Raw genomic sequence first — 55,091 nt, 5'->3', positions numbered from 1 at the left:
GGCCCCGGCGAGCGGCACTGGCACGGCGCCAATACCGAGAATTTCATGGTCCATACCGCCACCTCCATCGGCAAGACCGTGTGGCAGGAAGCGGTGAGCGATCCGGATTATCTGCGTTCGGCGGGCTGAGGCTCATGAAACACATGACATGTGTGGGACCGGCTTTAGCCGGGAATGCGTCTTCCCGGCTAAAGCCGGTCCCACAGAAAGAGTGCAACTTTTCAGTGATGGAGGAGGCCGTGATATGGCACTGACAGAACCACAAAAGAAAGCCAAGGCAGCCTTCGAAAACGGTGCAGGAAGCTGGAGCCCGGCCTGGGACAGCCTGCTGCGCCTCGACCCCGGCTTTGTCGAAGCCTACGCCGGTTTCGCTGCCGTGCCCTGGCAGAAGAATCACCTGGAACACAAGGTAAAGGCCTTTATCAGCATCGCTGCCAGCGCCGCCGCAACCCATCTCTATCGCCCTGGCATTCATGAGCATCTGCGCGTGGCGCTGGCCCATGGTGCGACCTGTGAAGAGCTGACCGAGGTACTGGAGTTGATCAGTACCGTCGGCATCCATGCTTCCAATGTCGGCGTGCCGGTGCTGTTGCAAGTGCTGGAAGAAGAAGGCCTGCGCAGCTGCCCCGAACCCTTGGATGCACGGCGTGAGGCATTGAAGAACAGCTTTGTCGAGAATCGTGGCTACTGGCATTCGTCGTGGGAGGGGCTGCTGGAACTGGACCCCGAGCTGTTCGAAGCCTATGTCGAGTTTTCCTCGGTGCCGTGGCGAACTGGCGTGCTGTCGCCGCTAGTGAAAGAGCTGATGTATTGCGCCTTCGATGCCGCCGCCACTCACCTTTACGTGCCAGGCCTGAAGCTGCATATGCGCAACGCCCTGCGTTACGGCGCAAGCAAGGAACAGCTGATGGAAATGCTTGAGATCGTCAGCGTGATCGGTATTCACGGTGCCCTTGAAGCTGCGCCGATGCTGGAGCATGCGCTGGGCGAATCCCGGCCCACCTGAACCTGATAATCCGAACCGTCTTTTAGTCCGAACCTGGAGTCGATATGAACAACAATAATCCGACCAACTGGACCAACCCCGAAGTGATCGTGGTGCGCTACGGCACTCGCCAGACCACCAAGAGCGAGTGCTATTACAACTTCCGCGCCTACCGCGAGGCGGACGTGGAAATCACCATGGATTACTTCTTCTGGATCTTCCGCAACGACGAACAGACCATCGTTATCGACACCGGCTTCAGCCCCGAGGCGGCCCTGGCCCGCAAGCGCCAACCGGTGGTCAGCCCGGCCGACGCCCTGGCGCGCCTGGGCATTGATCCGGCCGAAGTGAAGCTGCTGGTGCTGACCCATGCCCACTATGATCACGCCGGTAATCTGGGCCTGTATCCCAACGCGCAGATCGTCATGTCCCGGCGCGAGTTCGATTTCTGGGGCACCGACATGGGCCACCGCCCGCAGTATCACCATCACATCGACGCGCTGGATATTGAGCGTCTGCAGGCACTGGAACAGGCCGGGCGCCTCATTCTGCTGGATGAGCCGCGCAATACGTTGATTCCTGGTATCGAACTGCATGAGCTGGGCGGGCATACGCCGGGGCAGTTGGCAGTGGTCATCGAAATGCCGGAAGGGCCGGTCATCCTTGCCTCCGATGCCATTCACTACTACGAGGAACTGGACGAAGACCGGCCGTTCGCCGTGCTCGACAGTCTGGCGGACATGTATCAAGGCTATGCGCAGATTCGCGAATGGCTGCTGCGCCCCGGTGCCGTGGTGATTCCGGGGCATGACCCGGACGTGATGAACCGCTTTGCCCCGGTAGACCCGGCCACACCGTCGTTTGCCGTGCGCATCGGAGCCAGTGCATGAAGGGTAAGCGAGCGTTGATTACCGGCTCGTCCAATGGCCTCGGCCTGGCTATGGCTACGGGGTTGGCCGCGGCGGGATGCGATGTGCTGTTGCACGGGCTTGAGCCCGCGGCCGATATGCGCGCCACCTGTGATGAGTTGGCCCGCCAGCACGAGGTGGCGGTCAGTTATGTGCAGGCCGATTTGTCCAGCGCTGCGGGTGTCGAGGCGATGATGACGGCTGCGGGTACAGTGGATGTGCTGGTCAATAACGCCGTGGTCCGGCACTTCTCGCCTCTCGAAGACTTTCCCGTCGAGCGCTGGGACCAGGCCCTGGCGGTGAACCTGACTGCCGCCTTTCGTGCCGTGCAACTGAGCCTGCCGGGCATGCGAGGCAAGGGCTGGGGGCGGATTTTCAATATGTCTTCGGCCTACGGTTCCCGCGCCATTGCCAACCGTATCGACTACGTCACCACCAAGACCGCGCTGCTGGGTTTTACCCGTGCCGTGGCCATGGAAACCCTGGGTCAGGGCATCACCTGCAACGCGGTGTGTCCAGGCTCGGTATTGACGCCGAATATCGAAGGGCGCTTGACCGACCTGATGACCGACAAACAGCTGGATCGTGAGATCGCCACCCGGGAATTCCTGCGCGGCAAGCAGTGCACCGGGCGGTTTGTCGACGCGGCCCATGTGGCGGATTTGATCGTGTTTCTGTGCAGTGACAGCGGTGCGTCGATCACCGGCGCGACCCTGCCGGTGGATGATGGGTGGTTGGCGGGATAGTGCGTTTGGATTGAGATTGGTGGGACCGGCTTTAGCCGGGAAGGCGTCGTTTCTGATCAAGGAAATTCGGCGCACACATTGGCCCTTTCCCGGCTAAAGCCGGTCCCACGAATAAAACAACATCCAGATCCATAACAAACCCAACGGAGGCACCATGCAGGTTCCTGCTGTCACGCAATTGCTCAGCCAATTCGTCACCCGCACCACCTGGGCCGATATACCGCCGCTGGTGCGCCATGAAGCCAAGCGCGCCCTGGTCAATTACTTTGCCGTCGCCCTGGCCGGTTGCAACGATCCGGACATTGTCACGGCGGTCAAACTGTTCAGCGGCTTCAGGGCGGGCGAGCAGGCCGGGATCATTGGTCGCGGCGAGTCCATGGATATCCTCAACGCTGCCTCGCTCAACGCCATGAGTGCCAATGTCTTCGATTTCGACGACACCCATATCCCGACCATCATCCACCCCACGGCCCCGGTCGCTGCTGCGCTGTTTGCCCTGGCGCAAAGTCAGCTAGTCAGCGGCGAACAGTTGCTGCTGGCTTTCGTTCTGGGCGTGGAAGTGGAATGCCGCCTGGGCATGGCGATCTCTCCTGAACACTATCGCCGCGGCTGGCATATCACCTCGACCTGCGGCGTCTTCGGCGCGGCCATGGCGGTGGGCAAGCTGCTCGGCCTGGATGCCCGGCAACAAGCCTGGGCGCTGGGCTCGGCCAGTGCCCAATCCGGCGGGCTGGTGGAGACTCTGGGTACTGCGGCGAAAAGCATTGGCGTCGGCAATGCCGCGCGTAACGGCCTGCTCTCGGCGCTGTTGGCCGGGCAAGGCTTCAAAGGTCCAGAGTTTCCCCTGGAAGGGGAGCGCGGCTTCCTGCGGGTCATGGAAGAGAGCCCCGATTACGGGCAGATCACCCAAGACCTCGGCGAACGTTGGGCCTTGAATGCCAATACCTACAAGCCATATCCCTGTGGTGTGGTGTTGAATCCGGTGATCGAAGCCTGTCTGGAACTGTCGCGCAATCCTGACTGCGTATTGGCAGACCTGACCCGCATCGAACTGACCGGCCACCCATTGCTGCGCCAGCGCACCGATCGCTCGGCCATCCAGAGTGGCCGTGAATCCCAGGTCAGCGCCCAGCACGCCTGCGCCGTTGCCCTGTCCACCGGGCGCGCCGGGCTGGCGGAGTTCAGCGACCCGGCAGTCGCCGACCCAAGTCTGCGCGCGCTGTATCCGCTGCTGCACTTTATCGATGACGCTGACTACGCCTTGGAATCCGCGCGGGTGCAGCTGTTCTTCGGCTCCGGCGCCAGCCTGAGCTGCGCCATTACAGTGGCCCGGGGCAGCCTCGGTGCGCCCCTGAGCGATCAGGCCCTGGCCGACAAACTGTGCGAACTGGCCGTGTACGGCGGTTCGACTTGCACGCCACAGCCCCTGATCGAGCGGTTGTGGTCTTTGGAACAAGCCGACGATGCGGGCGCGGTCATGCGCCTGGCACGAGGCTGATGGTCTTTGCATCAGGAGTGATTATGAGCGACAAACAACTGGGTTTCATTGGTGTGGGGGTGATGGGGCGGCCCATGGCCCGACGTCTGCTGGAACAGGGCCATGCCCTGGTGATTTTCGACAAGGACCCGGCCGCCCTGGCCGAACTTGCCGGTCTGGGCGCTCGGGTTGCCGACAGCGTGCGGGAGGTGGCGGACAACGCCGAAGTCATCTTCACCAGCCTGCCCAGCCCGGCGATTTTCAAGGCTGTGGCGCTGGGGCAGGGCGGTATCGTCGAGGGAGCGGCGGTACGGATTCTCGTGGACTTGTCCACGGTGGGTTCACGGGCCGAACAGGAAGTCGCCGCCGGGTTGCTCAAACGCGGCATCGAGACCGTCGATGCGCCAGTCAGCGGCGGGGCGGCAGGTGCCGCTCGCGGGGCGCTGGCAATCATGGTCGCGGGCAATCCTGAAGCCGTGGCCCGGGTCCGCCCGCTATTCGATGCGTTCGGCAAGGTGTTTATCGTCGGAGAACAGGCCGGCCAGGGCCAGTTGCTCAAACTGCTGAACAACATGCTTTCGACCACGGCTTTTGCCATCACCGCAGAAGCCTATGCCGCTGGCATCAAGGGCGGCCTCGATCCTCAAGTGATGATGGAGGTGATCAACGCCGGTAGCGGCAAGAACGGCGCCACCCTGGATAAATTCCCCAAGCACGTCTTGCCCGGCACCTACGATTTCGGTTTTCCGGTGTCCAGTGTCTGCAAGGACATCGGTCTGGCGGTTGAAGAGTGTCAGGCCCTCGGCGTCCCTATGTGGCTGGGCAATGCCGCGCGGCAACTGTGGAATGTCGCGGCGCAGCAGGAGGGTGGCGAGCGGGATCTGACCGAACTGGTGCGGACCATCGAGGGTTGGTCGAATCGGTGACTGGTTCGGTCGTCACGCCCGCACAGCGGTATAAAGCGCCTTGATCAGATCCGACTGGGTGACGATGCCGACCAGGCGCCGCTCGGCATCGATGATCGGAATGTGTCGGTGGCCGTTCTCGGAGAACACGGGCACCAGGTCGCTCAACAGCCGGTCGGCGCTGGCGACCCGCACCGTGCGGCTCATGATCTGGCCGACGATGGGCACGGGGCGGACCTTGTGTTTCTGCCGCAGCAGGGCGCGCAGGTGCCAGCCGACGCCTTCATGGGCGTCGAGGTCCAGCTGTTTCATGAAGTCGGCAACGGTGACGATACCGAGCAGATGATGTTGCCTGTCGATGACCGGCAGCGCCTTGATCTTGTGCTTGCGCATCAGCGCCCAGGCGTCCTTGAGGGGCATTTCCTGACGAGCGACGATCAGCTCCCGGCTCATGATATCGGCGCAGCGGATCTCGCCCATCTTGCGCTGATAGGCCGCGGCTTCGGCTTGCTCCAGCAGGTTTTGCAGATCATCACGGCTGACGTCCAGCACTTGATTGTAATGGGCCAGTGCGGCGTCGAGATCCGCTGTACTGAAGCGGCTATTGGCCGTCGGCGCTTTTGGATGAACCACGTGGGGCCAGGGGCTTCGGGTCAGGTTGTTGTAGATCAGCCCGGCGGCGACCAATAGCAATGAGTCGGTAAGCACCGGACTGAAGGCAAAGGCAAAACGATCACAACCCACCAGCACCATCAACAGCGCCGATGCGCCGCCCGGTGGGTGCAGGCTGCGGGTCGCGATCATCACGGCGATGGCCAGGCTGACGGCAACTGCTGCTGCGATGGAGGCGTCTGGAATCCATTTGGCGCAGGCAATGCCGACCAGCGCCGACAGGGTATTGCCGCCCACCACCGACCAGGGCTGCGCCAGGGGACTGGAGGGGACGGCGAATACCAACACGGCACTGGCTCCGATTGGCGCGACCAGGGCCAGGGCAAGCAGGCTGTGATCGGCGCTCATACTGCCGCGCAACCAGAGCATGCCCACAACGGCGACCAGCAGGATGCCCAAAGCGGCGCCGCAACTGGCCCGCAGTTTTTCCCGGGTATTGATGGTTTGGGGGGCAGGCCACAAGGATCTGAGCCAGGTCAGCAGCGGGCGCGAGGGTTTTGCGGATTCGGGGGCCGGGTCGGGCAAGGCAGGCATGATCAGGTTGGCAGCAGGCAGGTCGAATTAGGCGCAGATTGTAGCGCCCGTTGGAGGCCTGGCACAGCGCGTTTGTCTTTGCGGGGGTATCTCGTTGAAGCGAGGCTTGCCCGCGAAGAACGATGACGCAGTGCAGCTGATACTGCGCATCGCCTGATTCGCGGGCAAGCCTCACTCGTGAGAGGTCGCTTACTTCAGTCTTGCTGCGCCAACTCCAACAACGCATCCATCGTCCGCTGATAGGGCCCCAGGTCATCGTTGGCTGCTTGCAGGACCAGCGCACCCTGCAACCGCGCGAGCCAGTCTTCGGCGAAGTGCCGGGCCTTTAGCGGCGCCATACCGCTTTCCTCAGCGAGCACTGCAATGGCTTCGATCCAGTGGGTAAAGGCCAGGTGCAGGCTGCGTTTGGCGGTGATGCCGACGCTGGAAGTGGCCAGTTGACCCAGCAGGCATGGCATACGTCCGCCTGAGTAGAGTTGATCCAGGGTGGCCACGATTTTACGGATACGGGCCTTGAGGGTACCTGCGGACCTGGCCGCACTGAGGAATTCGCGGTCGATCAGCGCGGTGGCCCGTTCCAGCACTGCTTCTGCCATCTGTTCCTTGCCACCAGGGAAGTGGTGGTAAAGGCTGGATTTGCCCAAACCGGTGGCCCGGGACAGGTCCGCAATAGAGGTGCCTTCGAAGCCGTGGTCGCGGAATACGCTGAACAGCCGATCAATGATTTCGCCTTTCGACGCCTGGGCGGCGGCCATGATATTTCCTGCTGAAAACTGATCGTTCGTTCCAGACCGCAGCCTACGGCACTTTGCGCAATGGCTCAATCCTTGACGGCATTCGTTAGTCTAGATACTGTACCGATCGTTCGGTTCTGGTTACATTGTCATAGCGCCTGCCGATCATCATCCTTCACAACAAACAGATCGCCTGGGCAAAACCAGGCAGAGGCTTGAAATCATGAAAGTCCGAACGCTTCTGGCAGCCTCAGTCATGTTCATGACCAGCCTTACCGCGCAAGCCAGTCCTGTCCTGTCGAACTCCGCCACCACGACCTATCATCGGCTCAGCGTCGATGGCGTGAATATTTTCTACCGTGAGGCCGGCCCGAAGAACGCGCCTACTTTGGTGCTGCTGCATGGTTTCCCGTCCTCGTCACGGGAATTCGATTCATTGATTCCATTGCTGGCCACCCAGTACCACCTGATCGCTCCGGACTTCCCTGGTTTTGGTCAGAGTGACGCGCCAACCCCTTCGGTTTACAACTACACCTTCGATCATCTGGCCAGGACCACCGACGATTTCCTTCAGCAACTGGGCGTCGACAAGTACTCCCTGTACCTGCATGACTACGGCGGCCCGGTGGGTTTTCGGCTGATGGCGGCCCATCCCGAGCGCATTCGTTCGCTGGTGATTCAGAATGCCAACGCCTACCAGGAGGGACTCGGGCCGAAATGGGCGGATATCGGCAAGTTCTGGCAAGACCCGGTCGGGCGCACCGCACTGGTGGATGCGTTCATGTCCCCGGCGGCTACCGAGCAGCGCCATACCGCTGGTACCTCGCACCCGGAGCTGTATAACCCGGATACCTGGACCGACGAGTCGACGCACCTTTCCCGGCCTGGCCAACGGGATATCCAGGCGGCACTGTTATATGACTATCGGACTAATGTTGCGGCGTATCCGGCCTGGCAGGCATTGCTGCGCGAGCATAAGCCGCCAACGCTGGTGGTATGGGGGCGCAACGATCCGTCGTTTATCGCGGCGGGGGCAGAAGCCTTCAAACGTGATCTTCCTGATGCCGACGTGCATCTGCTCGATGCCGGGCATTTCGCCATGGACGAAAAAACCGACGAGATCGCCAGCCTGATGCTGGGCTTTCTGGACAAGCACTGAGGCCTGAAGCAAAACGCGCCACTGTTCGGCATGAACAGTGGCGCGTCAGCATTCAGCAGCTATGCATCAAGGACGAATATCAGCCTTGAACCATTTTTCCGAAAGGCGTTTGACCGTGCCATCTTCCAGCGCGGCCGTCAGTGCGCCGTTGAATTTCTCGCGCAGGTCGTTATCGGCCTTGCGGAAGCCCAGTGCTTCGCCCGGACCCCAGATATCACCACCGATTTTCGGGCCGATCATCTTCACGGCGCTGTTATCGGGGTTGTCCAGGGCGGAGGTGAAGAAGGTCACATCATCGAAAGCCAGGTCAATACGGCCAGCGTTGAGGTCAAGCATGTGTTCGCCGGACTTCTTGTACTCGCGAATGGTGGCGATGTCCTTGAAGTTTTTCTCGACGAAGTCGGTATAGGCGGTGCCGGACTGAATGCCCAGGGTCTTGCCTTTGACCAATGCTTTCATCTTGTCGACAGCCGCCTTGTCGGCTACCGGATCACCGCTGAGCTTGATGATTTCGTTGCTCGGCATACTGGCGATCAGCTTCGGATCGGCGCTGACGAACACTGCCTGGGTATTGGCGTAAGGCTTGGAAAAAGCGATGACTTCCTGACGTTCCGGAGTGATGACGATGGCGTCCATCAGTACATCGAATTTGCCCGCGTTAAGGCCCGCGATCATGCCGTCCCAGTCCTGCGCCTGGAGTTTGCATTCCAGCTTGATCCGGGCACAGACGTCCTTGAGCAGTTCAGGCTCGAAGCCAGAGATCTCACCGCTGGGAAGGGTGATGTTCCATGGCTCGTAGGCGCCTTCAGTGGCAACCCGAACCGAGGTCCAGTCTTTGGCGAAGGCGGTACCGCCCAATAACAGGCTGCTGCCCAACGCTGCATATGCAAGGAGTCTTTTGGTGACGTTGTAGGTGTGGCCCATGTGTTTCCCCATCCAATAATTAGAATAAGACTGGCAGAGCTAGATCAAAAGCCATTGAACGCCTGGTTTTTATTATGTCCCCGCGACTGGCGAAGGGCTCAATCAGACCGCACGCCCGTAGAAACCAAGCTGTTCCTCGGGCGTAAACATCACGCCAGGTTTTTCATAGTATGAGAACACCGCGACCATACGTTCGCGCTGACCCCGTACCGGCGTTACCCGGTGGGCGGTATTTTTCCCACGAAACACATTCAGTGTGCCAGCGCTCAATCGCAATTTCTGCACGTTGGGGTCGCGGCCTTGCAGCAGTTTGGCGACGCCTTCGTAGTTGGGGTTGTCGGCGGTACGCAGGTCGCTACGGTACTCGAACTCGCCACCTGCTTCGGGAGCCTGAAGCATCAGGGTAGTGGTGAACTCCGAACGATCAAAGTGCCAGTTCAGGGTTTCGCCTTCGCGATAGCTCATCACATTGACCTTGGCCAAGGGGTCGGCCATCACATACAGCGCCGGTTTTTCCATGACGGCACTGAGGAAGTCCACCAGCGGAGGGTACTCGTAGATCGTTGTGACCAGGCTATCCGCGAGTTGATCCGCGCACAGGGTGTGGCTCACCGTCTCGACCTTGTGCAAGGCCGGATGATCAGGGACCAGCTCGGGGATATCCGGTTTGAAATAGATATTGTGCGAGCGCTTGTGGGTATGGGACTGCCCGTCCATGGTCGGCTGGATCTGCCGGGCGGCCAGGGCTGCATGGTCGGCTTGGATAAACCCTTCGAGGCTGAACATGCCGTTGCGAGCCAGTTCGGTCTTGGCATGGCTGACCAGGGCGGTCCATTCCTCGCTGTCTGGCCGATCCAGTGGATATCGTTGAAGATTGATGACGGTATGCATGTCGGCCCTCCGGATAGGTGTGGCTTTAACCTAACCTGAGGAAATCTTCGTAACAACGCTAAAAATTGTTAGCCTCCCCCTAGTAAAACTTAAGGAAGGCACTGATGAAAAGGCTACCCCCGCTGAACGCCGTCAGGACCTTTGAAGTCGCCGCACGCCTGTCCAGCTTCGCCGGCGCCGGGGCGGAACTGGGAGTGTCGGCCGCTGCAGTCAGTCAGCAGGTCCGTCATCTCGAGGCGTATTTCGGCAAGAAGCTGTTTGTGCGCAATGGCAACCGGCTGTCCCTGACCGACGCTGGCCTGGCGATCTATCCGCAGACGTCCCGGGCCCTGGACGATATCGCCGCCATGACGGTGCGCCTGCTCGAAGGCGAGATGCGCACCCGGTTGATCGTCAGCGTGCCGTTCTCCCTGGCCGAGGTCTGGCTGGCGCCAAAGCTGGCGACGTTGCTGGAAAGTTATCCACAGTTGTCGGTGGATGTGCGGGTCGAGGACGATCCGGTGGACCTGGCCCGGCATGACGTCGATATCCGCGTGAGTTACGGCGACTATCACTATCCGGGGATGGAGGTGATCGCGCTGATGCACGATCAGGTCGTGCCGCTCTGCGCGCCGGAGTTATGGTATCGGCATGGCAACAGCGATTTCGATCTCGGCCGAATCCATGAAAGCCTGTTCATCCATACCGAGTGGGGCGCCAACTATGCGTCCCATCCGACCTGGAGTGACTGGTACGCCGCTGAGCCGGGGCAGGTGCCACCGGATCCGGCGCTGGGGCGGCGCTCGGGGTTGTCCAGTTTGTCCATCACCCTGGCCCGACTGGGTTGCGGAATCGCTCTGGGGCAGAAGCTCATCGCCCAGCCGGACCTGGCTTCGGGTCGCCTGATTGCGTTGTCGTCACGGTCGTTGTCCCTGGGGCATCCCTATTGCGCGTTTGTGCCGACGGAAAAACGCCAGCGGGCGAATGTGCAGAGTTTCATTGAGATATTGGCCACAGTCTGATTCCAGTCGGCTGATCGACGCCGATCAATAATGTGGGACCGGCTTTAGCCGGGAAGGGGCATGCATGGACGCCACATTTCTATCGCCTGACCTATTGCTTTCCCGGCTAAAGCCGGTCCCACAGAGAAATTCCCTCAGCTCAATTGGCTGATGGGGGGCACCCGCAGGCTGTTACAACACGACGCACTCCCCTGGGGCCCGTCGTTTCTCTGTGCCCCAATGTGCAGCGCTGCGCATCGCTATCCGCCACCTTGCTGCCGCTATCGATTGGAACTTCACAGCCCCGCAAGCACCTGAACAGAGCGGTTGACCGGTCGCAATTGGGTGCATCGAGCGATATGGCAATCAAATTGCATCTACTTGTAAAGACAAGTATGTATAAGTTGGCGGGTGTCGCCAGTTACTCAATATTCATTGCTCGCGGCAGGAATAACGCTATGGATCTCTTGCAACTGCTCAGTTTTGGCCCGCACGGCTGGGGCATGGCCTTGCTCAAGGCGGCTGGCACCACCGTGCTACTGACCTTGATGGCGCTGATGGTCGGCGCGCTCGCCGGTAGCGCGGTGGCGGCGGCCAAGCTGTCGAAGAAGCGTGCATGGCGCTATCTGGGAGATCTCTACTCGATCCTGTTCCGCGGGATTCCCGAGCTGCTGGTGATTTACCTGTTCTATTTCGGCGGTGCCACCGTGGCGGGCGCGGTCAACCACTGGTTTGGCGGCGAAGGCTTCGTCGACATGCCGCCGTTTCTGGTCGGCGCCCTGGCCGTGGGCCTGATCTCCGGCTCCTATCAGGCCGAAGTCTATCGCGGTGCGTTTCTGGCCGTGGCCAAGGGCGAGCTGGAAGCCGCCCTGGCCATCGGCATGCCCTGGAGCATGCGCGTGCGACGCGTATTGATTCCGCAGATCTGGCGTTACGCGCTGCCGGGGCTGGGCAACGTCTGGCAGATGACCCTCAAGGACTCCGCGCTGATCTCGGTGATCGGCCTTGTCGAACTGATGCGCGCCAGCCAGGTGGCGGCGGGTTCGACCCATCAGGCCTTTACCTTCTACATCGTCGGCGGCGCCTGTTATCTGGTTCTGACCGGGCTGTCCGGTCGCCTGTTCAATATTGCCGAATCCCGCGTGCAGCGCACCCAGCGCCGCACGCCACATTCCTGAGCGGGGAACATTCAATGATCGACTTTGCCTTTCTCGGCGACACCATGCTCAAGCTTCTGGCGGCGCTGCCCACGACCCTGAGCCTGTTTTTCTTCAGTCTCTCCCTGGGCCTGCTGCTGTCGTTGGGTGTCGTCGCCATGCGTGTCAGCCGCTGGCCGTTTCTCAGCTATCCGGCGCGCTTCTACATCATGCTGTTTCGCGGCACACCGCTGTTGGTTCAGATGTTTCTGATCTACTACGGCCTCGGGCAGTTTCCGGCGATCCGCGCCAGCTTCATGTGGGACGTGCTGCGCTCGCCTTACGGCTGTGCGGTGGTGGCCCTGGCGATGTGCACCGCCGGCTACACCGCTGAAATCATCCGTGGTGGCCTGCAAAGCGTGCCGCAAGGGCAGATTGAGGCGGGGCTGGCCGTGGGCATGAGCCGCTGGACCCTGCTGTGGCGGGTGATCGCCCCCGTTACCCTGCGCCAGACGCTGCCGTCCTATTCCACCGAAGCGGTGCTGATGGTCAAGTCCACAGCCATCGCCAGCCTGGTGACGGTGTGGGATGTCACCGGTATTGCCCAGCAGATCATTCAGCGCACCTACCGGACCATGGAGGTTTTCCTCTGCGCTGCGCTGATTTATCTGGTGCTCAACTTCCTCATCGTGCGGGCCATGGCCTGGGTCGAGTATCGACTCTCGCCGCACCTGCGCGAACGCCCCACACAGCGAGCGACCACCGTGTCGGCGCAAACCCCTCCATCCCTTTGATTGCCGCGGAGCCAGTCATGAATCAACACGTCCAGGCCGCGCTGTCGGTCAGCAATATCTGCAAGTCATTCGGATCGGTGCAGGTGCTCAAGGGGATTTCTCTGGATGCCCATAAAGGCGATGTCATCTCGATCCTCGGTGCCAGCGGCTCCGGCAAGAGCACCTTCCTGCGCTGCATCAACCTGCTGGAGTCCCCGGATGAAGGGCGCATCGTGCTCGATGGCGAAGTCATCGAAATGAAGCAACATGCCAACGGTCGCCTGCAGCCAAGCAATACCCGCCAGGTCGAGGCGATGCGCAGCAAGCTGGGCATGGTCTTTCAGAGCTTCAATCTGTGGTCGCACATGACCGTGCTGCAAAACGTCATCGAAGGTCCGATGCGCGTACTCAAGCGTTCCCGTGCCGAGTGCGTGGAAGAAGCCGAGCAATTGCTGCACAAGGTCGGGCTGTATGACCGCCGTGATTACTACCCGGCGCACCTGTCCGGCGGCCAGCAGCAACGGGTCGCCATTGCCCGGGCCCTGGCCATGAATCCCCAGGTGATGCTGTTCGATGAGCCGACTTCAGCACTTGACCCGGAGTTGGTGGGGGAGGTGTTGAGGGTCATGCGCTCCCTGGCCGAAGAAGGCCGGACCATGCTGGTGGTGACCCACGAAATGGGCTTTGCCCGCCATGTCTCCAACCGCGTGGTGTTCATGGCTCAGGGCGTGATCGACGCACAAGGTACGCCTGATGAGTTGTTCGAGGGCCTGCCCACCGAGCGTTTCCGCCAGTTCGTCGCCAGCCACAACCAGCGCAGTACCGAGTGAGCCGAGCGGCGATTATAGATCTGCCGCTTCCACCAATTCGACCCCGCCGCGCTGCTGCTTGGCGCGGTACAGGGCCTTGTCCACGACCCGTAACAGGCCTTCGAAATCATCGCGTTTGCCGGCACTTTCCAGGTCGGCAAGACCGGCACTGAAGCTGACTTTGAACGGCAGTTCCGGCTCCGGCTGCTGCGTATGCAAGGCCTCGCGCAGGCGGCGCATGAAGGCCTGAGCCTGTTCCAGGTCGGTGCGCGGAAATACCAGCAGAAACTCCTCGCCGCCCCAGCGCACGAATACATCGGACTGACGCTTGAGCCTTTCCACCGTATTGGCAAAGGCTTGCAGGGCCGAGTCACCCAAGGCATGGCCGAACTGATCGTTGATGGATTTGAAGTGATCGAGATCGATCATCGCCACCGCCATGGGATAGCGCTCGCTGCTGGCCTTGGCCCATTCACGCAGCAGGATCGGCGCCGCACCGCGCCGGTTGAGGGCGCCGGTCAGGGCATCGGTAATGCTCAACTGGGTGATCTGCTGGCGCAGTTGCTCTTGCAGGCACAGGGCGAAGCTCAGAGTGAACAGGAACGACACCAGGAAATCGATGCACAGGGCCGGTAGCGAGAACATGTCCGGTTCATCGAAGGCCAATGGCGGGATCGGATTCAGGCTCAGGTTGCTCGCGTTCCAGATGTGGAACAGCACGATCACCCCCTGCCCGAAGATCAGCCCCCAGGCCCCGCGAAAGCGCGTGTGCAACGGCCAGGTGAGCCGCAACTGGCGGGCCACGCTCAGCGCCAGCATCAGGAAGAACCAGGGCAGCAGCCAACTGCTATGCAGTAACAGCAGGCACCCGGCGGTTTGCAGTAACGGCAGCGCCAGCAACTCGCGCAACTGCTGTACACGCCCGATCGGCCCTTGCCAGAGCGTGGCCAGGGCGCGGGTGTGGGCTGTCATCGCCAGTTGCAGCAACAGGCCGTTGAGCAGGAAGGTCAGGGTAGGGGACAACACCCACAGCGCCGAAAAACGCTCGTCCAGTACGCCCGCCTGCAATAGCGGCACCCCGCGATACGCCGCCAGAAACAGATCCCCCGCGACCCACCAGTGCAGTGGCGCGTTGCTTTTACTGATACCGGCATAGGACAGGCACAGCATGACCAGGGTCATCAGGCCGAACGGGATCAGTACAAGCAGGAGAGTGACAGGGTCATTCAGCAGCATCGAGAGGTTACCGGGGATAAAGATAAAAACATGCTGTGGGCGGCGTCTCAGTCATCAGGATGTCGGCATTATGGCAGAGCTTTTCATGCCATTGGCATCTCCTCAATGGATCCGCTAATTCGTCACATGCCTAGGTTGCTTCATTCCTGGAAAACGTCATGTTGTGTGGTGATTGCAGGAATTATTAACCGGTACTTGTAGGCAATTTCTGAAAATCATTAGAGCGCCAACATAGTCCCAGACATCGTGGAAAGGACCTATTTATATTTCGCCCTCAGAGCCCACTAGCGCGAATATATCCAGACATGTCCCGTACCTATGCTTTCATCAACGATCATGCAGCTTCGTACAGTTTAATAAAAAACAGGCTCAATCTGTCCAGCGATGGACGCAAGCGGTTCGACAGACTGAACCGACACTTGTCAACTTTCGAGCTCGTTGCACCCGGACAAATCGTTATTGTCGGCAGTGACGATAAATTTGATATCACCGATTCCTGCACACTCGACGAAGCCATGTTTATGGCGCACGCCTCCACCGTGCAGCAAGCCCTGAGAAACAACCCTGCCGCAGCCGATAATCATCTGCTGCAAAACTACGACCTGCTGCAAAGCCTGCTGAGCTATGGGTCCATTGGCATTGGTAGCAGCACCGGTGGCTGGAGCCATCACCTTAATCAGGTCAAGCAGACGCTGGAGCGAATAGAAGCACTTTACCAACAGCACAAAAGCAGGGGAGCTTCGTCTTCCATTAATGACTTTATTGCCCAACGACTACAGCTCTACAAGCTGCTGGACCAGCAACTGCAAGGTGTTGCGCGCTATGGTACAGGCTTGCAAAAGAACGGCTCGATCAAACGCACGTTGGGCATCAGTACCAAGAGCTATATGGCCCACGGCGAGATCGCCGGATATGCCGAGCGGCTCAAGGGAATTACCCGGTTATCCAACGCGCTGAAAAATGGCACCTACGTCGGGATTGCCCTGGACTTCGCCAGCACTTCGCTGGAGATCAAGGAGGCCTGTGCTGCGGGCTCGACGCAGCAGTGTGAGCGAGCGAGGTACGTGGAGGCAGCGAAGTTGGTCGGGGGTGTCACAGGGAGCTATATGGCAGGATCAGTGGGCACAACCATAATGGTTTCAATCTGCAGAAAAGTGCCTGTCCGTAACGGAATGGCAATGCTTGGGTGCGCAGTTATCGGCGGGGCGGCAGGTGGGTGGCTAGGAGGCACCTTGTTGGGAAGCGGTGGTGGGCGGGTAGGCGAAATTATCTATCGTGAGGCCCAAGAATGAATGCACTTGACCATGCCTGGATTACTGCGATCATTTTCATCCTGTTTCTTATTTTTACAGGCGTCACGCTTTATGTTGTCTATTTCAAACTTGGAGAAATAGAAAACCATCTAAAAAACTGCCGTGTGGTCATGGCAAACAAAAGGCATTGGAGCGGCTGGGGGCCTATGGAGAGGACTCAGCGTCTGATTTGGATTGTTTTGATATTTGATTTCAATAAGCTTTATCACAACACGGATGAGTTGGATATGTCGGACATTAGGAATTTTCCTAAAAATCTTAAAAGATGGATTCTTATCCCTCATTATTGCAACTGCTTTCTTTGCCTGTTGCTGGTCGCTCATTGGATATGGGAAAAGTGGTTTCTACCCTAGTGACCGGGCTGGCATAACGGTCAACGACCCGATTCAGGCGGTCGACCAGCGGTTAACAGAATGTCGCGGGTGCCGCCCTGTCAGACGCAAGGTGCTCTGCGCAAAACCATTCCAGAGCTTACAATTGCGCCTTTTGACTAGAAAGCACACAGGCTGTTCAGGATATGACCCTCGATCCACCCACGATGTTGACCCTGAGCATCGCCCTTGCGGCAGCTGCTGCCCTGTATCTGGCGGTGGAGTGGCGCAGCATTCGCGAGCCTTCGCTGCTGTTCTGGAGTGCAGGCTTTGCCACCATTACCTTGGGTTCGACTCTGGCCTTGCTGCGTATCAGCGGGATTTTGCTGATCGGCATCTGGTTCGCCAATGGCCTGCTGGTCACGGCCCACTGGCTGTTTCTGTTAGGCGTGGCGCGTTTCACTCAGGTGCGCCTGTCCCGGGCCTGGTACCTGATCTTCGTCGTCTGGCTGGCGCTTTTGTTACTGCCCGGTGAGCAGCCCTGGTCCAAGGTCATGCTGCTGGTCAACTCGTTGTTGGTGGCTTCCTTGACCTTGCGCGCCAGTGTGCTGTTGCGTCCCCATGGCACGTCGTGGGGCGTGGGTGCGGTGCAGCTGCGTTTTGTGCTGTTGGTCCACGGGCTGTTCTACATCGCCAAGGCGATCACCGCCGTGGTGCCGGGCACGTTGATTGATCTGGCCGCCTTCCGTGGCGAGATCATTCAGATATCCCTGGTAGAAGGGGCGATGGCGGTCATGCTGATCGCCCTGTCCATGACCGGCACTGAGCGTCATCGCCGCGAACAGCTCATCTCGCGCCTGGCCGAGCGTGATCCGCTGACCGCGCTGTATAACCGCCGCGCTCTGGAAATCCGTGCTCCGGCCTTGCTGGCAGGCGTGTCGAAAGCGCGCCCCGGAGCCTTGCTGCTGATCGATATCGACCACTTCAAGCAGGTCAATGACCTGTATGGCCATGGCGCAGGCGATCGCCTGCTGGTCACCCTGAGCGAGCTCATTCGCGGGCTGCTGCCACAGGGTTCGCTGGCGGGGCGGTTGGGCGGCGATGAGTTCGTTATTCTGCTTAGTGATGCTTCGAACGCTATCGTCATGCATCTGGGTAAGGCACTGCGCGAGCAATTCAACCAGGCCGCCGTCCAGGCCTTCACCACGCCTCAGGCCGTGACCCTGAGCATCGGCGCTGACCTGTTCGACCAGCCACCGGCCAGCCTCGCAGCCCTGATCGAGCGTAGCGATGCCACGTTGTACCAGTCCAAGCGCGATGGCCGCGACACTATTCGGGTGGAGGATCGGACTCAGACATGCTGATCAATTGAATTGTGGAGCTTTTCCGTGGGACCGGCTTTAGCCGGGAAGGCATCGGTACGAGCAATACATCTCTATCGTCTTCCCGGCTAAAGCCGGTCCCACAGTCACCTTTCACTTTTAGCAAAGCCACCCCCTGGCGTAAGGTGACCGTCGATTTTCCACTCGAGGAAACACGCTTATGAAAAGCTTCGACGCAAAGGTTGTGCTGGTCACCGGTGGTTCCAAAGGCATTGGTCTGGCGTGTGCCCGGCAATTTGCTGCAGAAGGCGCGCGGGTGGTGATCAGTTCGCGTTCCCAGGCCAATATCGATGACGCGCTGGCGCAACTGCCCGGTGCGTTCGGTTTTGCCGCTGATCTGTGTGACGAGGCGTCGGCGGCGGCTCTTGTGCAGCGGGTCGAGCAGGAAGTCGGGCCGATCGAGGTGTTGGTCAACTCGGCGGGCGCGGCCAAGCGTTCGGCGCCGGAAGACCTCACGCCGGCGTTCTGGCGTGCCGCCATGGATGCCAAGTTCTTTTCCACCATTAACGTCGCCGACCCGGTGGTCAAGCTGATGGCCGGACGCGGGCAGGGGGTGATCGTCAATATCATCGGCGCCGGTGGCAAAGTGGCCAAGCCCACGCACCTGGCGGGCGGTTCGGCCAATGCGGCGCTGATGCTGGCCACTGCGGGAATGGGCAACGCTTATGCCGCCTCCGGCGTGCGGGTGGTGGGGATCAATCCGGGGCTGACCGAAACCGGTCGGGTCGCCGAAGGTATGGTCGCCGAAGCGCGACATGCCGGTGGTACGGTGGAGGAAGCGATCCAGCGCAGCGTGCAGAAGATCCCCATGGGGCGCATGGCCAAGCCCGAAGAGATCGCCGATGTGGTGCTGTTTCTGGCGTCGGCCAAGGCCAGTTACATCACCGGGACCATCATCACCATGGACGGGGCGGAGCATGCGTTGGTGTAGCCAACTGCTGGTGTAAAGCCATGCGATTGCTCGAGCGTGTTGCCCTGCCTTGACCGGGCTGGGCTGCTTCAATACATTCAACCCTTTTGGGGGATACGACCGTGGCCACTGGCGACACAAAGCAGGCTGTGCTGATGGCAGCTCGTTCGATGGTGCAGGCGCGGGGCTACAACTCCCTGAGCTTTCGCGACCTGGCAACGGCGGTCGGGGTAAAAAGCTCGAGCATTCATTACCACTTTCCCACCAAAGGTGATCTGGGCGCCGCCCTGGCCCATCAATACACCGACGAATTCCTCGAATACCTGAATCAGGTGTTCGACACCTCGAAAGACCGCAGAACCTGCATCAAGAGCTATATCGACGTTTTCCGCGCCACGCTGGTCCGGGAAAATCGCATGTGCCTGGGCGGCATCATGGCGGCCGAATACACCGACCTCGCCGCAGAAGTGCAAGTGCAGGTCCACCGTTTCACCCAACTGCTGACCGACTGGCTGGTCAAGGTCCTCGACCTTGAACCCCATGATTGCGACCCGGCCGAGCTGCGCAAATGGGCAATGGCGATTTTCGCCGCCGTTGAAGGCGCGCAACTGGTGGCGCGTGGCTGCGATGATGTGCAGGTCTATGACCATATTCTTGAGGCTTACTGGGTGGCGGGGCCTTTTCCGGCGGCGTGATCAAACACGACGCAATCGTCAGAGTTGTAACGGGATTTTGTAGGAGCTGCCGAAGGCTGCGAAGGCGGTGTATCAGGTAAATCCCTTCGCAGCCTTCGGCAGCTCCTACAGTTCCATCTTTGCCGCGCGATAGCTTCAGCCCCCCTGAAAGGCTCTCTTGTTCTGCAACGGGGGGCGTATCCCCACAGAACTGACAGAGGACCTCACGCGATGCTTTCAACCGATACTGATTTGCAGGATGACTCCGGCCTGAACTGGGTAAGAACAGGACCTCGGGACGGCGCCACCGTCATCCTGATTCACCCCGTGGGTCACGACCTGACCTACTGGGCCGACCAGATAGAAGTACTACAGCCCCACTACGACGTGGTCGCTCTGGATCTGCCCGGACATGGTCGTTCCCCCGTCGCCGCCGAGCCATTGAGTTTCGTGGGCATCAGCGATCGTCTTGCGCGACTTGTAGTCAGTCTGGGCAAGGGGGCGGTGCATGTGGTGGGTATATCGGTTGGTGGAATGATCGCCCAGTCTTTTGCCCTGGCTTATCCGGACAAGGTGCGCTCGCTGTCCCTTATTGCTACGGCCGCGACTTTTGCCGATGTGGTGCGCGACGGCATGCGTGCCCGGGCCGAGACAGTGGAGCAGGGTGGGATGGCTGCCGTATTGCACTCCAGCCTGGAGCGCTGGTTTACCCCGGAAACCCGGACCAGACGGCCGGACCTGATCGAGCGGATATCAAGAACCATGCTGGCCAACAATCCCGAGGTGCATGCGGCCATGTGGCGAATGATCGCGACCTTCGAGGTTCTCCCGCGCCTTGCTGAAATCGTCTGCCCGACCCTGGTTCTGGTGGGCGACAAAGACCCAAGCACACCACCAGGCGCCGCTGCGCTCATCGCCGAGAATATTGCCGGTGCGCAACTGGTGGTGCTGACCAATACCTCACATATCGCGATGCTGGAGTCGCCGGCGGCGGTGAATGCCGAGTTACTGCGGTTTTTCGCTGAAATCGGTTAGGTGCTACTGACAGCCACTCAACCCCTCAACAATCGCGGCAAAGGTCACCGCGCAGCGGGCGTTATCACGCAGGTCTTCGTGCATGGCTACCCAGGTGTCCATTTCTACGGAGAAGGCTGATGGCAACACGCGTATGAGCGCCTTGTCCCTGGCCGCGACGGCTGACTGGCAGACCCCGATACCAAAGCCCGCGCGCAACGTGGCCAGTTGCGCCAGTTCGCTGTCGGCGCGAAAGGCCAGGGCAGGGCGGGCGAACATGGGGAATTGCTCGAGGAAACGGCGGATAAAGGCGGTCTCTCGATCAAAACCGATCAGGGCATGGGCGGACAAGTCGTCAAGGGACGAGGGCGCGCCTTTCGCCGCAAGATACCTTTCATGTGCATATAAGCCGACTTCAATGGCGCCGACGCGACGGGCGATGAGGGCGTCCTGGGTCGGGCGAAACATGCGTACGGCGATATCGGCCTCACGCTGCAGCAAGTTGTCTGGCGTGTTGGACAGGGTCAGCTCGATGACCAGTTGCGGATGCTCATCGCGCAATGCCGCGAGAATAGGCGGCAGCACTTCGACGCCTATCACTTCGCTCGTAGTCAAACGCACCGTACCGCGTACCTCTGTGCCATGGCTGCCCGCTGCGCGCAGTAATGCTGCGGAAGTGGCGGCCAGATTAGCGGCATAGGGCCGTAGCAACCAGGCTGCGTCGGTGGGGGCGAAGCCATCGAATGAGCGGGTAAACAGCTTCAGGCCCAGGGCTGATTCCAGTGCATCGATATGTCGGCCCACCGTCGGCTGTGCCATCCCCGAGGCGCGTCCGGCTGCCGAGAGCGAGCCTGTTTCCAGGACCGCGAGAAACGTCCGATACCATTCCCAGTCAGGTTCGCGTGGCATAGAGTTATACATTTTTGTATGACTTCTAGAGAGATTGCGGCAATTTTCGTATGGGCAGGGGTTGAGCACAATGAGTTTATCTTTCAGGAGCTCATCCCCATGTCCGCTAATCCCCAACTGCATCTCTCCACCATCATCTGGCAGCGCGTCGAGGCCGCCCTGATCTTTGTTGCGGGCATCGTGCTGTTCTGGCATTTGAACGACGGACTGTCGTGGTGGCGTGCGCTGTTGCTGTTCTTTGCGCCGGATCTGAGCTTTTTCGGCTATCTGTTTGGCGCCAGGGTGGGGGCTGTTTGTTACAACCTCGCCCATGTTTATGCGGTGGGTGCTCTGTTGCTTGCGTGGGGAATCAGCATGGGGATACCGATTCTTGGCGCACTGGGCGCGCTATGCCTGGCCCATTGCGGGTTTGATCGGATGCTGGGTTATGGGCTGAAGTCGCCGCAGGGGTTCAGGTTTACCCATTTGGGGGTGGTGGGGCGGTAGAGGCTGGGATTACTGCGAGAGCCGAAAGCCGGCACAGCTTTCTGAACTGGAATGATTTTCGTGGGAGCGTGGCTTGCCCGCGAAGAGATGGGTACATTCAACGAGTTTTCTGCGGCTGGAGATCCGTAGTCGCGGGCAAGCCACGCTCCCACAACAAATAACCACGTTCCAACAGGGCGATATGTGTTGTCGTACAACGGTGCAGCAGAAATTTTTCTCACTAACCGCCCACTAACACCCATCCCCAATGCGCAGCTTTAGTTCAATTATGTTTGCGCAATCAGCCTTTCAGCAGGCAGCTTCCTCCCTTACGTACTACCATTTTCCAGATTGACAGCCAGCCATAACGCTCGCTATAAGGAAGACCGTTGTACGACGACCGATGATTGTTGATCGTCCAAACCTAAAAATAAAAATGAGTGTCGACCCATGATGAACCCGACTTGCGTACCCATCTCGCTGAACGCCGCTCCCGCCTGCCTTTGCGCATTGTCAGGCCCGTTGCCGCCCACCGCCCCGCAGAACTGTTTTAAGGTCTGACTCCAGCCGCTGCGCCTGGAGCACGTACACCTGCGCTCTCACTTCGTTGTCGAGAGATGATCGGCATAATCCAATAATAAAGTGATGCTATGAATCTGAACGAGTCCACCCACCCGCAAGCGGTCAGCGCTACGCAGAGCGTCAGCAAGACGGTAGGCAAATATCGCTGGACCATCTGTGCGCTGTTGTTTTTCGCCACCACGGTCAACTACCTGGACCGCCAGGTCCTGAGTCTGTTGGCGCCGGATCTGTCGACGCAATTTGGCTGGAGCAACACCGACTACGCCAACATCGCCTCGGTGTTCCAGTTCGTCTATGCGATTTCGATGATTTTCGCCGGGCGTTTTGTCGACAAGATCGGTACCAAAACTGCGTTTATCCTGGCTATCGGCATCTGGTCTACCGGCGCGATCATGCACGCGCTGGCAGTGCCGTTGGGTGAAGGCATCGCTGCCATCTGCGGCGCCTTGGGCATAGCCGCTATCCCGGTATCGATTGCCGGTTTCATGCTGGCCCGGGCGGTTTTGGCGGTAGGTGAGTCGGGTAACTTCCCGATTGCGATCAAGGCCACTGCCGAGTATTTCCCGAAGAAAGAACGCTCTCTGGCCACCGGTATTTTCAACTCCGGTGCCAACGTCGGTGCCATCACCGCGCCGATCTGTGTGCCGCTGATTGCTGCCATGTGGGGCTGGGAAGCGGCCTTTATCGTGATCGGCATGCTGGGTTTCGTCTGGGTCGCCGTATGGATCGCCCTGTACGAGAAGCCTGAGCAACAGAAGCGTCTGACCGCTCAGGAGTTGGAGTACATCCGCAGCGATCGTAGTGAACAGGAAATCGCCAACGCAGCGCCGGGCGCTGTCGGCAAGAAAGTCTCCTGGTTCAAGCTGCTGACCTATCGCCAGACCTGGGCTTTTGCCTTTGGCAAGTTCATGACCGACGGCGTGTGGTGGTTCTTCCTGTTCTGGCTGCCGACCTACCTGTCGGCGCAATACGGCATGAAGGGGGCGGCCATCGTCCTGCCGCTGTTCGTGCTGTACAGCATGACGATGGTCGGCAGTATCGGCGGCGGCTGGTTCCCGGCCTACTTCATGGCCAAGGGCGACAAACCCTATGACGGTCGCATGAAAGCGATGCTGGTCATCGCCCTGTTCCCGCTGGTGGTACTCCTGGCGCAACCCTTCGGTTACATCAGCTTCTGGGTGCCGGTGCTGCTGATCGGTGTCGGTGCCTCGGCGCACCAGGCCTGGTCGTGCAATATCTTCACCACCGTTTCCGACATGTTCCCGCAAAAGACCGTGGCGTCCGTGGTCGGTATCGGCGGTATGGCCGGTGGCCTGGGCGGCGTGGTGATGACCAAGATCGGCGGTTGGGTGTTCGACTACTACAAGTCGATCAACGACATTCACACCGGCTACATGATCATGTTCGCCATCTGCGCCCTGGCTTACCTGGTGGCCTGGACCGTGATGAAGATGCTGGTGCCGCGTCACAAGGAAATCACTGACCTGTAAGTCAGTCGTCGCTACAGCAAAAGGTGGCCTGTCCATTCTCGGGGGAAAATGGACGGCCACCTTTTTTCGTTCCTGCGTCAGTCAGAATCACAGCCCCAGTAGTTTGCAGCCCCAGAGTGTTGCCATGCCCAGACCCAGGGTCAGCAGGGTATTGCGGGTTTTCCAGGCCACCAGGGTTGCGACCAGAGCTGCAGGGATCTGCGGGTTGTCCAGAACCAGCTCGGTATGCCCAGGGGCAAACACCACCGCAGGCAGCACTAATGCTGCCAGCACACTGGCCGGGACATACAACAAGGCGCGCTTCAGCAGCTCGGGCATGTGAAACCGACCGTGCAGCTCGACAAAGGAAAGGCGCAGGGCGAACGTGCCGACGCCGACTGCCAGGAACAGTCCCCACAAAGCCAGATCGTTCATTGCGCTTCTCCTTCTGCGCCACTCACCGATGCGTCGTGCACCCGGGGTTTACGCAGGCTTTCGATCACCAGCCCAGCAATTACCCCGCCGATGGATGCCGTGACCAGACCCAGGTTGTAGGGCAGGTTGATCGCCAATACCGCGAGCATGCCACCGACCAGTGCCGCGCCGAGGCTGGGCATACTGCGCAGGCCGGGAATCAGCAGGGCCAGGAACGACAGGGGAATGGCAAAGCCCAGGGACCAGCTCTGCGGGATGCTGGCGCCCAGATAAATCCCGGCCACCACCGAGAGCTGCCAGGCCAGCCACATGCTGATCGCCGTGCCGGCATAGAAGTGGTGGGCGAAGCGGCCCAGTTCACCGGAGGCGAATTTCAGCACGCAAAGGGCGTAGGACTGGTCCGATAGCAGATAAGCCATGGGCCAGGTCCAGCGTCGGGGCAGATGATGTACATAAGGCGCCAGGGAGGCGCTGTACATGATGAAACGCAGGTTGATGATCAGGGCCGTGATCACAATGGTGACCGGCAGGGCGCCGGTATGCAGCAGTTGCAGGGCCACCATCTGCGCCGATCCCGAATAGAACAGCAGGGTCATGCCGATGCTGGTGCCCGGCGACATACCCATCTGCACCGCCATATAGCCCGTTACCAGGCCAAATGGAATAACGCCGGGTGTCAATGGGAGCAGGGTTCGCACCCCATGCATGAACGCTTCCCGGCCACTTCTGTAGGACATTTTCCTTCCTTTTTATAGGTTTACTGCCGCGCGATGAAGCTGGCGCAGCGCAGGGCATCATGGGATAAATTGTAGGCGTCGGTGCCTGCGGGCTGAACCGACTTTTTCTCCGGGGAAACAGGCACATTTTGTTATGACGAAAAGCTCCCAGCCTGATCAGGCGCTGATGAAAATGCCATCGTTCAAGGCCGTGCGGGCGTTTGTCGCGGCGGCCAAGTACCGCAACTTCAGCCGCGCGGCGGACGCCTTGTGCGTGACTCAGGCGGCGATCAGCCGACAGATTCGTGATCTCGAACTGTATCTGGGCACCGAGCTGTTCATTCGCACGGGGAGGGAGGTCAGGCTGACCGCACCCGGCACCGCGTTGTTCGATGCCGCGCAGCTGTCGCTGCTGAATATCTTCCAGGCCACCGAACGCATACGCCGGGAGAAAAACGACAAGCACAGCCTGACCCTCTGCTGCTCCCCGGCGCTGTCCGGGCTGTGGCTGTCTCACCGCCTCAGGCACTTCTTCAGCGCCAACCCCGATGTCGACCTGAATATCATCACCACTCAGCATTTTCTGGCCATCGAACCGGGTATCCATCCCGATATCTTTATTACCAAGACCTCCGACCTGCGCCCCGGCTACCTGCGTATTCCGCTGTTTTGCGAAGTGGTTTACCCGGTCTGTACGCCTGAATATCTGGCCGCTCATCCCGAGCTAAGCACTCTGGAAGGCATGCGCCAGAGCACGCTGCTGGACCTCAACCCCTATGGCCGCTCTCAGCTCACCGAGCAGGTCGACTGGGATGTGTGGTTCGCCTTCCAGTCCCATGACCTGCAGATCTCGGCGGCGGACACCCCGCATTACTTCAGCAGCAACGACTACGGCCTGTTGGTGCAGATGGCCCTCGATGGGCAGGGGCTGGCCCTGGGCTGGGCTCATCTGGTCGGGCATCTCATCGAACAGGGGCGTTTGGTCCGACCGGTTGCAGAAGAACTGGTTTTAAAAGGGTCACTTCAATACCTGATGATCAACGAGAAGAGGCAGGACGATCCGGCGTGTGTGCGCTTTAAGGATTGGTTGCTCGCGCAGTTTGGTGTTCAGGTCTAGAGCCTGCTCTGTGCATGAAGCATGCGGGCTGGCTATACCTCTTCCACGGAGTCTTGGTGATCAGTGGGTTGTGCGTTGTTTGAGAGAAGGGAGAACATTCATGTTCAGTCATATCCAGCTGGGCGCCCGGGATCTGGCGTCCATGATTGCGTTCTATGAAGCTATCCTCACCCCGCTAGGCATGGAGCGCATGCCCGATGAAGCGGACGGAGGGCCTGCCGGGGCCGGTTGGCAGCGTCCGGGTAAGCGCTGGCCGCAGTTTTTTGTGCAAAAGCCTTTCAATGGTCTGCCTGCCACCTGGGGTAATGGCGTGCAGATCAGCTTCGCCGCCGCCTCCCAGGAACAGGTGCAAGCGGCCTGGGAGGCGGCCATGGCCCTGGGCGCTACCGATGAAGGCGCGCCGGGGCTGCGGCCGCACTACTCACCGGATTACTTCGGCGCCTATTGCCGCGACCCCGAGGGCAACAAGCTGTGCTTTGTGCATGCGGATGGGGTGTTGGGGTGAGGGATCACGCCGCTGCAAACTAGCTGAATGAATGCGGCATGGTAGGAGCCAACTTGTTGACGATCGAATGCGAAGCGCTCGCAAGGACTTCATCGCCTGACCCGACGCCATCGCCAGCAAGCCCACCTCGACGGCCCCGTATTGCTTTGTCACGAATTGAATGAACAGCGGGTATGACCGACGCCTAAGATTTTCCGGTTGTTAATCAGCCCGATAAACCAGAAGTTCAAGGACGAAAAAATGAAGCAGAACTCGATCTTTCTTAACGAGACAGCAGGCCTTGCGGTATTGATTGTGCTGTCCGCCATCGCGTTTAGTGCACAGGCCTCGATACGCTGCGATAACGGTATCGCGTCGGAGGGCGACTCGAGCGCCCAGGTTATTCAAAAGTGTGGGGCGCCCAATAGTCGCGACCCGGTGGCGACTGTGATGGACAAGCGCGGCGCCAACAAGCGCGAGGTCATCAATGTCGAACAGTGGGTCTACGGCCCCCGGGGCGGTATGTATCAGTACCTGCGCTTTGAAGGCGACAAGCTGGTCCAGATCAGAAGCCAGCGATAACGGGTTACAGGCCCGAGAGCAACACGCCCTCGGGCATTGTGACCATTGTTTCTAACCTGCGGTAACACTCATCCCACCATCGGCCATCACCACCGCCCCGACCAGATAGGACGCCCGCTGCGAAGCCAGAAACGCCACCACTTCGGCGATTTCTTCCGGCTGCGCGGCGCGCTGGATCGGTGTGGTCTGACCGTGTTTGGCCAGAAACGCCGGGCCGTCGTCGACCACGTCGTTGAGGATATTGGTCAGCACATCCCCTGAACCGACCGCATTGACCCGGATGCCCTGGCCGATCACTTCCAGGGCGAGGGTGCGGGTCAGTTGCGCCAGCGCGCCTTTGGATGCTGCATAAGCGGAGATGGTCGGGAAGCTCTGGAAGGCGGCGTAGGAGGCAATATTGACGATGGCGCCGCTGCGATTGGGGATCATCGCCTTGACCGCTTCCCGGGCATGTAGAAACGCCGCCGTGACATTGACCTGCTGAATGCGCTCCCAGTCGTCTCGCGTCATGTCGACCAGCAATTTATTGATGATGATCCCGGCATTGTTCACCAGGATATCCAGATGTCCGAAATGCTCGATCGCCGTCGCCACCGCGGCTTCGGCCGCGCCATCTGCGCTGATATCGGCGACCAGGGGCACCAGGCCTGGGCGGGCCAGGTCGTGGACTGTCGGGTTTCTGTCTTCGGCCACCACTTGGGCGCCACGTTCATGCAACAGCAGGGCGACTGCCCGACCTATGCCACTGGCTGCTCCGGTGACCAGGGCGACCTGGCCTGCAAATTCTCCACGGGTGTCGATTGTCATGATGTTCTCCGGCAATAAGGTTCAGCAGCTGGAGCGCCACTGGACTACGCCGTTACTCTCGCTGATCCGCCGTTCTGCTTCTGACGTGCTCTTGCCGGACTATCGGGATTTTGCTTTTTAATCGGCTAACATGAGGCATTCCAAACCTGGCAGCTGCACCATCATGGCTATTGGTAAACCCTTGAAATCGCGAATTCCGGCGCAGCAGATGCCCGACTATCTGCCTGCCGGGGATCATCAGGCCGGCGGCCTGTTCCGTGATGCCGACGTGCAACTTCAGCTGTACACCCACCACAGCACCCACCGCCCCTTACTGGTTCCTGCCGTTGCCGAGCCGCTGCTGGTACTGGTGCTGGCTGGCAGCGCCAAGGTGCAGGAGCGCGAGATGGGCGGGGAGTGGCTGGAAAGCGCGGTCAGTGCCGATGATTTCTTTCTGACCATGTCCCCGGAACCTTATGAGATGCGCTGGCACGCTCACAGCGATGAAGGTTTTCAGGTGGCGCATATCTATCTGAGCCAGCGTCTGTTGGACCTGGCGGCGAGGGAGATGCTGACGGGACAGGCAGACACCTTGCACCTTCGTGATGTTTCCGGAGCAAGGGACATCCAGGTTTCGCGCCTCATCAGGTTTCTGTATGACGAAATGACGGGGCCGGGACAGGCGAGCCCGCTGTATATCCACGGTATCGCCCAGGCTTTGGCGGTGCATCTGGTGCGCACTTATCGAAACCAACAGGCCGACTTACGTCCGGCCAATGCACTACCTGCCTACAAGTTGCAGCGGGTGATCGAGCGGATGCAGGCGGGCATTGCCACTGACTTCAGCCTCGCCGCACTGGCCGGGGAAGCCGATATGAGCGAATTTTATTTCAGCCGTATGTTTCGCAAGGCGACCGGTCAGGCGCCGTCGCAGTATTTCATTCAGCTACGCATGGACATGGCGCGTCGGCTGCTGCTGAACTCGGATATGAGTGTTATCGAGATCGCCCTTGAGGTGGGTTACAGCAGCCCGAGCCACTTCGCCCACTTGTTCAAGCGTCATTCGGGTGTCACGCCGGGGGAGTACCGGCGTAGGTAGCTGTATTCGCGGGTAGGGTAAAAACCAGGCTCTTGGCCTGCGCGCTTTACCCGGTGTGTGAACGCCTTAGGAGCAAGTTCTCACCTGCCGGGCGTTCATTTCAGTGCTACAGGCTGCTCGCCGCCGGCAGTTGCCAATCAGTTCCCACTGGTGAGCTGGACGCCTTTGGTCTCCTGCAAGGTGAAGACCATGACGGCGGCAATGGCATAGGAAACCGAAGCCAGGGAAATGGTCGCAGTGAAACCGACCAAGGGGATCAGGACCGGCACCAACTTGATACCGGCGATTGCGCCCACGCGGCCGAAGTTGAAGCAGAAACCCGACGCCGTGGAGCGGATGCTGGTGGGGAACAGCTCCGAATACCAGGCACCGAAGCCGCTGAAATATCCGGTGAAGAAGCCCATCAGTGCGGCCAGCGAGCCCAGGGTAATGACGTTTTGCGTGGTGAACAGCAGCTTGCCGTCAGTCAGGGGCATCAGGGTCGCGGAGTAGGCGAACACCGGCACCATGATCGCCATGCCGCCAAAGAAAATCGCGAACGACAGGCGCCGACCGACGATTTCCGCCAGATAGCCGTAGGCCAGGTAACCGATGGTGGCGCCAATGCCGATCCAGATGACGAACACTGGTGCCTGATCGATGCGCACATTGAGAATGTTCTGCAGATAGGCCGGCATGAAGGTGGTGATGATCCAGTAGCCGTACATGCCCAGCACGGAAATGCTCAGGCCCAGCAGGGTCACTTTCAGGTACTGCGGGCTGAAGATTTCCAGCAGGCGGCCTTTGTCGGTGTTGTTGCGCATGAACTCGCGGTTGGCCAGCCACACCGGCGATTCCTTGACGAATAGCCAGATGAACACCAGGGTGAAATAGGCCGGGATCGAGGCATAGATAAACAGCGTGCGCCAGGATTCCGGATTGCTGCTGTCGAGAAAACTCCAGGCGAAAATCGCCGCCAGCAAACCACCGCCCGACCAGCCGGTCTGCATCACCGCGAAGGCCTTGGCGCGACCCTCGGCGGGCCAGATTTCCGAGACCAGTGCCGCCGCGGCAGACCACAGCCCGCCTACCGCGATGCCGACGCAGAACCGAAACAGGTTGAGTTGCCACAGGCTGTCGGCAAAGCCACACAGCAAGGTGCCGGTGCCGTAGACGAACACTGACAACATCATGGTTCTCTTGCGGCCGATCTTGTCGGAGAGATTGCCGAGGAAGAAGCCGCCGATGCCGGTCGCCAGGAGGAACCAGGCCACCGTGGAGACCACATCGCCCAGCCCGACGGAGAAGGTCTTGGCAATGGCCAGCAGAACGAAGCCAAACACCGTGGCATCCAGTGCATCGAACAACCACGCGGCCCAGGAGCCGCCCAAAGTGACATAGCGTTGGCCGACGCTCAATTGCGCGCTGGCGTCGAGGGACGTGATGCCAGGCGCTTGCCCGGAAGTCAGGGTTTTCATGGCGGAACCTCGCGGGACTCGATTTATTATTTTTGGCGATCCGTACGACGGGCGCACGGATGATCAGTCTTTGCCGATAGTAGGAGTCGAGTGCGCGAGATGTATATCAGGCATTGGCGAGCCTGCCATCGTCAGTGGCGATGGCAGGCGATATCACAGCTGGCGCCATACGTCATCATGCCAGACCAATGCCAGCGCCTGCCTATCTCGCCCGCCGGGGAACGCCCGTTCATCCTCAAGCCCTGGTCGAACATGACTGTCTCGGCTATCTGTTTTCGGATCGGATGACCAACAAGATTTGCTCCTTCAGTAAGGAGGACGAAACCTTCAACGTTCCTCTTACCAGTCATTTGAAGGTTAATAACACCCTGGGCAAACTCAATGCAGCACTGACCGGCTTTGGCATCACGCTTTGCGCCGAAGATGTGCTGCAACCCTACGTGCAGCGCGGCGAGTTGGTCGTGCTTTTCGACGACTTCGACGGCCCCGCTTACCCCGCCAGCCTGGCGGTACGTCTTGTGGGACCGGCTTTAGCCGGGAAGGCTGTGGCAGAGGCGATACAAATGCAGAGGTCATGCTCAGGCCTTCCCGGCTAAAGCCAGTCCCACAGACAACCATCAACCCCAAATGTTAATGTCCGAAACCGTCCTGAGACGGTCCTGCCCGGGTCTATTGGTATCTGCGGCTCATCCTTAACATGGCAGCCATCACCCACTGCAGAACCGCCATAAAGGACATACCATGAGCCGCAAAGCCCTGATCGTCATTGATGTTCAGCATTCGTTCCGTCACTCTACCTACTGGTCCGAAAATGACCTGCCAGCGTATCTGGAAAAGCAACAGGCGCTGATTGATGGTTGTGTTCAGCAAGGCATCCCGGTGGTACAAGTTTTTCACGTCGAAGATCAGGGTCATTTCTCCCTGGCGTCGGGCAATATCCGCGCCCTGGACGAGTTGTCGATCACCCCTGACTTTGTCATTCACAAGCATTACCACAGCGCCTTGGCAGGCACACGGCTGGCCGCCTGGCTGACGGAGAAACATATCGATACCCTGATCATCAGCGGCATCCGCACCGAGCAGTGCTGCGAGACCACCACGCGGCATGCCTCTGACAGTGGGTTCAATGTCGACTACGTCAGCGAAGCGACCTTGACCTTCCCCATGACCCACGCCCGCAGCGGCCGCACCTATAGCCCGGCGGAAATTCGTGAGCGTACCGAGTTGGTGCTGGAAGGCCGCTTTGCCCGCATCGTCACGGGCGCCCAGGCGCTGGAGGGCTGATAGCGATGGCGATTCCCGTGCTGTTCGTGCTGCTGCCGAATGCGCTGATGCTCGACCTTGCCGGGCCGGCGGAAGTGCTGCGCCTGGCTTCCCAGATCGAGGACGAAGGCGCCGTGCAATTCGACTTGCAGTACGTCAGCCCGGTGGCCGCCTTGCAGACTTCCATCAGTCTGCCGCTGACAGGGCTGGCGCCGCTGCCGGAGGCCCTGCTGCCCGGCACTTTGGTGGTATTGGTCGGTTCTACATCTAAAGTGACGGCGGCCCGCCAGCGGGAATTCGAGACGGCCAGCGCCACCTTGACCCAATGGTTGCAGCGGGTCTTTGCGCCGTCAGGGGAACGGCTGCTGTGCATCTGTGCCGGGGCCTTGAGTGCCGCCAGGGCAGGGCTGCTGGATGATCGCCAGTGCACCACCCACCATTCCCTTTGCGCGGCGTTGCAGGCCATTGCTCCCAAGGCCCGGGTGCTGGAGAACCGTCTGTATGTCACCGACGATCGGATCAGTTGCAGCGCCGGTGTCACTGCGGGTATCGACCTGACGCTGCACCTGGTCGCCGAACTGGCCGGGCCGCGACTGGCCTGCGCCGTGGCGCGGGAAATGGTGGTGTACATGCGTCGCGGTGGCGCGGATCCGCAATTGTCGCCCTGGGTTTCCGGGCGCAATCACCTGCATCCGGCGCTGCATCGGGTGCAGGACGCCGTTGCTGCTGCGCCTTGTGATGACTGGAGCGTTACGCGTATGGCCAGCCTGGCCTGCACCAGCAGTCGGCATCTGGCGCGGTTGTTTCATGAGCATGCCGGTATCAGCCCGCTGGATTACCTGCACCGGCTGCGGGTCACGGTTGCCCGTGAGTTACTGGTGCAGTCGAGCCTGGATATGGAAGCCATTGCCGAGCGCTCAGGTTTCGGTTCGGCGCGGCATCTGCGGCGTATCTGGGGTAAGTACGAAGCCGCGCCGCCCTCTGAGAGTCGCCAGTTGTAGCCTTATTTGTGCAGGTAAGGCTTCAGAAACGGGGTCAGCGCGACCATGGTCAGGCTTACTCCGGCCATCAGCCACAGCGATGGCTGGAAGCTTCCGGTAGCGTCGCGCAGATACCCCATCAGCAGTGGTCCCGCTGCGGCAATCACATAAGCGAACAGCAAGACCATGGCGTTCCAGGCATTGGCCTCGGCGGATGAGCGGGTGTTGTCCAGCGGCAGGGTCATGCCCAGGGTAAAGGCGCCGCCGGTGCCGAAAGCAATCACCGGGACCATCACGAAAGGCATGGCCTGGGGCGCGATGGCCGTGGCCAGGATGCCGACAAAGGCGATCGCCGAACTCACTGCCAACGCTATGCGGCGATCTTCATTGCGGCTAAGCAGACCGAATACTGGGTTGGCGAGCATGAAGGCCAGGGTAAAGCTCGCCAGGATCAGCCCGGCCGAGGTGGGCGTGCGGCCGAAGTCCACGTACATCGGTGCAATCCAGGAAATGTAGGCGTAGAAAATCACGTTGTTGCAGGCGAAGAACAGTGCGATCAACCATGCCGTAGGATTGCGCAGGGGCATGGGATGGGCCGCGCCGGAGGTATTGCTCTGTTCAGCGCTGCGGCCCTGGCGTTCGATATACAGCCAGGCAATGAACGCAATCACCACCGGCAGTGCCCAGAAGCCGGCACTGATGCGCCAGCTGGCAGTCTCCAGAGTCAGTGGTCCGGTGAGCGCAGCCGCGACGGTGCTGCCCAGTGCCAGGGCCGTGGCGTATACGCCCATCAATAGCGCGGCCTGCCTGGGGTAGCTGGCTTTGACAAACCCGGCGATCAGCGCACCGGCCACGGCGATACCGGCGCCGACCCCGGCAGTGCTGAGAAACAACAGGCCGATGGAGCCCGCGAAAGCACGCAGGGCGGTTGCGACGCAGAGCACGGCCAGGGCGACCAGAATGACGCGATCACGGCCAAAGCGGCGGGCCAGCCATGGCGTTGGCAGGGCGAGCAACCCCATGAGCAGGGTCGGAATGGCAGTCAGCAGCGAAGCCTGGGTATGGGACAGGGCGAACGCCTGTTGCATGCCGGGCAACAATGGGCCGATCGATACGATGGCCGGACGCAGGGTCAGGGCCACCAGTACGATGCACAGGATGGCCAGGACGATCGACAGGGCCTGGGGCTTCTCGACGAAATCGGCCTGATTGCTCGGCGTTGGAAAGTGGATACGCTGGGTGATTTCCAGGCCCGGAGCACGGTGCGGCTCGGCAGGCAGGGCGGTGCAAATGCTTTGCATGTCTTGATGCTCCAGTGGGAAAAACAGAGGGTTCGGTGTTGCCTTTGTGGGAGCCGGCTTGCTGGCGATGGCGGCGTATCAGTCACCGAGGTCATTGCGAGCGCCTCGCACTCGATCGCCAGCGAGCCGGCTCTCACATGCCGTAGCGGTCTTAGAACTCTTGCCGCGTCGGCCGAATAACGATTTCGTTGATATCCACGTCATCAGGCTGTTCGATGGCGAAGGCGATTGCCCGGGCAACGGAGGCGGCAGGGATGGCCTGTTTGTAGAAGTCCAGTACGTTGTCTTTGGCGGTGCCGGAGGTGCTGTGCTTGAGGTCGCTGTCCACCGCGCCGGGCTCGATGGAGGTCACGCGGATCTTGTCACCGACTTCCTGGCGCAAGCCTTCGGAAATGGCGCTGACGGCGAATTTGGTCCCTGAATAAACCGTTCCGCCCGGTGCAAAGACTTTGATCCCGGCTACCGAACTCAGGTTGATGATGTGGCCGCTTTCCTGGGCGATGAAGCGTGGCAGCGCCGCTGCAATGCCATAGAGCGTGCCCTTGAGGTTGACGTCGATCATGGCGTCCCACTCGTCGGTGTTGACCTCCGACATCGGCCGGATCGGCATCAGACCGGCGTTGTTGATCAATACATCGAGCTTGCCGAAGTCAGCCACCACGGCGGCAACCACTTCTTGCACCTGATGCTTGTTGGTGACATCCAGGGCGTAGCCCTTTGCCGCACCGCCTTGAGCGGTGATTTCGGCGACGACCTCGTCAAGTTTGTCTTTGCGACGCGCCGCTACTGCGACTTTGGCGCCTCGACTGGCCAGCAAGCGGGCGACTTCAGCACCAATGCCAGTGCTACCGCCGGTGATCAGCACAACCTTTCCTGCAATACCTTTGCTCATGACACTACCTTTTTGCGTAATTTTCGATGGGGTTCGCCGAGCTGAACCGGCGGGGGAGAAAGCCTCTCCCGCCGGACCCTCACTCAAGCGTTGTTCAGGCTGGCGATCAGGACTTTCGCCGCTTCGCTGGACGAAGCCGGGTTCTGGCCGGTGATCAGCAGGCCATCGGTGACGACGTAGGAGCCCCAGTCTTCGCCCTTGGAGTACAGGCCGCCATTGGCTTTGAGCATGTCCTCAACCAGGAAGGGCACGACGTTGGTCAGGCCTACGGCTTCTTCTTCGGTGTTGGTGAAACCGGCGACTTTCTTGCCTTGCACCAGTGGTGTGCCATCAGGCTTTTTCACATGACGAAGTACGCCAGGTGCATGGCAGACCAGGGCGGCAGGCTTGCCGGCGGCAAGAAAACCTTCGATCAACTGGATAGAGTTCTTGTCTTCGGCCAGGTCCCACAGCGGGCCGTGGCCGCCTGGGTAGAACACCGCGTCGAAGTCGGCGGGGGAAACGCTGTCCAGGCGCACGGTGGCGGCCAGTTGAGCGGTGGCCTTGGGGTCGGTCTCGAAGCGACGGGTCAGGTCGGTCTGGAACGACGGCTCGTTGCTTTTCGGGTCCAGAGGCGGTTGGCCGCCTTTTGGCGAGGCCAGGACGATTTCGGCCTTGGCATCGAGAAAGGCGTAGTAGGGCGCCGCCAGCTCTTCGAGCCAGAAGCCGGTTTTGCGGCCAGTGTTACCGAGGGTGTCGTGGGAGGTCAGGACCATAAGTACTTTCATTTTGCGATTCCTTGTTTCAGTGGGATGTATGGCGGGTTCGTTTAGAACCCTTGGATATAATTAGACTGGTCGTCTAGTTGGCGAGCAAATTTTAGATCACTTTTTAGATTAGTGCGCAGCCTTGATGATCAGGTCCGCGACGACTTGCGGGTAAGACAGCATGGCGACGTGGCTCGACGGGACTTCAACCGAAACCGCATGCATGCGCTTGGCCTGGTCCAGTTGCTGTTGTGGCGAAATGATTGCGTCGTTGCGCGCCACCACCACATATGAAGGGACGTTGTGCCATGCAGCGTGGGTGACCGGCTGGCTCAGTGCACGACTGTTCAGGGCGCCCTGGGTGGCGGCGACCAGCTCCTGTTCAGGCCTTGGCAGGTCCTGGGCGAAGTATTTGAAGACGCCTTCATCGCTGACTTTGACGTAGCCGTCTGCATCCTTGACGAACGAGACCCGGCCCGGCGTCGGCGGATAGTCCTTGGCGGTATCCAGTACAGACTGGCCGTTGTCCGGCGCATAGGCCGCTACGTAAACCAGCGAGTGAACCTTGTCGTTCACGCCTGCATCAGTAATCACCGCGCCGCCCCAGGAGTGACCCACCAGCACCACCGGCCCTTCGGCATTGGCGATAGCGCGGTTGGTGTAGGCGACATCGCCGGCCAGGGAGTCCAGCGGGTTCTGTACGGCGACGACTTTCAGGCCGGCCTTTTCCAGAATCGGGATCACCTTGTTCCAGGAGGAACCGTCGGCGAAAGCACCGTGAACCAGCACGACGGTCTTGGCGGGAGCCTTGGCGCTTTGTTCCTGGGCAGCGGACAGACCGGCGTGGCCCAACAGCGCTAATGAGGTTACGAGTGCGGCGAGTTTGGTTCGGGCTTTCATCACGGTGTTCCTTCGCTTGGGGTTGTTGAGTGAATGTGTGGCTACTGTAATTGCAATTAGACCAGTCGTATAGTGTTTTTTTATTTTTTTTTGCGATCGTCAATTGGCGGTAAATAAAGAGGCTGGATCAGAAGTCAGGAGTGCGGTGCCAGAGCGTGGCCAGGCATCTATATATGGCGGGGCATAACGTCCGTGGGACCGGCTTTAGCCGGGAAGACTCAGGTGCAGACGATAAAGATGCATCGGCAGTACTAAAGCCTTCCCGGCTAAAGCCGGTCCCACAAGGGGGGGCTGTTTGTTCAGGGGATACGGAGGATCTGCCGGGTCGTAGCCATGGCCGTGGCAAATGGCTCGGTGCTGCGTGAGATCTTCACCATGACACTGGCGCCAACCCACAACTGATAAAGGCTCTGGGCAATGGCATCGGGGTCGCCGTTGATCTTCAACGACCCTTCGCCAGCACCTGTCTCGATGGCACGCGCCAGGCGCGAGGTGATGCCCGAGGTGCCGCGCTTGAGCACGGCGCGCATGGCTTCCGAGAGGTCGGCCACTTCCACACCCAGTTTCACAGCCAGGCATTTGCCTTGGCAATCGAGAAAGGATTGGGTGTCCTGCCAGATGCGCCAGTAGTTGAGCAAGCGCTGCCCCATGTCGAGGCCCGGCTGGCTGAGGGTCTGGTCGAGGTCGCTCAGGTAGTCGTGGAAATAGCTTTCCAGGATCGCTTCGCCAAACGCATCCTTGGAGCCGAAGTAATGATAGAACGACCCCTTGGGGACGCCCGCTTCGGCCAGGATCTCATTGAGGCCCACAGCGGAGTATCCCTTGGCGGCCATGATGCGTTGGCCGACATCGAGGATGCCTTGGCGGACGTCGGAGGTTTCTCGTTTCTTTGGACTGTTCATGCAGGGCATAATATCTTACTAGTTGATCGGTCTACTAGCTGTTTTTACGGGCGCCGTCGACATCATTGATTCTCGGGCATGGGCGGCGGCAGTCGCAGGGCCACGCGGCCCCAGCAGCGGCTGATTTCCCTGGCAATGTCGTTAGTGCCGGGCCTGGCTGCTGCCATTTCACGCACCTTGAGATGCTCGAGCAGCCAGTCGTCCGTCCATCCCGCCCATTCGCCGACCACCGACCTGAGGTTGGCTTCCAATACCGGAAATACTTCGCGCCACAGGATGCTCTGTACTTCGAAAGGCGAATAGCCGGTTTCCAGGACTGCCCTCGCGACATAGTCAAAGGTGGCGTCATCGATCTCGGTATCGAGGAAAAACTCTGAAAGTGCCTGCCAGATCTTCAGACGGTTAGCGTCGACAGCTTGCATGTCACACCCCCTGGATACTCAGGCAATTGTCGGATCCTGGGAGCCAGCTTCTATACGCCCCCTTGAAACGGCTAAAGATATTAGGTTTTCTGTCGAATGTAGAGAGTAGTGTCGGGATGTGTCCGCTGGGCGAGAAGTCCGATAGCCTGACCAGATATTGCCAACTGTCTTTCCAGCGCGAGCGAAAAAACCATGGGTTTGAGAAATATAAGAATCGCTGCCAGAGCATTTATCGGTTTCGCCGCGATAGCCTTGCTCAGTGTGCTTCTCGGTCTGTTTGCGTTGAAGCAGATCCATGAGGTGCAATTCCAGGCCTCCGACATCCAGAACAACTGGATGCAGCGTGTCAGGATCCTTGCCTTGGCCAATGCTTCCCTGGATCGTTTTCGCCTGGGAGAAATGGCGCACATCCTGTCGGGCACCGACGCTGAAATGCAGACGTACGAGGATAAGTCAGCAGGGCGCCTGAAGAGCGTCAAGGAGCAACTGAGCCAATACGCTGCGTTGTTGAACACGAGCGAGGAAAAAAATCGTCTTGCTGTGTTCAACCAGAGCCTCGATGCCTACGCCAATAACCACACCAATATGCTCAAGCTGTCGCGGTCCGGCGATAAAGATGGCGCGCGGGCATTTCTCAACAGCATTCGCGAAACCTATGAGCAGATGACCAAGAACTTCGATCAACTGATTGATCTGGCCAACAAGGGCGCGGAGCAGGCCGGTCAGCACTCGGTGGATGCCTATGAGCATGCAGTGAGCGGCATCGTCATTGTTATCCTGTTGGTGGGTGCCGGCACCATTCTGGTTGCCTGGCTACTGACCCGCAGCATCACCGGCCCGATCATCGAAGCGGTGCAGGTGGCCGAAACCATTGCCAAGGGCGATTTGACCCAACCGATCAACCCGACGGGCAACGACGAAGCCACGCGCTTGCTCAAGGCGCAGGAGATCATGCGCAACAACCTCGTGCAGACCTTGCAGAAAATCACCGGGTCCTCCAATCAACTGGCCGCTGCGGCGGAAGAGCTCAACGCGGTGACCGCCGAGGGTAGCCGTGGTCTGCAACAGCAACATGGCGAGATCGAGCAGGCGGCCACGGCCGTCACCGAAATGACCACGGCTATTGAAGAAGTGGCAAGAAATGCTGCGTCCACCTCCGAGCTTTCCCAGGAGTCGCGCAATATCGCGGTGAAAGGTCAGCAGCGCATGGTCGAGGCGCTGAACTCCATTCACTCGCTGACCCGTGGGGTTGAAGTCAGCTCCGGCCAGGTCAGCAGCCTGGCCGATCAAGCCAAGAGCATTGGCAAGGTACTCGACGTTATCCGCGCGATTGCCGAACAGACCAACCTGCTGGCGTTGAACGCCGCTATCGAAGCGGCCCGGGCAGGTGAGGCGGGCAGGGGCTTTGCCGTGGTTGCCGACGAAGTCCGTGCCCTGGCCCATCGCACCGCCCAGTCGACCCAGGAAATCGAACAGATGATCGGCAGTATTCAGGCCGGTACGACTAATGCGGTCAGCACTATGCTGACCAGCAGCAATATGACCCAGCAGACCCTGGAACTGGCTGAACTGGCGCAACAGGCATTGGCGGACATTGTCGCGGCCAACGACGAAATCAACGACCGCAATATGGTGATTACCTCGTCAGCCGACGAACAGGCCCATGTCGCGCGGGCGGTCGATCAGAACCTGCTGAACATCCAGCAATTGTCGGTGCAATCCTCGGAAGGCTCCAGCCAGACCACGATAGCCTCGCAATCCCTTGCCAGCTTGGCGTATGAACTGAATACCCTGGTCAAGCACTTCCAGATTTGATTGGGGCCCCTACCGGCAGTCGCTTGCACAGGGCAGCCGGTATGCCTTGCTTTGGTTTTACCCGGTCTCGATCCGGGCATTGGTTGGGTGACTCGATAACGGCCAGCAACCTTGAAAAACTGCAGCTAAGCTCACTTGCGCTGAGGCGGCGGCAGGAGCGTTGCGTCAGGAAGTCAATGTCTGGCAAAGGAGTCCGCCGCCATGAACGCCGAACACAGTCGTTACAGCCCGCCCACTTTGCTGGTGGTGGATGACACGCCTGATAATTTGCTGTTGATGACCGATCTGCTCAAGGACCGCTATCGGGTCAAGGTGGCCAACAGCGGTGAAAAGGCCTTGCGTGTGCTCCAGGGTGACAGCCTGCCGGACCTCATCCTGCTTGACGTAATGATGCCGGGGTTGTCCGGCCATGAAGTGGCGCAGCAGCTCAAGCGCGAACCGCGTACCCGTGAGATCCCCATCATTTTCCTGACTGCCATGGTCGGCACTGAAGACGAAATTCATGGCCTGGAACTGGGCGCGGTCGACTACATCACCAAACCTGTCAGGCCGGCGCTGGTCCTGGCGCGGGTGGATACTCAGCTCAAGCTCAAGGCGGCGAAGGATTTCCTGCGCGATCACAACGATTATCTGGAAAAAGAGGTGGAGCGCAGGACCCGCGAAGTCATCGCGATTCAGGATGTGGCCATTCAGGCCATGGCGTCACTGGCCGAGACTCGTGATAACGAAACCAGCAACCACATCCGCCGGACCCAGCATTACGTCAAGGTCCTGGCGGAACACTTGCGCGATCATCCGCGTTTCCGTGACTTCCTCACGACCGAGACAATCCTGCTGCTGTTCAAGTCGGCCCCCCTGCACGACATCGGCAAGATCGGCATTCCCGATCACATCCTCCTCAAGCCGGGACGCTTCACCGAGGAAGAGTTCGAGATCATGAAGACTCATACCACGCTGGGGCGTGATGCCATCCAGCACGCCGAAGATCAGTTGGGCATCCGTGCCGACTTTCTCAGCCTGGCCAAGGAGATCGCCTACAGCCATCAGGAAAAGTGGGACGGCAGTGGCTATCCCCAGGGACTGGCCGGTGACGCCATCCCTATCAGTGCCCGGCTGATGGCGGTCGCTGATGTCTATGACGCGCTGATCAGTCGCCGGGTTTATAAATCGGGGATGCCGCACGAGCAGGCTGTGGAGATTATCCGCGAGGGACGAGGCACGCATTTCGATCCGGATGTCTGCGATGCCTTCGTGGCCTGTGTCGAGCAGTTCCAGGGCATTGCCGCGCGTTTCGCTGATACCGATCAGGACATGGCCGAGAAAAAGGCTGCCCTGGAGCGTAGTGGCCAGACCCCATGAACCCTGCGTTGTACCTTTGTCAGGTTTTTTATCTGGTTCGCGAGGATAGGGAATGACCGGATTGCGCACACTGCTTGAGCGCCTTGCGCTGCTGCACAAACTCATCCTGGGTTTCGCAGCGCTGCTGTTGTTGGTCCTGGTGCTCGGCGTGCAAAGCCTGCGCACTCAGCAATCGCTCAAGCATGACATGCAAAACCTGTATCTCCAGGAGCTGGTTGGCCTGGGGCACCTGCATGAAGCGCGCGTACAGTTGCCTTATATGATGCAAGCGCTGCAACGTGCAGTGGGCACCGACAGCGCGCAGATTCGCGTCGAATCCCTGCAACAGCTACGCGATATCCAGGAGCGTCTGCAACAGGCCCTTGCCCACGCCAAAGTCACGGTCAAGCGCCCGGAGAATCTGGCTCGCTTCGCAGAGTTCGACCTGCTACTGCAGCAGTTGCAGCGTTATAGCGACCAGGCCTTTCAATTGATTGATCAAGGCCAGCAGAATCGGGCACTGCTGGTGCTCAATAGCAATGAGTTCCAGCTGCTTGCCCGGCAGGCCGACACTCTTTTGCAAGCGATCGCCCAAATCAAGGAAGCCTCGATTCGCGACACGGCCAAGGATATTGCCGAGTTTGCCGAACGCAGCACGATGCTGACCTACGTGCTGTTGTTCGGCGGCTTGTCACTGGCGTTGCTGCTGTCCTGGCTGGTCAGCCAGTCGATCCGCAATCCGCTCAATCGGGTGCGGGTTGCCGTCGACCAACTGGCCGCAGGGCAGCTCGATCAGCCCATTCCCCATACCGAGCTGAACAATGAGACGGGTGATCTGGCGCGGGCCATTGCCAAACTGCAGACCGAATCCCAACAGCTTGAGCGGCAACGCTGGATCCAGGCGCATACCGCGCAATTACAGGTCGATCTGCAGCAGGCGGAATCACCGGTCGAGCTGGCACACGTATTCCTGCACTGCATGGCGAGCCTGCAGGGCATCTGCCAGGGTGTGCTGTACAGCGCACAGGAGGAGTCCGGCAAGCTGCTGCTGATGGGCTGTTACGCCACCGATTCCGGGCGGCGGCCCGAGGCGCAGGTAGTGTTCGGCGATGGTCTGCTGGGTCAGTGCGCGGTGGATCGCCAGCCGCGTCAGTTCCAGGCGTTGCCGGAGCCTTACTGGCGCTTGCATTCATCGCTTGGCGAGATGGCTGCCAAGTGTCTGCTGCTGCAACCCGTCATGCGTGGCGAGCGGCTGCTGGGAGTTCTCGAGTTGGCCGGGCTGGAGCCGCTGGGCGAGCGTGAAATGCTGCTGTTGCAAGAGGCCACGCCACGCCTGGCAACTGCCATGGCGATTCTGGAGCGCAATCAGGCGGTCAAGACCCTCTTGGCCGAAACCCGCCGTCAGGCCAACGAAATGGCGGAACAGGCACTGCAACTGGAAGCGCAGGCACTGGCACTGGAAACCCAGCAGTCGGCACTGCGCGCAACCGAGGCCTGGTACCGCGGGATTATCGAAGCGGCGCCCGACGGCATGCTGGTGGTGGATGCAGACGGGCAAATCCTGCGTACCAACCGGCAACTGGATCAACTGTTCGGTTACAGCGCCGGCGAGCTGATTGGCCAGAGCATCGATTGTCTGGTGCCGGTGCCCAGTCGTGGGGGGCACGTGGTGCTGCGCAAGGGTTTCGTGGCTCACGGCGGTACTCGTCAGATGGGGGCCAAGCTGGACGACCTGCAAGGCGTGCGCAAGGACGGCAGTCTTTTCTCGGCAGAGATCAGCCTGTCGCATTTGCCGAGTCTGGAAGGCGGGGGTGTGTGCGTCTGTGCGTCGGTGCGCGATGTAAGTGAACGCCGTCAGTTGCAGGCGGCCGTCCAGACCAGCGAGGCCCAGTTGCGCGCGGTGCTCGACAGCAGCCCGGTAGCCATGGTGATCCGAGATGCCGATGGTCGTCCGACCTACTGTAATCCGCAGTTCGAGAGCCTGTTCGAGACCCGCCTGGCCGAGCTGGAGGGGACGAATCCTGAGCAGTTCTGGGTCGATCCACAGGCGCGCCAGCGCTTTCTCGCTGCCGCAGCTCAAGGTGTCGTGCTGAACTTCGAGACGACCCTGCAGCGCGCCGCAGGGACACGCTTCGACGTACTGGTTTCGTCCGTCACGATGACGCCCGGCGAGCGGGGCCTGGGGGCCAATTGGTACTTTGACATTACTGACCGCAAGATCGCCGAGGCCGAAGTGCAGCGTGCACGCGAAGTCGCCGAGCAAGCGACCCAGGCCAAGAGCAACTTCCTGGCCACCATGAGCCACGAAATCCGCACGCCGATGAATGCCATCATCGGCATGAGTTACCTGGCCTTGAGAACGGAGCTCAACCATCGCCAGCGCAATTACATCGAGAAGGTGCATCGTTCGGCGGAATATCTGTTGGTGATCATCAACGATATCCTCGATTTCTCCCGGATCGAGGCCGGCAAGATGCACCTGGAGCATATTCCCTTCCACCTCGAAAACTTACTCGACGGCTTTGCCAGCATGATTGGCCTGAAGGCCGAGGATAAAGGTCTTGAGTTGTTGTTCAGCACCGATGCGCAACTGCCGACCGCCCTGATTGGCGATCCGCTGCGCCTCGGTCAGGTCCTGATCAACCTGGGCAACAACGCGACGAAGTTCACCGAAGAGGGCGAAATCGTGCTCGGCATCGAGCAGCAGGGCGCAGTGGGAGAACAGGCGCAGTTGCACTTCTGGGTACGTGACACCGGGATCGGCATGAGCACCGAGCAATGTGCGCTGCTGTTTCAACCCTTCAGCCAGGCCGACAGCTCAACCACGCGCAAATACGGCGGCACTGGGCTGGGGCTGGCCATTTCGCGGCATCTGGTGGAGCTCATGGGCGGCCGCATCTGGGTGGAGAGCAAGCCGGGGCAAGGTTCCACCTTCCATTTCGAGGTGAGTCTGGGCGTGCAGCAGGACGGCCAATTGCGGCGCATGGTTACTGCCGATGAATTGCTGGGCCGCCGTGTCCTGGTGGTCGATGACAACGCCAGCGCACGGGAGATTCTGTCCAGCATGGCGCGCAGTTTTGGCGTGGAGGTGGATGTCGCGCACAGCGGCCGGGTTGCATTGGCCATGCTCAAGGAAGCCGAAGTCAAGGTGCTGCCCTATGATCTGGTGCTGATGGATTGGCGCATGCCGGGCATGGATGGCGTGGAAACGGTACGGCAGATGCAGGCCGCCAGACTGGCGCAAACGCCGTCGGTGATCATGGTCACCGCTTTCGGGCGCGAGGAAGCGCGAGAGGAGGCCTTGCGCAGCGGCATTCAATTGCCGGTGGTGCTGACCAAACCCGTGACGCCATCCACTTTGCTTGAGGCGCTGGGCACGGCGCTCGGCAAGGCCCCCCAGGCTGATGTCCGCGCGGACGAGCGACTCGGCCACAGCGCCAGTGCCGTGGCCGGCTTGCGCGGCGCACGATTGTTATTGGTGGAAGACAACGAGCTGAATCGCGAGCTGGCCTGTGAGTTACTGGAGAGCGCCGGCATCGAACTGCGTATGGCCATTCACGGTGCGCAAGCTCTCGATGAGCTGGAGCGTGACGCGGACTTCGATGGTGTGCTGATGGACTGCCAGATGCCGGTGATGGACGGCTATACCGCGACCCGCCAGATACGCGAGCAGCCGCGTTGGGCGGATCTGCCGGTGATTGCCATGACTGCCGACGCGATGGCGGGGGATCGCGAGCGGGCCCTGGCTTGCGGCATGAACGACCATATCTCCAAACCCCTGAACATCGAGAGCATGTTCGCCACCCTGGCCAAGTGGATACACCCGCGACCTGGCCGCGGAGTGTCTGGCGCCGAGGCAGCCCTGGTCGGCACGGTAGCTGCGCCGATCCTGCCTGCCAGCTTGCCCGGCATTGATCTCAATGCAGGCCTGGGTACCTGCATGGGCAAGGCCGAGCTGTACCTGCGTCTGCTGCGCAAGTTCCGCACCGGCAACCTGGCGTTTCACAGTGAGTTCCTGGCTGCGCGGGACCAAGGCGATCCTTCGCTCATGGCCAGACTGGCCCATACCCTGCGGGGGACGGCGGGTAATGTCGGTGCCATTGAAGTGGCGAAAGCCGCCGGCAAGCTGGAGCAGGCCTGTCTTGAGGGTGACGCGCAGCAGGTACTGGTTGAGCGACTGGCCGAAGTTCAACGCTGCCTCATACCGGTGCTGGACGGTTTGCTGGTATTGAGCGAACCGGCATCGCCCACGCAATCCGTCGCCACACCACCGGCAAACAGTGAGTGGCAGGCACGGTTGGCCAACGTCCGGTACTTGCTTGGCGAGAGTGATGCCCAGGCGCTGACGGCCCTGCATGAACTGCAAGGGCTGGCGCCGGATCCTCTGCTTGCCACGCAGTTGCATCAGGTCATCCAGCAAGCCGAATCCTTTGATTTCGATCAGGCGCTGGAGCTGCTTGCTGATATGTCTTGAGCTGGCTGGCGGGGGACGACGTGTCGCCGTAACGGCTTATTTCTCTGCGGGGTTCTGATACCGCTGCTGAATACGCGCCAGCTCACCCGATTGGCGCAGTTGCTCCAGGGCGTTGGTCCAGGCCGCCACCACCTTATCGTCACTGTCGCGGCTGAAAGCGATATAGAGCGATGAGCGGTAGACCTCGACGGGAATCTGCCGCAGCGTGCCGGGCGCAATGTTCAGCTGGCGGCTGTAGTAGACCACTCCGGCGTCGGTATCGCCGACGATGATATTGGTGCGTCCGGCGAGCAGCATGCGGTAGAGCTGCAGGTTTTCGGTGGCACTTTTATCGAGGTTGGTGAAGCCCTGGGATTCCAGGACCTGAGGCAGCAGGCCGGCATGGCGCGTGGTGATCTGCGCAGCGCTCAGCAGTTGTTCCCGGGAGTTCAGCGGCGCAGCATTGGCCAGTTGATAGGGGTGTATCGCATCTTCGACGATCGGACCGACCCATTTGTACAGCGCTTCTCGCGCGGGCGTGCGGAACATGGAATACATGATGGTCTTGGGCCGGTTTTGCAGGATATGGGAGGCGCGCATGCTCGGCAGCAGCACCACTTCAAAGTCATCTCCGGTCAGCGCCATGATGGCCCGGACGACCTCGGTGGTCATGCCTTTGAGTTGGTTGTTTTCCTGATAGTTGTACGGCGCCCATTCTTCAGTCACGACCTGATATTCCTCGGCCCTGGCATCGGTGCCGAACAACAGGCAGAGCAGCGCAGCACTGAGTATCGAGTATTTCACATGATCTGCCTGTTGGACTGCCTGGCGCTCAAGAATGGGCTGCCAGCACGAACCAGGTAAGCATAGACCCTGACAAACGCATGGTGCTGCGTCGAAGCAAAGATTGGCACGGCTATCCGCTAGCGTGCGACCAAAGAGTAATGCTTGATGCGGCAGGGATGCTCATGACCATCACCCTTGCAGATGCCGTCCAGATAGCGGTACTCAACCTGCACCGACTGCCCTGTGGATGGCCACTGCCGACGTGGCACCATCGTCTGATAGTCCGCAGTTTCCGGAACGAAAGTGATGTGCGTGTTTTGCTGCGGACATTCTGCCGTAGCAGGCTTGGCGCTTACCTTCAGGACCTGAGCCTGTAGCTGCGCCGACGGCTGCTTCAGTACGTCGGTAATGCGCAGCTCCATGCGGCAGATCTGCCAGGTGCCCGCCTGCGCGGGAGCGCACAGAACTGAAAACATCGCAGAAAAAACGAGAAAGCATGCCGCCTGCTTGTTCATGGTGGCCCTTGGATTGGGGGAGGGACGTCGTGGCATTGCCAGCGATGGCTGCGTCGAAGCATAGCGGAGCAGGGCGCAGAGATGCGTCTGGCATGCAGCGGCACAGATGGGCATTTTGATTATTTATGGATAGTTTGTCATCGTGGCGCCCATCACCCCCCGTATGAGTCAGCCCCCATGAGCGCAAAGAGAGACGAAGGCGCCAACCTTCTCGAACAGTTGGACCAGATTGCCAAGGGGCTGGGAGAGACGTTTGCGCCTTTTTGCGAGGTGGTGGTGCATGACCTGCAGGATCCTGCCCACGCCATTCATGCCATTCACAACAACCTGTCGGGCCGCAAGATCGGTGATCCGGCCACTGAGTTGGGCCTGGCGCGGATCGCTGATCCGCAATATCCGCAGGTGCTCGCCAACTACGCCAATCGCTTCCCGGACGGCCGACAGGCCAAGAGCACGTCCATCGGTATCAAGGATTCCAAGGGGATCTATGTGGCGGCACTGTGCATGAACCTCGACCTGAGCCTGTTCCAGAGCCTGCAAAGCGCCGTTGGCCAGTTCACTGCAATCGCCAGAGAGGGCGTCACCGAGAGCCTGGACACCAGCAACGCCGACATCATCCGCCAGCGCATCGACGAATTCGCCGCGCGCCAGGCCTCGACGCCACGGGCGCTGAAGGCCGAAGACCGGCGTGCGCTGCTGCGCGAACTGAAAGACAGCGGGCACCTTGAGGTGCGCAAATCCATGGAAGTCATTGCGCAACATCTGGGTGTGTCCCGGGCGGCGGTCTATAGCTACGTGAAACAACCCTGATCCCGATTCTCTTTTCTTGTGATTCCGGACTATCAAACTAGATCTGCGGATTATTGAGTATCGTGAGTCCTGTGCCTGGGCGGTATGGTGAGCCATCACCAAGACCATGTCGGCCAGCACCATCTCCCTCGACAATATGCGCCTGCTCTGGGAGACCAATGTCTTCGCCGTGGTGGCGGTGACCCAGGCCATGCTGCCGTTGCTGCGCGCCGGGTCGGCTGCGCGCATCGTCAATGTCTCCAGCGGGGTAGGCTCGCTGACCCTCAATGCCAGTCCGGACTTCCCCTACCGGGCGATGTTCAGCCCCGGCTATGCGGGCTCCAAGGCGGCGATGAATATCATCACCCTGGGTTTTGCCATTGAACTGGAAGCCGAGGGCATACGGGTCAATGCGGTATCGCCTGAGTTCACCAGCACCAACCTGAATAATTTCGAAGGGACGTCATCACTGGAAGCCGGCGCTCGTGAAGTCGTGCGTGTTGCATTGCTCGAAGGCGATACGCGGACGGCGGGTTATACCCGTTGGGAGGATCAGGCCATGCCGTGGTGAGCTACGGCAGACCCTGTCAAAGCCCATTTCAATTCAAGTAGTTGGGCGCGCTGCCAAAGGCTGCGACTGCGCATTCGAATGAGCTTGCGTGGGAGCTGGCTTGCTGGCGATCGAGTGCGAAGCGCTCGCAATAAAAACGGTGACTGAGCTGACGCTATCGCCAGCAAGCCGGCTTCTGCAGTGTGTGGATCGCATACGACCCTTGACAGAGCATTGCATACAACTTACGGTTTTAGTCAGCGGATAAAGCAAAATAATTAGCTGATTACGGATAATTGTATACGATGCCAATTTCTCACCTCAGTCTGGTTCCTGCAGACGACGCCTATTCAATGATCAAGAAAGCCATCAGCGACGCGCGATATGCGCCTGGTGATTTTCTTCGTGAGTCCCGTATTGCCGAGGACCTTGGCGTCAGCCGCACGCCTGTGCGCGAAGCGATTCGGCGTCTGGAAGCCGAGGGCTGGCTGGAGGTGCTGCCCAATCGGGGCGCCCGGGTCAGGCGCTGGTCGGCTCGGGATGTCGAGGAGATCTTCGAGGCCCGTCTGCTGATTGAGCCTTACCTGGTCGGCCAGGCCGTGCCGCTGATCACGGCCGAACAACTGGTCGAACTCGATGCCCTGGCCGAGCGCACGCGGGTGATCGCCAGCCTCGATCAGGACACCGAGCCCGCCGACGCCTGGTTCGAGACCAACAAGCGCTTTCACGAAATCCTCACCGCTGCTGCGGGCAATCGCCGCCTGTTGCAGTCGCTGCAATCGATGAAGGAAGTGCCGCTGATCAAGTGGACCTACGCCAGCTACCGCGATGCCGACCGCGAGCGCAGCGCGCGCCAGCACATCGAGATCGTGCAAGCGGTACGGGCCAGGAATCCTGCGTGGGCGGAGGCGGCCATGCGCTGCCATATCCTTGCCGCGCAAACCTCGCTCATGGCCAGGCTCAACCACAGCCTGCTGGAGGAGGACACCGAGCAATAAACGCAGTGGTATCGCCACGATGACAACGCTGTACCCGAAGTTGATGCCCGCGTAAGCAGCTGCCCCCACCGGGGACACAAAAATAAAAACGGCAGGAGACGCAACGATGGTAAGCACAGTAAATGCAGGTGCGAGGCTGGACCGTTTACCCACGTCGACATTTCACCGACGTATCCTCTGGTTGATCGGTGGCGGGATGTTCCTCGACTCCTTCGATCTGTACCTGGCCGGTGGCGTGCTCGGCGAGTTGGGGCGCAGCGGCTGGTCGTCGCTGATGCTCAATGCCGCATTCCTCTCGTCGACCTTCATCGGCATGCTGATCGGTGCCATCGCCGCAGGCGTGCTGGGCGATGCCAAGGGACGCAAGTTCACCTATCAATTCAACCTGGCGATTTTCGGCCTGGCCTCCCTGGCCGGCGCCTTCGCGCCGAACATGGAATGGCTGATCGCCTGCCGCTTCATCATGGGCCTTGGCCTGGGGGCGGAAATCGTCGTCGGCTATGGCTCCATCGGCGAGTTCATCCCGCCGGCCGTGCGCGGCAAATGGTCGGCGTACTTGTCGTTCATCACCAATGCCGGGCTGTTTTTCTCGACCTTCATCGGCTACCTGCTGATTCCCACCGTGGGCTGGCGCTCCATGTTTGCCTTGGTCGGCATTGGCGCCCTGGTGATCTGGGTGCTGCGCAAGAAAATGCCCGAGTCGCCGCGCTGGCTGGAATCCAAGGGGCGTTTCAGCGAAGCCAACGCCATCCTCGAGCAGATCGAAGCCGAAACCGCCCAGGGCCGGGCCTTGCCACCGATTACCGAAACCTATGCCGCGCCGGTCAGGCAGACACGCATGCTTGAGCTGTTCGGCCCTGCGCTGCGGCGGCGGACCTGGATCGCTATCTGTGTGCAGGTTGCGATCAACGTGGTGATCTACGGCTTTATCGTCTGGGTGCCGACTTTTTTGCTGCATCAGGGCATCGACCTGAAGGCCTCTCTGGGCTACACCGCGCTCATGTCCCTGGGCGGTCCGGCGGGGACGCTGGTCGGCGCCGCGCTGGCTGATCGTATCGGGCGCAAGAACGGCATCATCGTGATTTCCATTGCCGCCGCCGTGGTCGGCTGGTTCTACGGCCAGTCCAGCAGCATCGAAATGGCCGTAGGCCTGGGTTTCGTGCTGTTCACCCTGACTTATCTGCTGGTTGCCTTGGGCATCGCCACCTATATCCCGGAATTGTTCGCCACCGAAAACCGCATGCGCGGCAGTGGTGTGGCAGGGGCGGCCGGGCGTATCGCCGGGATCGCCGCGCCGCAGATAGTGGTGGCCGTGTATGCCTTGGGCAATATCGAGAATGTGCTGCTGGTGATTATCAGCGCCTTGCTGATCATGGCCGCCGTGCTGTTTTTCTTCGGCATCGAAACCAACCGCCGCTCCCTTGAAGACATCGCCGAGCAGGCCCCCGAGTCGCCGCGCGCCGAGCATCACCTGAGCGCCAGCAAAGACCTTCATCATTGAGTGAGAGAGCTGTCATGACTGCATCCTTGAGAAAGCAACTCAAAGCAAAACTGGCGGGCAACGAACTGGTCGTCGCACCCGGTGTGTTCGACATGATCTCCGTGCGCGTGGCCGACAGCATGGGTTTCGACTGCCTGTACATGACCGGCTTCGGCACCGTTGCCTCCTACCTGGGCGAAGCCGATGCGGGCCTGGCCACCTATACCGACATGCTCAACCGGGTCACGGCGTTCTGCGCGGCCAGCCGCACGCCGATTATCTGCGATGCCGATACCGGCTACGGCGGCCTGCTCAACGTGGCCCATACCGTGCGCGGCTATGAGCGGGCAGGGGCGGCGGGTATTCAGCTGGAGGATCAGGAGTTTCCGAAAAAATGTGGCCACACCCCTGGTCGCCGGGTGATTGCCCGGCAGGACATGGTGCAGAAGATCCGCGTCGCCGCCCAAGCCCGGCAAGACCCGGACATGCTGATCATTGCCCGCACCGACGCCCGTACCTCCCTGGGCCTGGACGAGGCCATGCGCCGCTGCGACGCTTATCTGGAAGCTGGCGCCGACGTGCTGTTCCTTGAATCGCCGGAATCCGAAGAAGAACTGCAAGCCATCGGCAAGCGCTTCGACGCGCCCTTGATCATCAACGTGGTCGAAGGCGGGCGTACGCCACAATTGTCACCGGCAGAACTGCAACGCCTCGGTTTCTCCCTGGCCATCTACCCGGCCTCGGGATTCCTCGCCGTGACCCAGGCGCTGCATCAGGTCTACGACCAGCTCAAGGCACGCAAAGGTACACTGGAGAGTCAGGAACAGCTGTATTCGTTCGAGAAAATGTGCGAGCTGATGGGCTTCCCGGCGGTGTGGGAGTTTGATCGCACGCATGCGCAGTAAATAACGTTTATCAAATCCAACGCCATTCACTGATTTTGTAGCGCTTTAGCCGCGAGGGCGCCCTCCCGGCTAAAGCCGGTCCTACTGAGTTGAATCGTTTGCACCCCGCAACACCTGCTATCGTCGTACCAACCACAAGAGCTAACAATCAGCCAAGGGTACCCCTATGTCGATCTTCCTCGAGGGCCTGGCCAAAGGCCCCGCCAATCATATCGCCCTGACGCCGCTGAGCTTTATCGAACGTACGGCCAGTACTTTTCCGGACTATCCGGCCGTCGTTCATGGCGCGATTCGCCGCACCTGGGGCCAGACCTACATGCGTTGCCGCCAGCTGGCCTCGGCCTTGAGCAGGCAGGGCGTCAAGCAGGGCGATACCGTCGCGGTGATGCTGCCCAATATTCCGGCGATGCTCGAAGTGCATTTTGCCGTGCCGATGCTCGGTGCCGTGCTCAATACCCTGAATGTGCGCCTGGATGCCCCGGCCATTGCCTACATGCTCAGGCATGGCGAAGCCAAGGTGCTGATTGCCGACCGGGAGTTTCACGAGGTGATCCGCGCGGCCCTGGCGCTGCTGGAAACACCGCCGCTGTTGATTGATGTCGACGACCCGGAATATGCCGCCGGCGAACAACTCAGCGAACTGGATTACGAAGAGTTACTGGCCAGCGGCGATGCCGGGTTCGACTGGCAATGGCCCGAGGACGAGTGGGCAGCGATTTCCCTCAACTATACCTCGGGCACCACCGGCGACCCCAAGGGCGTGGTCTACCACCATCGCGGCGCCTTCCTGAATGCAATCGGCAACCAGATGGCCTGGGGCATGGGCCTGCATCCGATTTATCTGTGGACGCTGCCGATGTTCCATTGCAATGGCTGGTGCTATCCCTGGACCATCACCGCCCAGGCCGGGACCCATGTGTTCCTGCGCCGGGTCGACCCGCAGAAAATCATCAGCCTGATCAACGAACACAAAGTCAGCCATTTGTGCGGCGCGCCCATCGTGCTCAATGGCCTGGCCAACGTCGCCAAGGCGGTGACGTTCGCGCATCCGGTGCGGGCCATGACTGCCGGTGCGGCGCCGCCGGCCCAGGTCATTGCCTCGGTGCAGGCCATGGGCATCGAAATCACCCATGCCTACGGCCTGACTGAAACCTACGGGCCTGTCACCGTGTGTGCCTGGAAAGAAGAATGGGATGAGCTGTCTGCGGACGAGCGGGCCACGGTCAAGGCCCGGCAAGGGGTGCGCTACCCGACCCTGGAAGGGGTCACGGTGCTGGATCAGGAGACCGGCGTGCCGGTGCCCAAGGACGGCCAGACCATCGGCGAAGTCTGCCTGCGCGGCAATACCGTGATGAAGGGTTATCTGGGCAACCCCAAGGCCACCGATGAAGCCTTCAGCAATGGCTGGTTTCACTCCGGCGATCTGGCGGTGTGGCATCCCGACGGTTATCTGGAGATCCGCGACCGCCTCAAGGACATCATCATCTCCGGCGGTGAAAACATCTCCACCATCGAAGTCGAAGGCGTTCTCTATCGCCATCCGGCCGTGCTGGAAGCCGCCGTGGTCGCCAAGCCCGACGAGAAATGGGGCGAAACACCCTGCGCGTTCATCGCCCTGAAACCCGGCCATGAACAGATTGGTCAGGTCGAGATCATCGACTTCTGTCGTGAGCGCCTGGCCGGTTTCAAGGTGCCGAAAACGGTGATTTTCGGGCCGCTGCCCAGGACCTCCACCGGCAAGGTGCAGAAGTTTTTGTTGCGGGCGAGGGCCAGGGAATGATCAATCGGCTGCGCCCAGCATTGCCGCCCGACCACTATAGTCCTGCCCGTCCGGTGTCATGAGCCAAGTGGAAATGGCGGTGGTTTGATACGATTGGATTAATGCACGACTCCTATCAATTGCCATGGTCCAGCAATGTCCATCAACTTCGATCTCAACGACCTGCAGGCTTTTCGCGCCGTGGTGGAAAACGGCAGCTTTCGCAAAGCCGCAGACGCGGTCCGTATCACGCAGCCCGCGCTCAGTCGGCGGATCGAAAAACTTGAGTCGGCACTCAACGTCAAGCTGTTCGAACGCACCACCCGCAAGGTCAGTCTGACCACGGTCGGCCGTGCTTTTTTGCCTCAGGTCGAGCGAGTGTTGGACGATCTGGATATCGCCTTGATGACGATCGGGGATGTCGGCTCAACCCGGATGGGCAGTGTCACAATTGCCTGCGTACCCTCAGCGGCGTATTACTTCATGCCGCAAGTCATCAGTGCGTTCCACAAGCAGTATCCGAAGATTAAAGTGAAATTGCTGGATGCCAGTGCCAATGAGGTCAACAGCGCGGTGGCGTTGGGCGAGGCGGATTTCGGCGTGAGTTTCAGTGGGAATCTTGCACCCGATGTCGACTTTGATCTGTTGTTGCAGGAGCGCTATGTGGTGGCGTGCCGTCGCGATCATCCACTCGCTACCCGCCATCAAGTGAGCTGGGACGAGATGCACGAGCATGACTACATCAGTCTGGACAAGACTTCGGGCAATCGGCTCGTGCTGGATAAGGCGTTGACGCGGATGTATCCGCACAATCCCAGCATTTGTGAAACCCGCCACGTCACGACGATGATCGGTCTGGTGGAGGCAGGACTTGGCGTTGCGGCGGTGCCTTCAATTGCCATGCCCGTGAACGCTCATCCCGTCCTGGTGAGCGTACCGCTGGTAGAACCCGAGGTGATCCGCAATGTCGGGCTGCTCAAACGCCGGGGTAGAACCCTTACCCCGGCAGCACTCGAACTGGAACGATTGGTCAGGGAAATGCCTTCGCGTTCAACGAGGGACTGAATCCAGCCCCGTCGACTGCACAGTGGTTTGTGCCTTGGATGATGCCAGGTAATCGAGAAGCGCTTTGGCCTGCTCAGGATGTTCAGCGTTCACCGGAATGCCTGCGGCATAGCGAGTCACCGACTGGACGTCCTCCGGGATCTTGGCAACGAATGCTGCACCTGCTACCGGCAGCAGTTCAGCCACCTGTTGGAAGCCCAGTTCGTAGTCCCCCTTGGCGACTACCGTAGCGACAGGAATGCGCTCGATCATTTTGCTTTTAGGGGCAAGCTGCTCCTCAATCCCCAGCTTCTTGAACAATTGCTTCTCGATATAGACGCCACTGGCGCTGTCCGAGTACGCGACGGACTTCGCGTTCAGCAGCACCTGTTTCAGCTCGGCATCGGTGTTGATGGACGGCTTCGGCGCTCCCGCCTTTACTGCCAACCCGATACGCGAGTCAGCCAGCTCCACGCGCGAAGAGGGGATGACTTTACCCTGTTTGATCAGCTCATCCAGAGCGTATCCAACCATGATGACCACATCGGCGTGTTCGCCACGTGCCAGCCGGTTAGGAATGGCTTCGGGTGCCTTGCCCATCGAGGGGCCGAGAATCGTCTTCAGCGTGTCGCCGCTGGAGGCTGCATATTGCGGGCCCAGCAGCGTGTATGCCGCAGTG

Annotated in this window: 56 protein-coding genes (2 of these 56 cut by a window edge); 37 read left to right on the top strand and 19 right to left on the bottom strand. The window is 60.1% G+C overall.

Annotated features, from left to right (window positions below):
• The 6 genes from AC1Z24_RS20380 to AC1Z24_RS20355 all read left to right on the top strand — a co-directional run.
• On the top strand, nucleotides 1-129 hold the 3' end of the coding sequence (locus tag AC1Z24_RS20380) for a cupin domain-containing protein (RefSeq protein WP_483742428.1). 261 nt of this gene lie to the left of the window's left edge; the window shows 129 of its 390 coding nt (coding positions 262-390); the start codon falls outside the window, past its left edge; its stop codon occupies nucleotides 127-129.
• Between the two features lie 115 nt (nucleotides 130-244).
• A complete protein-coding gene (locus AC1Z24_RS20375; protein WP_483742427.1) occupies nucleotides 245-1,006 on the top strand; it encodes a carboxymuconolactone decarboxylase family protein in 762 nt (253 codons plus the stop codon).
• Nucleotides 1,007-1,050: 44 nt separating this feature from the next.
• Complete coding sequence (locus tag AC1Z24_RS20370; protein ID WP_483742426.1) at nucleotides 1,051-1,875, top strand: N-acyl homoserine lactonase family protein; 825 nt, start codon at nucleotides 1,051-1,053, stop codon at nucleotides 1,873-1,875.
• Nucleotides 1,872-2,639, top strand: coding sequence for an SDR family oxidoreductase (locus tag AC1Z24_RS20365; RefSeq protein ID WP_483742425.1), 768 nt, complete (start codon nucleotides 1,872-1,874; stop codon nucleotides 2,637-2,639). The genes AC1Z24_RS20370 and AC1Z24_RS20365 overlap by 4 nt, the downstream gene beginning before the upstream one ends.
• A 154-nt stretch (nucleotides 2,640-2,793) precedes the next feature.
• Complete coding sequence (locus tag AC1Z24_RS20360; RefSeq protein WP_483742424.1) at nucleotides 2,794-4,137, top strand: MmgE/PrpD family protein; 1,344 nt, start codon at nucleotides 2,794-2,796, stop codon at nucleotides 4,135-4,137.
• Between the two features lie 23 nt (nucleotides 4,138-4,160).
• A complete protein-coding gene (locus AC1Z24_RS20355) occupies nucleotides 4,161-5,042 on the top strand; it encodes an NAD(P)-dependent oxidoreductase (protein WP_483742423.1) in 882 nt (293 codons plus the stop codon).
• 12 nt (nucleotides 5,043-5,054) lie between these two features.
• Here the strand turns inward: AC1Z24_RS20355 and AC1Z24_RS20350 are convergent, their stop codons facing one another.
• Complete coding sequence (locus tag AC1Z24_RS20350; protein ID WP_483742422.1) at nucleotides 5,055-6,155, bottom strand: HPP family protein; 1,101 nt, start codon at nucleotides 6,153-6,155, stop codon at nucleotides 5,055-5,057.
• A 266-nt stretch (nucleotides 6,156-6,421) separates the two neighbouring features.
• Nucleotides 6,422-6,982, bottom strand: a complete 561-nt coding sequence (locus AC1Z24_RS20345) for a TetR/AcrR family transcriptional regulator (protein WP_483742421.1) — start codon at nucleotides 6,980-6,982, stop codon at nucleotides 6,422-6,424.
• 202 nt (nucleotides 6,983-7,184) lie between these two features.
• Here AC1Z24_RS20345 and AC1Z24_RS20340 point away from each other — a divergent pair, with 202 nt between their 5' ends.
• On the top strand, nucleotides 7,185-8,120 hold the full coding sequence (locus tag AC1Z24_RS20340; RefSeq protein ID WP_483742420.1) for an alpha/beta fold hydrolase: 936 nt from the start codon (nucleotides 7,185-7,187) through the stop codon (nucleotides 8,118-8,120).
• A 66-nt stretch (nucleotides 8,121-8,186) separates the two neighbouring features.
• Here AC1Z24_RS20340 and AC1Z24_RS20335 read toward each other — a convergent pair whose 3' ends face one another.
• Nucleotides 8,187-9,044, bottom strand: coding sequence for a transporter substrate-binding domain-containing protein (locus AC1Z24_RS20335; protein ID WP_483742419.1), 858 nt, complete (start codon nucleotides 9,042-9,044; stop codon nucleotides 8,187-8,189).
• A gap of 102 nt (nucleotides 9,045-9,146) precedes the next feature.
• A complete protein-coding gene (locus AC1Z24_RS20330; protein ID WP_483742418.1) occupies nucleotides 9,147-9,935 on the bottom strand; it encodes a HalD/BesD family halogenase in 789 nt (262 codons plus the stop codon).
• A 104-nt stretch (nucleotides 9,936-10,039) separates the two neighbouring features.
• Here AC1Z24_RS20330 and AC1Z24_RS20325 point away from each other — a divergent pair, with 104 nt between their 5' ends.
• From AC1Z24_RS20325 to AC1Z24_RS20310, 4 genes are all read left to right on the top strand, one after another.
• The gene (locus AC1Z24_RS20325) at nucleotides 10,040-10,936 is read left to right on the top strand and encodes a LysR substrate-binding domain-containing protein (protein ID WP_483742417.1); all 897 of its coding nucleotides are present in this window, start codon (nucleotides 10,040-10,042) and stop codon (nucleotides 10,934-10,936) included.
• A gap of 437 nt (nucleotides 10,937-11,373) precedes the next feature.
• Nucleotides 11,374-12,093 carry an ABC transporter permease gene (locus tag AC1Z24_RS20320; RefSeq protein WP_483742416.1) on the top strand — a complete coding sequence of 240 codons (720 nt, stop codon included), beginning with the start codon at nucleotides 11,374-11,376 and terminating at the stop codon, nucleotides 12,091-12,093.
• A gap of 14 nt (nucleotides 12,094-12,107) precedes the next feature.
• Nucleotides 12,108-12,845 (top strand): ABC transporter permease, encoded by a 738-nt coding sequence (locus tag AC1Z24_RS20315; protein ID WP_483742415.1) that lies wholly within the window; start codon nucleotides 12,108-12,110, stop codon nucleotides 12,843-12,845.
• A gap of 17 nt (nucleotides 12,846-12,862) precedes the next feature.
• The gene (locus AC1Z24_RS20310; RefSeq protein WP_483742414.1) at nucleotides 12,863-13,654 is read left to right on the top strand and encodes an ABC transporter ATP-binding protein; all 792 of its coding nucleotides are present in this window, start codon (nucleotides 12,863-12,865) and stop codon (nucleotides 13,652-13,654) included.
• 12 nt (nucleotides 13,655-13,666) lie between these two features.
• On the opposite strand, the gene AC1Z24_RS20305 is transcribed toward AC1Z24_RS20310, so the two are convergent.
• The gene (locus AC1Z24_RS20305) at nucleotides 13,667-14,869 is read right to left on the bottom strand and encodes a GGDEF domain-containing protein (protein WP_483742413.1); all 1,203 of its coding nucleotides are present in this window, start codon (nucleotides 14,867-14,869) and stop codon (nucleotides 13,667-13,669) included.
• Between the two features lie 305 nt (nucleotides 14,870-15,174).
• Here AC1Z24_RS20305 and AC1Z24_RS20300 point away from each other — a divergent pair, with 305 nt between their 5' ends.
• The 6 genes from AC1Z24_RS20300 (at nucleotide 15,175) to AC1Z24_RS20275 (ending at nucleotide 20,494) form a co-directional block, all read left to right on the top strand.
• Nucleotides 15,175-16,161 (top strand): hypothetical protein, encoded by a 987-nt coding sequence (locus tag AC1Z24_RS20300; RefSeq protein ID WP_483742412.1) that lies wholly within the window; start codon nucleotides 15,175-15,177, stop codon nucleotides 16,159-16,161.
• Nucleotides 16,158-16,535, top strand: a complete 378-nt coding sequence (locus AC1Z24_RS20295; RefSeq protein WP_483742411.1) for a hypothetical protein — start codon at nucleotides 16,158-16,160, stop codon at nucleotides 16,533-16,535. Before AC1Z24_RS20300 ends, AC1Z24_RS20295 begins: the two co-directional genes overlap by 4 nt.
• Nucleotides 16,536-16,699: 164 nt before the next feature.
• Nucleotides 16,700-17,857 carry a GGDEF domain-containing protein gene (locus tag AC1Z24_RS20290; RefSeq protein ID WP_483742410.1) on the top strand — a complete coding sequence of 386 codons (1,158 nt, stop codon included), beginning with the start codon at nucleotides 16,700-16,702 and terminating at the stop codon, nucleotides 17,855-17,857.
• Between the two features lie 178 nt (nucleotides 17,858-18,035).
• Nucleotides 18,036-18,806: an SDR family oxidoreductase gene (locus AC1Z24_RS20285; protein ID WP_483742409.1), complete on the top strand. Its 771-nt coding sequence runs from the start codon at nucleotides 18,036-18,038 to the stop codon at nucleotides 18,804-18,806.
• 134 nt (nucleotides 18,807-18,940) lie between these two features.
• Nucleotides 18,941-19,480: a TetR/AcrR family transcriptional regulator gene (locus AC1Z24_RS20280; RefSeq protein ID WP_483742408.1), complete on the top strand. Its 540-nt coding sequence runs from the start codon at nucleotides 18,941-18,943 to the stop codon at nucleotides 19,478-19,480.
• Between the two features lie 210 nt (nucleotides 19,481-19,690).
• Nucleotides 19,691-20,494: an alpha/beta fold hydrolase gene (locus AC1Z24_RS20275; RefSeq protein WP_483742407.1), complete on the top strand. Its 804-nt coding sequence runs from the start codon at nucleotides 19,691-19,693 to the stop codon at nucleotides 20,492-20,494.
• Between the two features lie 3 nt (nucleotides 20,495-20,497).
• Here the strand turns inward: AC1Z24_RS20275 and AC1Z24_RS20270 are convergent, their stop codons facing one another.
• Nucleotides 20,498-21,382, bottom strand: coding sequence for a LysR family transcriptional regulator (locus AC1Z24_RS20270; RefSeq protein ID WP_483742406.1), 885 nt, complete (start codon nucleotides 21,380-21,382; stop codon nucleotides 20,498-20,500).
• 99 nt (nucleotides 21,383-21,481) lie between these two features.
• Here AC1Z24_RS20270 and AC1Z24_RS20265 point away from each other — a divergent pair, with 99 nt between their 5' ends.
• Both AC1Z24_RS20265 and AC1Z24_RS20260 read left to right on the top strand, forming a co-directional pair.
• Entirely contained in the window at nucleotides 21,482-21,868 is a 387-nt protein-coding gene (locus tag AC1Z24_RS20265) for a DUF4260 domain-containing protein (protein ID WP_483742405.1), read from the top strand.
• Nucleotides 21,869-22,497: 629 nt separating this feature from the next.
• A complete protein-coding gene (locus AC1Z24_RS20260) occupies nucleotides 22,498-23,919 on the top strand; it encodes an MFS transporter (protein ID WP_483742404.1) in 1,422 nt (473 codons plus the stop codon).
• An 87-nt stretch (nucleotides 23,920-24,006) separates the two neighbouring features.
• Here the strand turns inward: AC1Z24_RS20260 and AC1Z24_RS20255 are convergent, their stop codons facing one another.
• Nucleotides 24,007-24,333: an AzlD domain-containing protein gene (locus AC1Z24_RS20255; protein ID WP_483742403.1), complete on the bottom strand. Its 327-nt coding sequence runs from the start codon at nucleotides 24,331-24,333 to the stop codon at nucleotides 24,007-24,009.
• Entirely contained in the window at nucleotides 24,330-25,070 is a 741-nt protein-coding gene (locus tag AC1Z24_RS20250; RefSeq protein ID WP_483742402.1) for an AzlC family ABC transporter permease, read from the bottom strand. Before AC1Z24_RS20250 ends, AC1Z24_RS20255 begins: the two co-directional genes overlap by 4 nt.
• 133 nt (nucleotides 25,071-25,203) lie before the next feature.
• Here AC1Z24_RS20250 and AC1Z24_RS20245 point away from each other — a divergent pair, with 133 nt between their 5' ends.
• The 3 genes from AC1Z24_RS20245 (at nucleotide 25,204) to AC1Z24_RS20235 (ending at nucleotide 27,232) form a co-directional block, all read left to right on the top strand.
• Complete coding sequence (locus tag AC1Z24_RS20245; protein WP_483742401.1) at nucleotides 25,204-26,166, top strand: LysR family transcriptional regulator; 963 nt, start codon at nucleotides 25,204-25,206, stop codon at nucleotides 26,164-26,166.
• 100 nt (nucleotides 26,167-26,266) lie between these two features.
• Nucleotides 26,267-26,671: a VOC family protein gene (locus AC1Z24_RS20240; protein WP_483742400.1), complete on the top strand. Its 405-nt coding sequence runs from the start codon at nucleotides 26,267-26,269 to the stop codon at nucleotides 26,669-26,671.
• A 240-nt stretch (nucleotides 26,672-26,911) separates the two neighbouring features.
• A complete protein-coding gene (locus AC1Z24_RS20235) occupies nucleotides 26,912-27,232 on the top strand; it encodes a DUF2845 domain-containing protein (RefSeq protein ID WP_483742399.1) in 321 nt (106 codons plus the stop codon).
• Between the two features lie 51 nt (nucleotides 27,233-27,283).
• Here AC1Z24_RS20235 and AC1Z24_RS20230 read toward each other — a convergent pair whose 3' ends face one another.
• Nucleotides 27,284-28,039, bottom strand: a complete 756-nt coding sequence (locus AC1Z24_RS20230) for an SDR family NAD(P)-dependent oxidoreductase (protein WP_483742398.1) — start codon at nucleotides 28,037-28,039, stop codon at nucleotides 27,284-27,286.
• On the opposite strand from AC1Z24_RS20230, the gene AC1Z24_RS20225 reads away from it, so the two are divergent.
• The gene (locus AC1Z24_RS20225) at nucleotides 28,038-28,160 is read left to right on the top strand and encodes a hypothetical protein (RefSeq protein ID WP_483742397.1); all 123 of its coding nucleotides are present in this window, start codon (nucleotides 28,038-28,040) and stop codon (nucleotides 28,158-28,160) included. The genes AC1Z24_RS20230 and AC1Z24_RS20225 overlap by 2 nt on opposite strands.
• Before the next feature lie 42 nt (nucleotides 28,161-28,202).
• Nucleotides 28,203-29,117, top strand: coding sequence for a helix-turn-helix domain-containing protein (locus tag AC1Z24_RS20220; RefSeq protein ID WP_483742396.1), 915 nt, complete (start codon nucleotides 28,203-28,205; stop codon nucleotides 29,115-29,117).
• Between the two features lie 137 nt (nucleotides 29,118-29,254).
• Here AC1Z24_RS20220 and AC1Z24_RS20215 read toward each other — a convergent pair whose 3' ends face one another.
• Nucleotides 29,255-30,574: an MFS transporter gene (locus tag AC1Z24_RS20215; protein ID WP_483742395.1), complete on the bottom strand. Its 1,320-nt coding sequence runs from the start codon at nucleotides 30,572-30,574 to the stop codon at nucleotides 29,255-29,257.
• Nucleotides 30,575-30,714: 140 nt separating this feature from the next.
• On the opposite strand from AC1Z24_RS20215, the gene AC1Z24_RS20210 reads away from it, so the two are divergent.
• The 3 genes from AC1Z24_RS20210 (at nucleotide 30,715) to AC1Z24_RS20200 (ending at nucleotide 32,838) form a co-directional block, all read left to right on the top strand.
• Complete coding sequence (locus tag AC1Z24_RS20210) at nucleotides 30,715-31,170, top strand: LysR substrate-binding domain-containing protein (RefSeq protein ID WP_483742394.1); 456 nt, start codon at nucleotides 30,715-30,717, stop codon at nucleotides 31,168-31,170.
• Between the two features lie 145 nt (nucleotides 31,171-31,315).
• Nucleotides 31,316-31,858 (top strand): cysteine hydrolase family protein, encoded by a 543-nt coding sequence (locus AC1Z24_RS20205; RefSeq protein ID WP_483742393.1) that lies wholly within the window; start codon nucleotides 31,316-31,318, stop codon nucleotides 31,856-31,858.
• Between the two features lie 5 nt (nucleotides 31,859-31,863).
• Nucleotides 31,864-32,838, top strand: coding sequence for a GlxA family transcriptional regulator (locus tag AC1Z24_RS20200; protein WP_483742392.1), 975 nt, complete (start codon nucleotides 31,864-31,866; stop codon nucleotides 32,836-32,838).
• A 2-nt stretch (nucleotides 32,839-32,840) separates the two neighbouring features.
• Here the strand turns inward: AC1Z24_RS20200 and AC1Z24_RS20195 are convergent, their stop codons facing one another.
• The 6 genes from AC1Z24_RS20195 to AC1Z24_RS20170 all read right to left on the bottom strand — a co-directional run bounded on the left by AC1Z24_RS20195 (nucleotide 32,841) and on the right by AC1Z24_RS20170 (nucleotide 37,980).
• Nucleotides 32,841-34,118: an MFS transporter gene (locus AC1Z24_RS20195; protein ID WP_483742391.1), complete on the bottom strand. Its 1,278-nt coding sequence runs from the start codon at nucleotides 34,116-34,118 to the stop codon at nucleotides 32,841-32,843.
• Between the two features lie 151 nt (nucleotides 34,119-34,269).
• Nucleotides 34,270-35,010: an SDR family oxidoreductase gene (locus tag AC1Z24_RS20190; RefSeq protein WP_483742390.1), complete on the bottom strand. Its 741-nt coding sequence runs from the start codon at nucleotides 35,008-35,010 to the stop codon at nucleotides 34,270-34,272.
• Nucleotides 35,011-35,093: 83 nt separating this feature from the next.
• A complete protein-coding gene (locus AC1Z24_RS20185) occupies nucleotides 35,094-35,777 on the bottom strand; it encodes a type 1 glutamine amidotransferase domain-containing protein (protein WP_483742389.1) in 684 nt (227 codons plus the stop codon).
• 108 nt (nucleotides 35,778-35,885) lie between these two features.
• Complete coding sequence (locus AC1Z24_RS20180; RefSeq protein ID WP_483742388.1) at nucleotides 35,886-36,656, bottom strand: alpha/beta fold hydrolase; 771 nt, start codon at nucleotides 36,654-36,656, stop codon at nucleotides 35,886-35,888.
• Between the two features lie 299 nt (nucleotides 36,657-36,955).
• On the bottom strand, nucleotides 36,956-37,558 hold the full coding sequence (locus tag AC1Z24_RS20175) for a TetR/AcrR family transcriptional regulator (RefSeq protein WP_483742387.1): 603 nt from the start codon (nucleotides 37,556-37,558) through the stop codon (nucleotides 36,956-36,958).
• A 62-nt stretch (nucleotides 37,559-37,620) separates the two neighbouring features.
• On the bottom strand, nucleotides 37,621-37,980 hold the full coding sequence (locus tag AC1Z24_RS20170; RefSeq protein WP_483742386.1) for a DUF7079 family protein: 360 nt from the start codon (nucleotides 37,978-37,980) through the stop codon (nucleotides 37,621-37,623).
• Between the two features lie 192 nt (nucleotides 37,981-38,172).
• Between AC1Z24_RS20170 and AC1Z24_RS20165 the strand changes: the two genes are divergently transcribed.
• The 3 genes from AC1Z24_RS20165 to AC1Z24_RS20155 all read left to right on the top strand — a co-directional run bounded on the left by AC1Z24_RS20165 (nucleotide 38,173) and on the right by AC1Z24_RS20155 (nucleotide 45,607).
• Entirely contained in the window at nucleotides 38,173-39,795 is a 1,623-nt protein-coding gene (locus AC1Z24_RS20165) for a methyl-accepting chemotaxis protein (protein ID WP_483742385.1), read from the top strand.
• Between the two features lie 201 nt (nucleotides 39,796-39,996).
• On the top strand, nucleotides 39,997-41,154 hold the full coding sequence (locus tag AC1Z24_RS20160; protein WP_483742384.1) for an HD domain-containing phosphohydrolase: 1,158 nt from the start codon (nucleotides 39,997-39,999) through the stop codon (nucleotides 41,152-41,154).
• 52 nt (nucleotides 41,155-41,206) lie between these two features.
• On the top strand, nucleotides 41,207-45,607 hold the full coding sequence (locus AC1Z24_RS20155; protein WP_483742383.1) for a response regulator: 4,401 nt from the start codon (nucleotides 41,207-41,209) through the stop codon (nucleotides 45,605-45,607).
• A gap of 36 nt (nucleotides 45,608-45,643) precedes the next feature.
• Here the strand turns inward: AC1Z24_RS20155 and AC1Z24_RS20150 are convergent, their stop codons facing one another.
• Nucleotides 45,644-46,390, bottom strand: coding sequence for a substrate-binding periplasmic protein (locus AC1Z24_RS20150; protein ID WP_483742382.1), 747 nt, complete (start codon nucleotides 46,388-46,390; stop codon nucleotides 45,644-45,646).
• A 119-nt stretch (nucleotides 46,391-46,509) separates the two neighbouring features.
• Nucleotides 46,510-46,887 carry a hypothetical protein gene (locus AC1Z24_RS20145; RefSeq protein WP_483742381.1) on the bottom strand — a complete coding sequence of 126 codons (378 nt, stop codon included), beginning with the start codon at nucleotides 46,885-46,887 and terminating at the stop codon, nucleotides 46,510-46,512.
• A gap of 177 nt (nucleotides 46,888-47,064) precedes the next feature.
• Here AC1Z24_RS20145 and AC1Z24_RS20140 point away from each other — a divergent pair, with 177 nt between their 5' ends.
• The 7 genes from AC1Z24_RS20140 (at nucleotide 47,065) to AC1Z24_RS20110 (ending at nucleotide 54,433) form a co-directional block, all read left to right on the top strand.
• Nucleotides 47,065-47,697: a helix-turn-helix transcriptional regulator gene (locus AC1Z24_RS20140; protein WP_483742380.1), complete on the top strand. Its 633-nt coding sequence runs from the start codon at nucleotides 47,065-47,067 to the stop codon at nucleotides 47,695-47,697.
• Between the two features lie 106 nt (nucleotides 47,698-47,803).
• On the top strand, nucleotides 47,804-48,247 hold the full coding sequence (locus AC1Z24_RS20135) for an SDR family NAD(P)-dependent oxidoreductase (RefSeq protein ID WP_483742379.1): 444 nt from the start codon (nucleotides 47,804-47,806) through the stop codon (nucleotides 48,245-48,247).
• Between the two features lie 284 nt (nucleotides 48,248-48,531).
• Nucleotides 48,532-49,224, top strand: coding sequence for a GntR family transcriptional regulator (locus AC1Z24_RS20130; protein WP_483742378.1), 693 nt, complete (start codon nucleotides 48,532-48,534; stop codon nucleotides 49,222-49,224).
• A gap of 106 nt (nucleotides 49,225-49,330) precedes the next feature.
• Nucleotides 49,331-50,725 carry an MFS transporter gene (locus AC1Z24_RS20125; protein ID WP_483742377.1) on the top strand — a complete coding sequence of 465 codons (1,395 nt, stop codon included), beginning with the start codon at nucleotides 49,331-49,333 and terminating at the stop codon, nucleotides 50,723-50,725.
• Nucleotides 50,726-50,739: 14 nt separating this feature from the next.
• The gene (locus AC1Z24_RS20120) at nucleotides 50,740-51,609 is read left to right on the top strand and encodes an isocitrate lyase/PEP mutase family protein (RefSeq protein ID WP_483742376.1); all 870 of its coding nucleotides are present in this window, start codon (nucleotides 50,740-50,742) and stop codon (nucleotides 51,607-51,609) included.
• A gap of 166 nt (nucleotides 51,610-51,775) precedes the next feature.
• Nucleotides 51,776-53,389, top strand: a complete 1,614-nt coding sequence (locus AC1Z24_RS20115) for an acyl-CoA synthetase (protein ID WP_483742375.1) — start codon at nucleotides 51,776-51,778, stop codon at nucleotides 53,387-53,389.
• Between the two features lie 135 nt (nucleotides 53,390-53,524).
• Nucleotides 53,525-54,433: a LysR family transcriptional regulator gene (locus AC1Z24_RS20110; protein ID WP_483742374.1), complete on the top strand. Its 909-nt coding sequence runs from the start codon at nucleotides 53,525-53,527 to the stop codon at nucleotides 54,431-54,433.
• Here AC1Z24_RS20110 and AC1Z24_RS20105 read toward each other — a convergent pair.
• Nucleotides 54,419-55,091 carry the 3' portion of a substrate-binding domain-containing protein gene (locus AC1Z24_RS20105; RefSeq protein ID WP_483742373.1) on the bottom strand. Its footprint extends 107 nt past the window's final position, so 673 of the gene's 780 nt are visible here — the last part of the coding sequence; its start codon lies off the right edge, out of view; it ends in the stop codon at nucleotides 54,419-54,421. The genes AC1Z24_RS20110 and AC1Z24_RS20105 overlap by 15 nt on opposite strands.

It is taken from the genome of Pseudomonas sp. JL23 (genome assembly GCF_056933585.1).
The sequence above is the reverse complement of the archived record's forward strand: the minus strand, read 5'-3'. Positions and strand labels throughout refer to the sequence as shown.

Bases quoted from the DNA above. Each gene is read 5' to 3' on its own strand.
- AC1Z24_RS20375 (WP_483742427.1), top strand. From the start codon at position 245: ATGGCACTGACAGAACCACAAAAGAAAGCCAAGGCAGCCTTCGAAAAC.
- AC1Z24_RS20370 (WP_483742426.1), top strand. From the start codon at position 1,051: ATGAACAACAATAATCCGACCAACTGGACCAACCCCGAAGTGATCGTG.
- AC1Z24_RS20365 (WP_483742425.1), top strand. From the start codon at position 1,872: ATGAAGGGTAAGCGAGCGTTGATTACCGGCTCGTCCAATGGCCTCGGC.
- AC1Z24_RS20360 (WP_483742424.1), top strand. From the start codon at position 2,794: ATGCAGGTTCCTGCTGTCACGCAATTGCTCAGCCAATTCGTCACCCGC.
- AC1Z24_RS20355 (WP_483742423.1), top strand. From the start codon at position 4,161: ATGAGCGACAAACAACTGGGTTTCATTGGTGTGGGGGTGATGGGGCGG.
- AC1Z24_RS20345 (WP_483742421.1), bottom strand. From the start codon at position 6,982: ATGGCCGCCGCCCAGGCGTCGAAAGGCGAAATCATTGATCGGCTGTTC.
- AC1Z24_RS20340 (WP_483742420.1), top strand. From the start codon at position 7,185: ATGAAAGTCCGAACGCTTCTGGCAGCCTCAGTCATGTTCATGACCAGC.
- AC1Z24_RS20335 (WP_483742419.1), bottom strand. From the start codon at position 9,044: ATGGGCCACACCTACAACGTCACCAAAAGACTCCTTGCATATGCAGCG.
- AC1Z24_RS20330 (WP_483742418.1), bottom strand. From the start codon at position 9,935: ATGCATACCGTCATCAATCTTCAACGATATCCACTGGATCGGCCAGAC.
- AC1Z24_RS20325 (WP_483742417.1), top strand. From the start codon at position 10,040: ATGAAAAGGCTACCCCCGCTGAACGCCGTCAGGACCTTTGAAGTCGCC.
- AC1Z24_RS20320 (WP_483742416.1), top strand. From the start codon at position 11,374: ATGGATCTCTTGCAACTGCTCAGTTTTGGCCCGCACGGCTGGGGCATG.
- AC1Z24_RS20315 (WP_483742415.1), top strand. From the start codon at position 12,108: ATGATCGACTTTGCCTTTCTCGGCGACACCATGCTCAAGCTTCTGGCG.
- AC1Z24_RS20310 (WP_483742414.1), top strand. From the start codon at position 12,863: ATGAATCAACACGTCCAGGCCGCGCTGTCGGTCAGCAATATCTGCAAG.
- AC1Z24_RS20305 (WP_483742413.1), bottom strand. From the start codon at position 14,869: ATGCTGCTGAATGACCCTGTCACTCTCCTGCTTGTACTGATCCCGTTC.
- AC1Z24_RS20300 (WP_483742412.1), top strand. From the start codon at position 15,175: ATGTCCCGTACCTATGCTTTCATCAACGATCATGCAGCTTCGTACAGT.
- AC1Z24_RS20295 (WP_483742411.1), top strand. From the start codon at position 16,158: ATGAATGCACTTGACCATGCCTGGATTACTGCGATCATTTTCATCCTG.
- AC1Z24_RS20290 (WP_483742410.1), top strand. From the start codon at position 16,700: ATGACCCTCGATCCACCCACGATGTTGACCCTGAGCATCGCCCTTGCG.
- AC1Z24_RS20285 (WP_483742409.1), top strand. From the start codon at position 18,036: ATGAAAAGCTTCGACGCAAAGGTTGTGCTGGTCACCGGTGGTTCCAAA.
- AC1Z24_RS20280 (WP_483742408.1), top strand. From the start codon at position 18,941: ATGGCAGCTCGTTCGATGGTGCAGGCGCGGGGCTACAACTCCCTGAGC.
- AC1Z24_RS20275 (WP_483742407.1), top strand. From the start codon at position 19,691: ATGCTTTCAACCGATACTGATTTGCAGGATGACTCCGGCCTGAACTGG.
- AC1Z24_RS20270 (WP_483742406.1), bottom strand. From the start codon at position 21,382: ATGCCACGCGAACCTGACTGGGAATGGTATCGGACGTTTCTCGCGGTC.
- AC1Z24_RS20265 (WP_483742405.1), top strand. From the start codon at position 21,482: ATGTCCGCTAATCCCCAACTGCATCTCTCCACCATCATCTGGCAGCGC.
- AC1Z24_RS20260 (WP_483742404.1), top strand. From the start codon at position 22,498: ATGAATCTGAACGAGTCCACCCACCCGCAAGCGGTCAGCGCTACGCAG.
- AC1Z24_RS20255 (WP_483742403.1), bottom strand. From the start codon at position 24,333: ATGAACGATCTGGCTTTGTGGGGACTGTTCCTGGCAGTCGGCGTCGGC.
- AC1Z24_RS20250 (WP_483742402.1), bottom strand. From the start codon at position 25,070: ATGTCCTACAGAAGTGGCCGGGAAGCGTTCATGCATGGGGTGCGAACC.
- AC1Z24_RS20245 (WP_483742401.1), top strand. From the start codon at position 25,204: ATGACGAAAAGCTCCCAGCCTGATCAGGCGCTGATGAAAATGCCATCG.
- AC1Z24_RS20240 (WP_483742400.1), top strand. From the start codon at position 26,267: ATGTTCAGTCATATCCAGCTGGGCGCCCGGGATCTGGCGTCCATGATT.
- AC1Z24_RS20235 (WP_483742399.1), top strand. From the start codon at position 26,912: ATGAAGCAGAACTCGATCTTTCTTAACGAGACAGCAGGCCTTGCGGTA.
- AC1Z24_RS20225 (WP_483742397.1), top strand. From the start codon at position 28,038: ATGATGTTCTCCGGCAATAAGGTTCAGCAGCTGGAGCGCCACTGGACT.
- AC1Z24_RS20230 (WP_483742398.1), bottom strand. From the start codon at position 28,039: ATGACAATCGACACCCGTGGAGAATTTGCAGGCCAGGTCGCCCTGGTC.
- AC1Z24_RS20220 (WP_483742396.1), top strand. From the start codon at position 28,203: ATGGCTATTGGTAAACCCTTGAAATCGCGAATTCCGGCGCAGCAGATG.
- AC1Z24_RS20215 (WP_483742395.1), bottom strand. From the start codon at position 30,574: ATGAAAACCCTGACTTCCGGGCAAGCGCCTGGCATCACGTCCCTCGAC.
- AC1Z24_RS20210 (WP_483742394.1), top strand. From the start codon at position 30,715: ATGGCAGGCGATATCACAGCTGGCGCCATACGTCATCATGCCAGACCA.
- AC1Z24_RS20205 (WP_483742393.1), top strand. From the start codon at position 31,316: ATGAGCCGCAAAGCCCTGATCGTCATTGATGTTCAGCATTCGTTCCGT.
- AC1Z24_RS20200 (WP_483742392.1), top strand. From the start codon at position 31,864: ATGGCGATTCCCGTGCTGTTCGTGCTGCTGCCGAATGCGCTGATGCTC.
- AC1Z24_RS20195 (WP_483742391.1), bottom strand. From the start codon at position 34,118: ATGCAAAGCATTTGCACCGCCCTGCCTGCCGAGCCGCACCGTGCTCCG.
- AC1Z24_RS20190 (WP_483742390.1), bottom strand. From the start codon at position 35,010: ATGAGCAAAGGTATTGCAGGAAAGGTTGTGCTGATCACCGGCGGTAGC.
- AC1Z24_RS20185 (WP_483742389.1), bottom strand. From the start codon at position 35,777: ATGAAAGTACTTATGGTCCTGACCTCCCACGACACCCTCGGTAACACT.
- AC1Z24_RS20180 (WP_483742388.1), bottom strand. From the start codon at position 36,656: ATGAAAGCCCGAACCAAACTCGCCGCACTCGTAACCTCATTAGCGCTG.
- AC1Z24_RS20175 (WP_483742387.1), bottom strand. From the start codon at position 37,558: ATGAACAGTCCAAAGAAACGAGAAACCTCCGACGTCCGCCAAGGCATC.
- AC1Z24_RS20170 (WP_483742386.1), bottom strand. From the start codon at position 37,980: ATGCAAGCTGTCGACGCTAACCGTCTGAAGATCTGGCAGGCACTTTCA.
- AC1Z24_RS20165 (WP_483742385.1), top strand. From the start codon at position 38,173: ATGGGTTTGAGAAATATAAGAATCGCTGCCAGAGCATTTATCGGTTTC.
- AC1Z24_RS20160 (WP_483742384.1), top strand. From the start codon at position 39,997: ATGAACGCCGAACACAGTCGTTACAGCCCGCCCACTTTGCTGGTGGTG.
- AC1Z24_RS20155 (WP_483742383.1), top strand. From the start codon at position 41,207: ATGACCGGATTGCGCACACTGCTTGAGCGCCTTGCGCTGCTGCACAAA.
- AC1Z24_RS20145 (WP_483742381.1), bottom strand. From the start codon at position 46,887: ATGAACAAGCAGGCGGCATGCTTTCTCGTTTTTTCTGCGATGTTTTCA.
- AC1Z24_RS20140 (WP_483742380.1), top strand. From the start codon at position 47,065: ATGAGCGCAAAGAGAGACGAAGGCGCCAACCTTCTCGAACAGTTGGAC.
- AC1Z24_RS20135 (WP_483742379.1), top strand. From the start codon at position 47,804: ATGTCGGCCAGCACCATCTCCCTCGACAATATGCGCCTGCTCTGGGAG.
- AC1Z24_RS20130 (WP_483742378.1), top strand. From the start codon at position 48,532: ATGCCAATTTCTCACCTCAGTCTGGTTCCTGCAGACGACGCCTATTCA.
- AC1Z24_RS20125 (WP_483742377.1), top strand. From the start codon at position 49,331: ATGGTAAGCACAGTAAATGCAGGTGCGAGGCTGGACCGTTTACCCACG.
- AC1Z24_RS20120 (WP_483742376.1), top strand. From the start codon at position 50,740: ATGACTGCATCCTTGAGAAAGCAACTCAAAGCAAAACTGGCGGGCAAC.
- AC1Z24_RS20115 (WP_483742375.1), top strand. From the start codon at position 51,776: ATGTCGATCTTCCTCGAGGGCCTGGCCAAAGGCCCCGCCAATCATATC.
- AC1Z24_RS20110 (WP_483742374.1), top strand. From the start codon at position 53,525: ATGTCCATCAACTTCGATCTCAACGACCTGCAGGCTTTTCGCGCCGTG.